Consider the following 56519-nt stretch of genomic DNA (forward strand, 5'->3'; position numbering starts at 1 on the left):
GGTCATGTCGATGATCCAGTTCGCGGTCAGGTGCGAGTGGGTGTGCGCGCCGGTGCACGCGTTCTCACCGGAGCCCATGCCGATGCCGAATGTCTCGCTGAGGTGCGTCGCATGTCCCGGCACGTCGATGCCACCCATGATCTGGACGTGGTGCTGCGCGCCCAGCGCCTTGAGGCGCTCGATGTCGCCGCGGTCGTAGGAACTGTCCGGGTCGGCGAGCCCGGGGAAGCGCGGGCTGTCCAGCCGGAACCCTTCGGACTCGGACAGGTGCAGGAACAGCGTGTTGAGCTTCAGCTGGCCCATGCGCCGGACGAGGTCCTCCAGGTAGTCCATGGACCAGTACCGGCGGCCGGCGTCCAGCTGCACCATCCGGACTGCCTGAGTGGGGACGTCGGTCGCCGTGCCGGCCGCGACGTCGCGGTGTCCTGGGTCGGCCTCCAGCAGCTGCAGCAGGGTTCGCGACCCGTAGTAGAGACCGTTCGTGGTGGCCGCCTCGATGACGATCGTCCCGGCGGAGCTGTCCCACCGGTAGCCTTCGGCGCCGAGAGCGGGGTCGTCGACCAGCCGCACCAGGATGTCCCCCGGCCGTGGGTGCTTGACCGCCCGGGTGACGGGGAGCGTGAGCCCGGTGACCTCGGCCACCTCCGTCTGCAGCAGCGCGGCCAGGTCCTGCGTCGGCTGCGAGACCGGACCGGGGAACTCCGCCACACCGGCCGGCAGCATCGTCTCCGCGCGCGACGCCGGGTCGACGAGCAGCCGCGACCGGTCGTGGAGGCGGACCGAGCCGTCGGTGCCCGACCAGCCGACCGGGCGCGGGATGACCGCGTCGATGCCGGTGGGCGGGTCAGCCGCCGCTACGCCGGGGTCGAGCTCGGCGGAGGTGGCGCCGCTCGCGGACGTGGGCGGCGCCACGGCGGCCGCGGCCGCCAGGAGGGAGACCAGGGTGGTCGCGGCGGCGGCCAGCAGCCTCAGCCGGCGGCGGGGACCGTGCCGTCCGGTCCGACGGTGTCGGGCGGCGGGGCCAGTGGTCGGAGCTTTCTGCGGCATCTCGCGTCTCCTCGGGCTGCACGTGAGCGGACGGGGGAATGCGCTCCGGACAGCCCGACGTCGGGGTCTCAGCGCAGGCCGTTCGGGTGGCGCCCTGGGTCTCGTGATGCGCGAAACGGTGTGATCCGAGGCTAAATCGTGCAATACCCGACTGTCTAGGGTGAGGTCAGAGGAACTGACACGTCAGCGAAACCTGCCGATAGATCGGATGTATCAATCGGTGATGTGCGGCGAGGGGTCGCGATCCGCAACGCATCCTCTGGCCGTGTCGGGCGATGCGTGGCACGCGGGCGGTGAACCGCATCACACTTGTCATGACAGGACCGAGACGTCGTGACATGGCGCAGTTAGACTCGGCGCCGCCGCCCAGCGGGGGCGGAGCGACCGACAGCGCCGTCGGGAGTTGCGAAGGGTGGGACATCGCGTGCTGGTGGGCATACCGACCGAGGTCAAGAACAACGAGTACCGCGTGGCCATCACCCCGGCGGGGGTGCACGAGTTCGTGCGCAACGGGCACGAGGTGCTGGTGCAGGCCGGCGCGGGGCTCGGTTCGTCGGTGCGGGACGAGGAGTACCAGGCCGCCGGCGCGCGCATCGTGCCCGACGCCGACGCCGTCTGGGAGGCCGCCGAGCTGGTCTGCAAGGTGAAGGAGCCGGTGGCCGAGGAGTACCCGCGGCTGCGCAAGGGCCAGATGCTCTTCACGTACCTGCACCTGGCCGCCTCGCGGGAATGCACCGATGCCCTCGTCGAGTCGGGGACCACCGCCATCGCGTACGAGACCGTCGAGACCGCCGACGGCCACCTGCCGCTGCTCGCCCCGATGAGCGAGGTCGCCGGCCGGATGGCCACCCAGGTCGGAGCGCACGTCCTGGAACGCGCCCAAGGCGGCCGGGGCATCCTGCTCGGCGGCGTGCCGGGCGTGAAAGCGGCCCGAGTCGTCGTCATCGGCGCCGGCGTGGCCGGCATGAACGCCGCGGTCATCGCCATGGGGATGCAGGCCGACGTGTGGGTGCTGGACAAGAACGTCGCCAGGTTGCGCGACGTCGAGGAGCTCTACGGCGGGACCGCGCAGACCATCGCGTCCAACCTGTTCGAGATCGAGAACGCCGTCGTCGACGCCGACCTCGTCATCGGGGCCGTGCTGGTGCCCGGAGCCAAGGCGCCGAAACTGGTCTCCGACGACCTGGTGGCGCGGATGCGGCCGGGCAGCGTGCTCGTGGACATCGCGATCGACCAGGGCGGCTGCTTCGAGAGCTCACGGCCCACCACCCACGACGACCCGACGTACCGGGTCCACGAGTCCATCTTCTACTGCGTGGCCAACATGCCCGGAGCGGTGCCGCACACGTCGACGTACGCGCTGACCAACGTCACGCTGCCGTACGCGCTCGAGCTGGCCAACCGGGGCTGGCGCAACGCAGCCAAGGCCGACGCGGCGCTGGCCAAGGGCGTCAACGTGCACGACGGCGGCATCGTCTACCAGCCGGTCGCCGCCGCGCACGGCCTGCCCGTCACCCCGTTGGCGAGCGTGCTGAACTGAGCCGCCGCACCGCGCCGCCCGCACGCCGCCCGAGGAGCCGCCACCGAATGGACATCACCGAGACAGCGCTCGATCGCGCCGTCCGCGGCTATCTCGACCACCTCGCCGTCGAACGCGGCCTGGCGGCCAACACTCTCGCCTCCTACCGTCGCGACCTGCGCCGCTACGCCGAGTTCCTGCGCGAACGCGGCCGCGACGCACCGGACAAGGTCGAGGAGGCGGACGTGACGGCGTTCCTGCGCAGCCTGCGGGAAGGGCAGGAGGGTCGCGCGGCGCTGGGCGCCAGCTCCGCGGCTCGCACCGTCGTGGCCGTCCGTGGGCTGCACAGGTTCCTGCACCGCGAGGGCATGTCCGACGCCGACCCCGCCAGCGCAGTCCGGCCGCCCACCCCGCCGCGCCGGCTGCCCAAGGCCATCCCGCTGGCGCAGGTGGAGCGGCTGCTGGACGCGGCGTCCGTGGGCGAGGGGCCGCGGACCCTGCGCGACCGGGCGTTGCTGGAGGTGCTGTACGGGTGCGGGGCCCGCATCTCCGAGGCGGTCGGCCTGGACGTCGACGACCTCGACGCCGGCTCCGGCACCGTGCTGCTGCGCGGCAAGGGCGGCAAGGACCGCGTCGTCCCGCTCGGCAGTTACGCCTGGGAAGCCGTCGACGCGTACCTGGTGCGGGCGCGTCCGGCGCTGGTCGCGACCGGCCGGGACGCGCCTTCCAGTCGAGGACGGAGTGCGGCTGGCCGAGACGCGCCTTCCGGTCGAGGACGGGGAACGGCCGGCGCGGGTAACCCGGCGCTGTTCCTCAACGCCCGCGGCGGGCGGCTCTCGCGGCAGAGCGCGTGGGCGGTCCTGCGCACCGCCGCTGGCCGGGCGGGCCTCTCCACCACCGTCACCCCGCACACGCTGCGGCATTCGTTCGCCACCCACCTGCTCGAGGGCGGCGCCGACGTCCGGGTGGTCCAGGAACTCCTCGGACATGCCTCGGTCACCACCACGCAGGTGTACACGCTGGTGACGGTCGACCAGTTGCGCGAGGTCTATGTGGCCGCGCACCCGCGTGCCCGCAGCTCTGCGGCGCGGTAGCGCGGTAGGCTCGCGTGCCAGGACCAACCGGACACGACCAGCCGGACGAAGCGTAAAGGCCACACAACCATCGAGGAGCTCTGAGCAACGTGGCACCCTCGAACCCGGACGCCGCGGGCGTGCTGCCGTTCGACACCGAGCCCGAGCTCGATCTCGGACCCACGCGCCGTGTGCCGGTCGACTTCCCGAAGCCGCCGCAGCTGGACCGGCACGGTCCGGCCCGCATCGTGGCCATGTGCAACCAGAAGGGCGGCGTCGGGAAGACGACCACCACCATCAACCTGGGCGCCGCGCTGGCCGACTACGGCCGCCGGGTGCTGCTGGTCGACTTCGACCCCCAGGGTGCGCTGTCGGTTGGGCTCGGACTGGACGCGCACGACCTCGACCTGTCCATCTACAACGTGCTGATGGACCCGTCGCTGCGGGCCGCCGACATCCTGCAGAAGACGCCCATCGAGGGCATGGACCTGCTGCCGGCCAACATCGACCTGTCCGCGGCCGAGATCCAGCTGGTCACCGAGGTGGGCCGGGAGCAGGCGCTGGGTCGCATCCTGGCGCCGCTGGTGTCGGACTACGACATCATGCTGGTCGACTGCCAGCCGTCGCTGGGCCTGCTGACGGTCAACGCGCTGACCGCCGCCGACGGCGTCATCGTCCCGCTGGAGTGCGAGTACTTCGCGCTGCGCGGGGTGGCGCTGCTGCAGGAGACCATCCAGAAGGTCCGCGACCGGCTCAACCCGCGGTTGGAGATCGAGGGCCTGCTGGCCACCATGTACGACTCCCGGACGGTGCACGGCCGCGAGGTGCTGTCGCGGCTCATCGAGGCGTTCGGCGACAAGGTCTTCCACACGGTCATCGGCCGTACCGTCCGGTTCCCCGAGACCACCGTCGCCGGACTGCCCATCACCAGCTTCGCGCCGTCGTCGCGGGGGGCCTCGGCCTACCGCCAGCTCGCCCGTGAGGTCCTGGCGCGCTGGGATACGGCGCAGTCGTGAGCGACACCGCCACGTTGGTCGTCGAGCCGGAGCAGGACGAGGGCTCCGGCTTCGAGGTCCACCTCGCCAACTTCGAGGGGCCCTTCGACCTCCTGCTGACGCTCATCGCCAAGCACAAGCTCGACGTCACCGAGGTGGCGTTGTCCCAGGTCACCGACGAGTTCATCGCGTACATCAAGGACGCCGACTGGGACCTCGACGAGACCAGCGAGTTCCTCGTCGTCGCCGCCACCCTGCTCGACCTCAAGGCCGCCCGGCTGCTGCCCAGCGGCGAGGTCGAGGACGAGGACGACCTCGCCCTGCTCGAAGCGCGCGATCTGCTGTTCGCGCGGCTGCTGCAGTACAAGGCGTACAAGGAGGTCGCGGGTGTCCTCGCGGCCCGGCTGGCCGACGAGTCGCTGCGGTATCCGCGCGCGGTCGGGCTGGAAGAGCGCTATTCCGACCTGCTGCCCGAGGTCGTCATCGGCATCACCCCGCAGGAGCTGGCCCAGCTGGCCGCGAAGGTGCTCACCCCGAAGGTGCCGCCCACGGTCGGCCTGACCCACCTGCACCAGCCCAGCGTCAGCGTGCGCGAGGAAGCGGTGGTCGTCGTCGATCGGCTGCGCCGCTCCCGCGTGCTCACCTTCCGTGCGCTGGCGTCGGACTGCCCGACCACCTTGCACGTGGTGGCCCGCTTCCTGTCGCTGCTGGAGCTGTACCGCGAGAAGGCGGTCGCGTTCGAGCAGGTGACCGCGCTGGGCGAGCTGACGGTGCGCTGGACCGGCGACGACGATGACGAGGTCACGGTCGGCGCGGAGTTCGATGAGGGCGACGAAGCGCCCGTCGCGGAGGATGCGGTCCATGACTGACCACACCGGTGCCGGGGCGGAGTCCGCTTCCGCGCACGGCGACGAGCCGACGCTGCGGGCGTCGGTCGAGGCGATTCTGCTCGTGGTGGACGAGCCCATCGACGTCGTCACCCTCGCCCAGGTGCTGGAGGAGCCGCGCGACGACGTCGCGGCCGTCCTGCGCGAGCTGGCCGAGGAATACGGCGCGCCAGGTCGCGGCTTCGAGCTGCGTGAGGTCGGCGGCGGCTGGCGGTTCTACACGCATGCCGCATGCGCGCCCGTCGTCGAACGGTTCGTGCTGGACGGCCAGCACGCCAAGCTCAGCCAGGCCGCGCTCGAGACGCTCGCCGTCGTCGCCTACCGGCAGCCGGTCAGCCGGGCGCGGGTGTCCGCCATCCGCGCCGTGAACTGCGACGGCGTCATGCGCACCCTCACCGCCCGGGGATTGGTCGTCGACGCCGGTGTCGATCCGGAAACCGGCGCGACGCTGTACCGCACCACGCCCTACTTCCTGGAACGCCTCGGCATGGCCTCGCTCGACGAGCTGCCGCCGCTGGCGCCGTACCTGCCCGACCCCGACGCGATCGAGGACCGTGACACCGAACATGCCTGACGACGAACCCCAGGGAATCCGGCTGCAGAAGGTCCTGGCCGCGGCCGGCGTGGGCAGCCGCCGCGCCAGCGAGGCCCTGATCGCCGCCGGCCGGGTCGAGGTCGACGGCAAGGTGGTGCGCACCCTCGGCACCCGCGTCGACCCCGCCCGCGCGGTCATCAAGGTCGACGGCTCCCGCATCACCACCGCCGAGGCCGGGCTCGTGTACCTCGCGCTGAACAAGCCCACCGGCGTGGTCAGCACCATGAACGACCCCGAGGGCCGGCCCGACCTGACCGGCTACGTGCTCGGCCGCAAGGAGCGGCTCTTCCACGTCGGCCGGCTCGACGCCGACACCGAGGGCCTGATCCTGCTCACCAACGACGGCGAGCTGGCCCACCGGCTGGCCCACCCGTCGTACGAGGTGCTGAAGACGTACGTGGCCGAGGTGCCCGGGCCGATCGCGCCGTCCCTCGGCAGGCAGCTGCGCGCCGGTATCGACCTCGACGACGGCCCGGTCCGCGTCGACGGGTTCCGCGTCGTCGGCCGCTCCGGCACCCGGGTCATGGTCGAGGTCATCCTGCACGAGGGCCGCAAGCACGTCGTGCGCCGGCTGCTCGACGCCGTCGGGCACCCGGTGAAGCGGCTGGTCCGCACCCACCTCGGCCCGGTCGCCATGGGCGAGCTGCGGCCCGGCAACACCAGGAAACTGACCCCCGAGGAAGTCGCCGCCCTCTACCGCGACGTCGGCCTCTAGAGCTGCTGCGCGAGCAGGCTGCTCGGCGTCGACGGCTGGGTCACCAGGCGTCTTCCCGCTTCGGCAGGCAAGCATTCCTGGTGAAGCGAGTACACCCATGCCGGACGTGATCATTTGGGGGGATCGTGGACGGGCGGGGGCGGGTGGTCCGGGCGGCCCGGGATGAGCGGGTACGGTGCTCACCGTGACTGTGCGTGCGATACGCGGCGCCACCCAGCTCGATGCCGACGAGGCCGGGCATCTGCTGGAGCGGACCGCCGAGCTGATGACCGAGGTCCTGGACCGCAACGACCTGACGCCGGACGACGTCATCAGCATCTTCCTGACCGCCACCCCGGACCTGAGCTCGGCCTTCCCGGCCGCGGCCGTGCGCAACCTCGGGATCACCGACGTGCCGATGATGTGCGCGCAGGAGATCGGGGTGAAAGGTGCGCTGCCGCGCGTGGTGCGGCTGATGGCGCACGTCGAGAGTGACCGCCCGCGCTCGGGCATCCGGCACGTCTACCTGCACGGCACGACGGTGCTGCGCGACGACCTCGCGGGGGACCGCTGAGGTGACCGTCCGGGAGCCGCTGGACGACGGCGGAGTGCTCGTGGTGGGCACCGGGCTGGTCGGCACCTCCGTCGGGCTCGCGCTCGCCCGGAGCGGTGTCGACGTCCGGCTACGAGACGCGCGGCCCGAGGTGCTGGCCGAGGCGGTGCGGCTGGGTGCCGGCCGGCCCGCTGAGGCCGGCGACCCGCCGGCCGCGCTCGCCGTCGTCGCCGTCCCCCCGGAGGCCGTCGCCGCCGTCGTCGCCGATGTGCTGGCGTCCGGGGCCGCCGCCTACGCGACCGACGTCGCCAGCGTGAAGGTCCTGCCGACCACGCAGGTGCGCGAACGCGTCCCGGATCCGGGCCGGTACGTGGGCAGCCATCCGATGGCCGGGCGCGAGATCTCCGGCCCGAGCGCGGCGCTGGCCGACCTGTTCGAGGGCCGGCCCTGGGTCATCTGCGCCGACGACGGCACCCACCAGCAGGCGGTCACCCGGGTGCTCGCGCTGGCCCGGCTGGTCGGTGCCACCCCGATCACGATGACGGCGGCCGAGCACGACGCCGGTGTGGCGCTAGTGTCGCACACGCCGCACGTGGTGGCCGCACTGATGGCGGCCCGGCTCGCCGGCGCGCCGGGGCACGAGGTCCGGCTGGCCGGTCCCGGCATCACCGACGTGACCCGCATCGCCGGCGGCGACCCCGCATTGTGGACGGAGATCCTGACCGCTAACGCCGCCGCCGTCCGCGACGTGCTCGGCGGCCTGCGCGCCGACCTGGACCGTGTCATGGTCGCGCTGGAGGCGCCGGTGGAGCGGCAGCCGGTGCTGCGCGACGTGCTGCGCGACGGCGTCGACGGCCGTGCCCGGCTACCCGGCAAGCACGGCGCCGCGCACACCGAGTTCGCCACCGTCGTCGTCACCGTCGACGACCGCCCCGGCCAGCTGGCGCGGCTGTTCGCCGACGCCGGCGCGGCCGGTGTCAACGTCGAGGACGTGCGCATCGAGCACAGCCCAGGACAGCCGCTCGGGCTGGTGGAGCTGGACGTGCGGCCCGGCGCCGACGACGAGCTGGCCGCGTCGCTGCGTGAGCGCGGGTGGACGATCCGCGGGTGAATGCGCGGGGCGCCGAAGCTCGCCGGTAACCTTCTCGTCGTGCCTGTTCCCTCCGCTGACACCGCCTCCACCCCGGCCCGCGAGAACCTGGTCGTCGCCATCGACGGACCGTCCGGATCGGGGAAGTCCACGGTCGCACGGCGGGTGGCCGCCGCGCTGGGCCTGCGCTATCTCGACACCGGCGCGATGTACCGGGCGGTCACCTGGTGGGCGCTGGAGCAGGGCGTCGACCTCGCCGACACCGAGCGGGTGGCGCAGCTGGCCCAGGACATCCCGCTGACCATGGGGGAGGACCCGGCCGAGCCGACGGTCGTCGTCGGCGGCACCGATATCGGTGCGGCCATCCGCACCAGTGACATCTCCGCCGTCGTCAGCGCCGTCGCCACCAACCTCGGAGTCCGGGCCGAGCTCGTGGCCCGGCAGCAGGCGGTCGCGCGCGCCGGCGGCGTCGTCATCGAGGGCCGCGACATCACCACCGTCGTCGCCCCGGACGCCCCGGTGCGGGTGCTGCTGATCGCGGACGAGGCGGTCCGGCTGGCCCGCCGCGCCCGCGAGGTGCACGGCACAGACGACTCCGTCGCCGTCGATGCCACCCGCGACCAGGTGGTGCGCCGCGACGCCGACGACTCCACCGTCGCCAGCTTCCACGAGGCCGCCGACGGCGTTGACGTCGTCGACTCGTCACTGCTCTCGCTGGACGAGACCGTGGACGCGGTGCTGGCACTGGTCGAGAAGCGCACCGGGGTGCGGGCATGAGCGATGGCCCAGCCGACCTGCCAACCCACGCCGGCGCGGCGGCGGGCCGCTACATGGCCAGCGTGCTGGCCCGCCTGCTGTACCGGGTGCGGGTGACCGGCGGGCAGAACGTGCCGCTTCGGGGCCCGGTCATCCTGGCACCCAACCACACCGGCTTCCTTGACGCGCCGTTACTGATGGGCACCTGCCCGCGGCCCGTGCACACCTTGGCGAAGAAGGAGCTGTTCCGCGGCCCACTCGGGTGGGTGCTGCACGGCGTCGGGCAGATCCCGCTCGACCGCGACGACCCCAGCCGCGGCTTGGTCAAGGCCGGCCTCGGGGTGCTGCAGGCCGGCCGCGTGCTGGTGGTTTTCCCCGAGGGCACCCGCGGCGCCGGCGATTTCGCGGAGCTGCGCACCGGGCTGGCGTGGTTCGCGCTGCGGTCCGGCGCACCGGTCGTGCCGGTCGTGTTCTCCGGAACCGGCAGCCGGGGACGTACCCTGGGATCGATGCCCGGACTGCGGTCCCGGGTCGAGGTAGTCTTCGGCCGCCCGGTCACGCTCCCGACCGGAGGCGGACGCACGCGCTCGGCCCTCGACGCGGCGACCGAGCAGCTGCGCGAGGCGCTGGTGGCGCACCGTGAGGCCGTGGCGTCCCGATCCGAGGAGAAACAGTGAGTGAGCAGTCGGCGGCCGACGCCGCCCAGGTGCCGGCCGACGCCGACGTCGACATCGACGGTGTCGCCGAGTACACGCCGGTGGTGGCCGTGGTCGGCCGGCCGAACGTCGGCAAGTCGACGCTCGTCAACCGCATCCTCGGCCGCCGCGAGGCGGTCGTCGAGGATGTGCCGGGCGTCACCCGCGACCGGGTCGCCTACGACGCCTCGTGGGCCGGCCGGTCGTTCACGCTGCTCGACACCGGTGGCTGGGACCCCGAGGCGAAGGGCATGGCCGCGCGTATCACCGCCCAGGCCGAGATCGGGATGGCCGCCGCCGACGTCGTCATGTTCGTCGTCGACTCCACGGTGGGCGCCACCGACACCGACGAGGCCGTCGCCAAGCTGCTGCGCCGCTCCGGCAAGCCGATCATCCTGGTGGCGAACAAGGTCGACGGGCCCAGCGGCGAATCCGACGCCACGGTGCTGTGGAACCTCGCGCTCGGCGAGCCGTTCCCGGTGTCGGCGTTGCACGGGCGGGGGAGCGGCGACCTGCTCGATGCCGTCGTGGCCGCGCTGCCCACCGCGCCGCCGGAGTCGTTCGACGACGCCGAGGGCGGCCCGCGCCGCGTCGCGCTCGTCGGCAAACCCAACGTCGGCAAGTCCAGCCTGCTGAACCAGCTGGCGGGCGAGGACCGCGTCGTCGTCGACTCCGTCGCCGGTACCACCGTCGACCCGATCGACGAGTTCATCGAACTGGGCGGCCGCTCGTGGCGGTTCATCGACACCGCGGGCATCCGGCGCCGGGTCAACGAGGCGTCCGGCGCGGAGTACTTCGCGTCGCTGCGTACTGCGTCCGCGCTGGAGCGGGCCGAGGTGGCCGTCGTGCTGATCGACGCCAACGAGCCGCTGGCCGAGCAGGATCTGCGGATCATCTCGATGGTGGTCGACGCCGGCCGGGCCCTGGTGCTCGCGTTCAACAAGTGGGATCTGCTCGACGACGAACGCCGCGAGCAGCTGGAGCGCGAGATCGACCGGCAGCTGATCCGGGTCACGTGGGCGCCACGCATCAACGTCTCCGCGCGCACCGGCTGGCACACTGACCGGCTGGTCAGGGCGCTGGACACCTCGCTCGAAGGCTGGGGGCAGCGCATCCCCACCGGCCGGCTGAACTCGTTCCTCGGCCAGCTGGTGGCCGCGCACCCGCACCCTGTGCGCGGCGGTAAGCAGCCGCGCATCATGTTCGCCACCCAGGCCGACACCCGCCCGCCGCGGTTCGTGCTGTTCACCACCGGCTTCCTCGAGGCCTCGTACCGGCGGTTCGTCGAGCGGCGGCTGCGCGAGGAGTTCGGCTTCGAGGGCACGCCGATGGAGATCTCGATGAAGGTGCGGGAGAAGCGCTCGCGCTCGTAACACGCCCGCCCGCCCGGAGTGGGCGGCTGCGCTAGCGGCGCCGGGGCCGCAGGGTTACCCGTCGGCGAAGGCGAGACCGCGCGCGGCCAGTTCCCCGCCCAGGATGCGGATCGCCTTGGGCCCGATGCCGTGGATGGCCAGGAGTTCCGTGGCCGGCACCCGGGTCAGCTGCTCGTACGTCGTGTAGCCGTTGAGCGCCAGTTCGCGCGTGGCGACCTTGCCGATGCCATGGGGGAACTCCGTCGGCGGCGCGGCGTCGGGTGTCGTCATGCTCCGGTCCTCCTGCGTGGGCTCGCGGCTGCTCGTGCGGCTCATGGTAGGGACCGCCACCGACACTCTCCGGGACTCGTTTTGCGGCCGCAACTTCTTCGGTGCTACGGTTCATTACTCAAGTAACGAACCTAGGAACCGAAGGGGGTGCGCATGTTCGACGACCGGAGCCCGATCTACCACCAGATCGCGGAGGCCATCAAGAACGACATCCTCAGCGGCGCGTTGGGAGCTGACGAGCAGGTGATGTCCACGAACCAGTACGCGGCGTACTACCGGATCAACCCGGCCACCGCCGCCAAGGGCTTCCAGCAGTTGGTCGACGAAGGCGTCCTCTACAAGCGGCGAGGCATCGGCATGTTCGTCAGCCCGGACGCCCGACAGGCGCTGCTGGGTCAGCGTCGCGAGCGGTTCTTCGCCGACGTCGTCGAGCCGATGGTCGCCGAGGCGCGGGTCATCGGCATCCCGCTGGAGGACGTCGTCGAGCGCATCCAGGCGATGAAAGGCGGTGAGCCGGCGTGAGCATCGGCATCGGCATCGACATCACGGGCCTGACGGTCCGGTATCCCCCCGACGTCACCGCGATCGACGGCCTCGACCTGCGGCTGGAGGGCGGCAAGATCTACGGGCTGCTCGGGCGCAACGGGTCGGGCAAGACCACCCTGCTGTCGCAGATCGCGGCGTTCCGGCGGGTCCGCGAGGGCCAGGTCCTCATCGACGGCGAGGTCCCGTTCGAGAACGAACGGATCACCCAGCAGATCTGCTTCATCCGCGAGTCCGGCGACGTCGTCGCCGACAGCGACGCGGTCGCCAACATCATGCGCCGGAACGCGCTGCTGCGGCCGAACTGGGACGCGGAGCTGGCGGAGCGCCTGATGGAGCGGTTCCAGCTCACGGGCCGGCGCCGGGTGAGCAAGCTGTCGCGCGGCCAGCGTTCGGCGGTCGGCATCACCATCGGCATGGCCAGCCGTGCCCCGCTCACCATGTTCGACGAGTCGTATCTCGGCATGGACGCGCCGTCGCGCTACGCCTTCTACGACGCGCTGCTCGAGGACTACATGGAACATCCGCGCACCATCATCCTGTCCACGCACCTCATCGAGGAGGTCGCGCAGTTGTTCGAGGAGGTCGTCATCATCGACCAGGGCCGCCTCATCGCGCACGAGGACACCGAGACGCTACGGATGCGCGGCGCCGCCGTCATCGGCCCGGCCGAGGCGGTCGACGACTTCACCGCCGGCATGACGGTGCTCGGTGAGCAGCGCCTGGGGGGCACGAAGTCCGTCACCGTCTACGGCGAGATCGGCAACGACGCCCGCCGCGTCGCCGCCGACTGGGGGCTGGAGCTGTCGCCGGTAGCTCTGCAGGACCTCTTCGTCCACCTCACGAAGGGAGGCTCGGCATGAGCGCGTCCACGACCGTGCTCCAGCGGACGCGGGTCGTCGCCCGGGACATCGGGCACGGCTTCCGGTGGACGGTGTTCTGGTTCGTCCTGATCATCCTCGTGGCGTTCGCGGTGATCGGCGTCCTCGTCGTGGCGTACCGGGACCCGGGTTCCGTGGACAGCGTGTGGGAGAACTCGCAGTACGCGACGCGGTACTTCCCGCTCTCCCTCGGCATCATGCTGACCGGTATCTACCTACCGGTCGCGGTCGCGTCCGGGCTGACCCGGCGGACCTTCGGCTACGCCGCCATGATCGTGGTGGTCGGCATCTCCGGTGTCATGGCGCTGATGGAGGCGGTCGGGTACCTGGTGGAGTACTGGGCCTTTCAGCTCGCCGGCGATGCGCCCACCTACACGACCCCGCACCTGTTCGACCACGGCTACCAGTTCTGGGTCGTGATTCCGGAGGTCTGGATCGTCGTCGCCGGCAATGTCGCCTGCGGCTGGCTGATCGGCTCGGCCTACTACCGCTTCGGCTGGTTCGGCCCGACTCTCGCCCTGCCGCTGCTGCTGATCCCGCTGCTCGCCGTCGAGGCGCTCATGGCGGTCGGCTGGGCCGGCGCCGCTCTGGATGCCATGGGTCTCGGGCGACCGCCCACCTGGCTGGCGATCACGTCGTCGCTGGTGGTCCTGGCGGTCACCCTGGCCGGGATCCAGCGGTTCGTGCGCACCACCGACATCCGCCCGCAGAAAGCCTGACGGCACCTCCACTCCCAGCTTCGAAAGGACATCGCCATGCCGGTCATCGAGGTGACCAACCTGCACAAGCGCTACGGATCCACCGTCGCGGTCGACGACGTCTCGTTCAGCGTCGAGGAAGGCGAGATCTTCGGCATCCTCGGCCCGAACGGCGCCGGCAAGACCACCACGGTCGAGTGCATCGAAGGGCTGCGCAAGCCCGACGGCGGTTCCGTCACCGTCCTCGGCCTCGACCCGATCGGCGAGCGCCGAAAGGTCCGCGAACTCGTCGGCGCCCAGTTGCAGGAGAGCGAGCTGCCGGACAACATCACCGTCGCCGAGGCGCTGGACCTGTACGCGTCGTTCTACGAGAACCCGGCCGACCCGGCGGCGCTGCTGGCCGACCTCGGGCTGACGGAGAAGCGCGGCACCCGGTTCGAGAAGCTCTCCGGCGGGCAGAAGCAGCGGCTGTCGATCGCCCTGGCGCTGGTCGGCAACCCGAAGATCGCCGTGCTGGACGAGCTGACCACCGGCCTGGACCCGCAGGCCCGCCGCGACACCTGGCAGCTGGTCGAGAACGTCCGCGACCGCGGCGTCACCATCGTGCTCGTCACCCACTTCATGGACGAGGCCGAGCGGCTGTGCGACCGGCTGGCCCTGATCGACGGTGGCCGCGTGGCCGCGATCGACAGTCCGGCCGGCCTGATCGGGCGGGTCGCCAGCGAGCAGACGCTGCGCTTCCGCCCGTCGGCGCCGCTGGACGAGCGCGTGCTCGCCGACCTGCCGGACGTCACCGAGGTGGCTCGCGACGGTGCGCACGTCGTCGTCACCGGCACCGGCAACCTGCCCTACACCGTCATCACCGCGCTGGCCGCGCACGACGTCGTCGCCGCCGAGCTGCGGATGGACCAGGCGAGCCTCGAGGACGCGTTCGTCGCGCTCACCGGCCGCGCGCTGGACCCCGAGCCCGCCTGACCCCGTCTCCCCGGGAGGAGAACTCCGCATGTCCACGCTCACCAAGATCACCAACGTCGAGTACAAGCTCTTCCTCCGCGACACCACCTCGGCCGTCATGGCGTTCGCGCTGCCGATCGGCCTGATGGTGGTGTTCGGATCGATCGGCATGGGGCAGGACGACGGCGGCGGCGACAACAACGTCAGCGAGGCGTTCCTGCCGGTGATGGCGCTCTCGCTGTCGATCGCGCTGCTCGCGCTCAGCGTCCTGCCGACCGTTCTGGCCACCTACCGCGAGAAGGGGATCCTGCGCCGGCTGTCCACGACACCGGTGCATCCGGGCAACGTGCTGGCAGCCCAGTTGCTGGTCAACCTGGCCGCCGCCGTCGTCGCCGCGGTCCTGGTGCTGGTGCTCGCCGCGGCGGCCTTCGACCTCGGCACCCCCGGCAACGCGGCGGGCTTCCTCGTCGCGTTCGTCCTGACCTCCAGCGCCCTGTTCGGTCTCGGCCTGCTGGTGGCGGCGCTCGCCCCGACCGGTAAGGCGGCGACGTCGCTCGGCATGCTGCTGTTCTTCCCGAGCATGTTCTTCGCCGGCGTCTGGACCCCGGGCGACCTGATGCCGTCGTGGGCTCGGCCGGTGCGCGACGTCAGCCCGCTCGGCGCCGGCATGGAGGCGATGCAGAAGGCCTGGGACGGCGGCTGGCCCGACACGACCAACCTGCTCGCCCTGGTGGTGGCGACGCTGGTGACCGGCGCCCTCGCGGCCAAGGTGTTCCGCTGGGAGTGAGTGTTCCGGCTGAGTGGGCTGTGCTCGTCTGATCAGACGACGTCGGCCAGCTGGGCGGTCGTTGCCGGGAGCGGAGGCGCCGGCAACGACCGCTGTGTGTCGGCGAGCGCCCGGACGCCACGCACCAGTTCGTCCGCGCCCAGGGAGAACGGGACCCGCAGGAACCGCTCGAACGCGCCGTCGGTGCCGAACCGCGGCCCAGCGATGATGTTCACCCCTCGGGTGAGGCCGAACAGCGCCAGAGCCGAACTGATGGGCGCGCCCAGACCCACCCACAGCGAGGCGCCGCCGTCGGGGGTCGGTACCTCCCACCTGGGCAGGTGCTCCTTCAGCTGCGCCACCAGGATGTCGCGCTGGTGGCGCAACTGGGCGGTGCGCTGCCCGATCAGCGCCGGATACTCGTCGAACACCTCCAGCGCGACCAGTTGCTCCAACTCAGGGGTGCCGAGGTCACCGGCATAGCGGGCGCTGTGCAGCGACCGCAGCACGTCGGCGTCGGCGCGGATCCAGCCGATGCGCAGGCCGCCCCACACGCTCTTGCCCAACGACCCGAGCGTCACGATGCTCGGATGGCCGTGCGCCTCGGCGCGGGCCGCGAGCGGGACGTCGGTCCAACCGCGCTCGAGATCGAGGTCGGCGGTCGTCTCGTCGACGACGATGACGGTGCCGGTGCGCCGCACGGCCCGCAGCACCTCGTCGCGCTGGTCCGGCGGCATGGACGCGCCGGTCGGGTTCTGGAAGTCCGGCACCAGGTATGCCAAGGCCGGGCGGACCCGCTCCAACGTGGCGCGCAGGTGGTCGACGTCCCAGCCCCGCGTCGTCACCGGCGTGGTCACCAGCCGCCCACCCGCAACCTGGAACGCCTCGAGCGCGTGCGGGTAGGTCGGCGACTCCACGAGCACCCGGTCGGCCGGGCGGATCAACGTCCGCGCCACCAGCGCGATGGCGTGCTGCGCGCCGAGCGTGACCATGATCTGATCAGCACTGGTGGGCAGCCCGCGGTCGGCGTAGTGCCGCGCGATCCGCTCCCGCAGGTCGGGGCTGCCGACCAGGTCGTACCCCGTCCTCGTCAACACCGCGCCGATCCTGCTCGCCGCGCGCTGGACGATCGCCTCCATCTCCGGGGCGGGCGCGGGGGCAGCGCGCGCGAGGTCGACGACGCGATCGAGCGGCCCGGTGTGCGTGGGTGGTGCCGCGGCCGGCGGCAGCGTGGTGGCGCTGCCCGAGCCGCGGATGCTGACCAGGTGACCGGAATCGCGCAGCCGCCGATACGCCGACACGATGGTGGTCCGGCTGCGCCCCAGGGTCTCCGCCAGCTCCCGCTCCGCCGGCAGCCGTGTCCCCGTCGGGATGCGCCCGTCGATGATGAGCAGCCGGAGCCGGTCCGCGAGCGCCTCGTACGCACTCTGGCCGCCGGTGTCCCACGTGCCGAGGAGGTCGTTCAACGTGCGTGGACCGATGCGACCGCGGATGACTGGAGGCTGCATCAGTCCACTATTCCACGATTGGCATCTTGGCTTCCAGAGTGGACTGCTGTGAAATGAGTCCAGAGGGCGTCCGTGTCGTGGGTGCCGTGTCGGGGATGGGGGTGACCGGTCGTGTCGATCGTCATTGTTGGTGTCCTGGTGGCGGCCATGGTCGCCGTGGTGATCATGGCCGGGTTGGTGGTGCGCCGCGACCTGACCGGACCACAGCCCGTCCGCCCGACCTACAACAGCCGCCACCCTTCCCCGTAGGAACCGGAAACGATCACGTTGCGTTGGGGGCTTCCCGCTCCACCAGGGATGCTTGCCCCGGGGAGCGGGAAGACGCCTGGAGGAGTGTCGCGGCTCGCGTCCCAGGCAGTGGAGCCCTGAACGGACACCGGCCGCGAAGGCGCTACACTATTCACGCCTCGCCGGGAACGGTGGAGCAAGCCACGGGCTGTGGCGCAGCTTGGTAGCGCACTTGACTGGGGGTCAAGGGGTCGCAGGTTCAAATCCTGTCAGCCCGACTCAACCACGAACCCTCGTTGACACAGGTCAACGGGGGTTTTCTCTTGCCGCATCACCTCCCTTGATGATCGTCAGCCTAGGCCGCGACGGACCAGATCCGGCCACCAGGACGAGAACGACTCGCCGGCTCGTCACGCTTGGCTTCGTTGAGCACCAGGACGAGGGCCGCGACGCTGTTCTTGATCGTCGAGCGGCCGAGGCCCTGCTCTTCCCACTCGTCGATGACGCGGTAGATCAGTCCGGCCGTGATCAGATACTCGTCGGCGCTGACCCGTTTCGCCGACTCCCAATACGCGCGGGTCTGAGGCTCGATCTCCCCGTCCGCCGGCTCCCTGCTCAGCTTGCGGCACCAGTAGCCGATGATCCACCTGCAGAACGCGCGATAATGGGTGCCCAGCGCATCACCGTAGGCGGGGTGGTCGAGCCCGTCAGGCGAGGCTTCCTCGACGGTGTGTCCGAGTTCCTCCAGCAGTTGGGCCGCCTTGCCCCCGCGGCGGTCTCCCACGCCGGGTCGACGTGTTGAACTACGGCCGGCAAGGATGTTCGCTGGCGCTGTGGCCGACCACCAACGGGCTCACGTTGAGCTATCTGGCCTGGCCCGTGGCGCGTTTCGACGAGTTCCGCGGTGACCTCGAGAGCAACTCCGGCGGACCTTCGACGCGATCGGCGTTGGCGAGCGGCTACGAGCGGAACCATTCCGCGGCAGCCCCGACCTGCCCGCCTACTTCCGTACGCCATACGGGCCGGGATGGGCACTGGTCGGCGACGCCGGGCTGGCGATGGACCCCATCACCGGGCGCGGCAACAGTGACGCGCTTTCGCGATGCCGAGTTGCTCGCGTACGCCGTCGCCTCGGGCCTCCGCGGGGAGCGTCGGCTCGACAAGGCCTTTGCCAAGTATCACAAGGAACGCGACCGCGCCACCACGCCGATGGATGACTTCACCGCACAGCTCGCCCAGCTGGAGGCACCCAGCAAGGGCGAGAACTCGCTGTTCCAGGCGTTGTCGCAGACCCAGGAGGACACCAGCTTCTTCCTCGGCGTCCTCACCGGCGCGGTCCCGATCCAGCAGCTCATGTCGCCGCGCACCGTCATCCGGCTGATCGGCATCCGCGGGCTGGCGCAACTGATCGCCGGGCAGGCGCGCAGGGACAGGTCGAGCCACGACGCCGCGGCAGCTGCGCCCGTCCAGCGGTCACCGCACTGACGCAGTGTGGCGCAGAGGGTGCCGCAGGCCCTGGCTGGCGGCCGCTAGCTCAAATCTGGCGCCTCTTCAGGTGACAGCACCAGACGACAAGGAGACATCGATGACCGCGCAGATGACTGTGGACCCGGCTCAGATCGAAGAGCTGATGGGCAAGCTACTGAACGACCTGGCGGCCACCGCCGGGTTGCAGATGACCCACATCGGCATCAAGACCGGTCTGTGGAAGGCGATGTCCGGTGGCGGGTGGCTCACCCCTGCGGACGTCTCCACCCGGTCGGGCGTCGCGCAGCCGTACGCCCGGGAATGGCTCAAGCACCAGGCCGCCTCGGGGTACGTCGACTACGACCCGCAGACCGGCAGGTTCGCACTACCACCGGCGGCTGCCGCGGTCCTGGCCGACGACGTGCAGTCCGGGATCGTCGGCGGCTTCGCCAGCATGCTCACTGCGATGGCAGGCGACAACACCATGGTCGAGGAGGCCTTCCGCTCCGGCGGGGGTGTCGGCTGGCACCAGCGGTCGGCCCAGCACTGGCACGGCATGGACCTCGCCACCCGCGCCGAGGTGGTCCCGGCACTGGTGTCCGAGTGGATCCCCGCGCTCGACGGCGTCGCGGACAAGCTGCGCACCGGTGCGTCGGTGGCCGACATCGGCTGCGGGTACGGCGCACCGTTGATCGGCCTCGCCCAGGCCTACCCGAACTCGCGGTGCACCGGGTTCGACTACCACGACGCCTCGATCGCGCAGGCCCGCAAGGCCGCCGCAGCCGCCGGCGTGGCCGACCGGGTGATGTTCGATGTCGCCGACGCCGCCGCCTACCCGGGCGCGAGGTACGACCTCGTGCTGTTCGTCGACACGTTCCACGACCTCGGCGACCCGCTCGGGGCACTGCGCCACACCCGCGAAGCACTCGCCGAGGATGGCGCGGTGCTGCTGGTGGAGTTCGCCGCTGCCGACCGGCTGGAGGACAACCTGACCCCGATGGGCAGGCTGTTCTACGCGTCCTCCGCACTGGTCTGCACCCCCAACGCCCTCTCGCAAGGCGCCGCGGACCCGCTCGGCACCGCGCCCGGTCCTGCCCGGCTGACTGAGGTCGCGCGGGAGGCTGGATTCACCAGCATCAGCCGAGTCGATGTCGAGGCCCCGTTCAACCTGCTCCTCGAACTGCGGGGCTGACCCTCGTCACGTCGGCGGCTGCACTGGCCAATCTTCCCGGCACACGCGCCTAAGGAGGACAATCACGTCGTGGCAGCCAGAGCGGACCCACAGCGCCTGGTCGGGCGCGACCCGGCGCTGGCCTCGCTACGTGCCGCGACCGGGGCCGTGGCACGCGGCAGCGGCCGGTTGCTGCTCGTCACGGGCGAACCCGGCATCGGCAAGACGAAGCTGCTGGCAGAGGCTGCCGCCGAGGCGACGGCCGGCGGCGCCGTCGTACTCCCCGCCCAATGCTGGGAGGGCGACGGCGCACCGGCATACTGGGCGTGGGTCCAGGTGTTGCGGGCGGGCATCGCGGCCGGTGGCGATCCGGGCGAGGCACACATGCTGCTCCCGGGCGAGCGAGTATCGGCACCGAGCGCGGGCGAACCCGCCGACGCGCGGTTCCGGCTGTTCGACGCGGTGGTCTCCTTCCTCACCGGGCTTGCCGAGCGGAGTCCGGTCGTGGTCGTCATAGATGACCTGCAGTGGGCGGACCCCGGTTCGCTGCGCCTGCTGGAGTTCGCCACCCGGCACCTCGCCAGCCGTCCGGTTCTCCTGCTCGGCGCCTATCGGGACGAGGATGCCGGGGAGCAGCTGCGCAAGCTCGCCGGGACAAGCGAACGTGTGCCGTTGTTCGGGCTGCCCAAGCACGACGTCGCCGCACTCATGCGCACGATGAGTCCGAACGAACCTTCTCCTTCGGTCATCGACGACGTGTGGCGGCGCACCGGAGGGAACCCGTTCCTGGTGCGGGAGTTGACGCGGCTGCTCGTAGCGCAGGGCGGCTATCGTGGAATGGAGCGGTCGCCGTCCGCCCTGCTCGACACCGTCCGCGACATCCTCGAGCGCAAGCTGGCGCGGCTGTCCCAACCGTGTGCCGACCTGCTCACCGCCGCCGCCGTTATCGGGCCGGAGATCCGGCTGGAGGTGGTGGCGCGGTTCGTGGACGAGCCGGACCAGCTCAACGTCCTGCTCGACGAGGCCGTCACCGCCCGCGTCCTCGCCGAACCACCAACCCACGCCGGACCGTTCCGGTTCTCCCACGACCTGTTCCGCGAGACCCTGGTGGCGGGACTGGCGGCCGAACACCGGATCAGGCTGCACCTGGCAGCCGGGCGCGCGTTGGAAGCGTTGGGCGCCGAAGGCATTCCGGTACATCCCGCCGAGCTGGCCGCCCACTTCTACGCCGCCGTCACCACCGCACCCGCCGACGCCGTGCGCTACGCAATGGCAGCAGGGGCGGAGGCGCGATCCCGGCTCGCCTTCGAGGAGTCGTGCGAGCACTACCAGCGTGCCCTGGCCGCCCTCGACCGAACGGCCGACCCCGACCCGGCTGCCCGCCTCGAGCTGGTCCTGCTGCTCGCCGACACCCACACCCTGGCGGGGCACTCCCCGGCGGATCGCGACGCGTACCGGCAGGCCGCCGCGACGGCCAGGACCCTTGGCGACGCGGAAGGCATCGCGGCGGCGGCACTCGGGTTACATGCTCTGGGCTGGCGCCAGGACCACGCCGAGGCGATCGCCCTGCTCACCGAGGCGGTGGACGCCTTGCCCGGTGAACCGACCGCGCTGCGGGCGCGGGCCCTCGCCGCGCTGGCCCGCGACCTTTACCACGCGCGAGCCGAGCAGCAGGACTGGCAACAAGCCCGCGTGCTGGCCGAGGACGCCGTCGCCACCGCAAGGAAGACGGGAGATGCCGCCACCCTGGCGTTCTGCCTGCTCGCGCTACACGACGCGAGTTGGCGCGCCGCGACGGCCGCCACCCGGCTGCCGATCGTCGATGAGATGCTCGCCGCGGCACAGCAGGCGGGCGACGGCGACCTGCGCGCGCAGGCCCGGCTGCTGCGCGCGACGGCCCTGATCGAGCTCGGCGACCCGGAGGGTCTGGCCGAGTTGGACGCCTACTGCCGCCACTGTGAACGGCTGCGGCATGCCCGCGCCCGGTACGGCGGACTGACCCGCCGGTCCACCCTCGCCCTGTTGGCGGGCAACCTGTCCGACGCCAAGGACCTCGCGGACAAAGCCCTGCGCCTCGGCCTGGAGATCGGCGAGCCGGACGCCTACGGCGTCCACGAGACACTGAGCTGGGCGGTGCGGCGGGCCACCGGCGACTGGCACACGTTCACCGAGATCGCGTCCGACCCGTGGTCCGACATCCCGCTCGGCGAGGCGATCACCCAGATCACGGCCGGCGACATTGACGGGGCCCGGGTGACACTATCCCGGCTACCGGTCGACACCCTCAACTACATGCACGACCTGGAGATGCTGGCATTCCTCACCGAGGCGCTCGTCACCGCAGGCACCGACGAGCAGCGGGCACGGCTGCACGAGCGGATGACCGACTACGCGGGCACGCACATCGTCGTGGGTGGCTGCGCGTCATACTTCGGTGCGGTCGAACTTTACCTCGGGATGTTGGCGCAGTCGCTCGGCAGGCTCGACGAGGCCCGAGCCAGCTTCGGCACCGCAACCGACCTGCACCGCAAACTCGGGGCACCGGCATGGGCGCAGCGCAGCAGCGAACTGGCCGCGGCGTGCCGCAGGCAGGAGTGGACACACACCTGCCTGTTCCGCCGCGACGGGGACACCTGGACCATCACGTTCCACGGCACCGAGGCACACCTGCCGGATCGCAAGGGACTCCACGACCTCGCGGTGCTGCTCGCGCAGCCCGGCGAGGCCGTGCACGCGGTGCAGCTCCACACCGGCCGACCGCCCCGCGGCGGCGCCGACGAGGTGCTCGACGAGCAGGCCAAGAACGCCTATCGCAGGCGACTGGCCGACCTGGAGACCGATATCGACGAGGCCGAGGCCGACAACGACACCTACCGCGCCGAGCAGGCCCACGACGAACGAGATGCGCTCATCGCCCAGTTGTCTGCCGCCGTAGGCCTCGGTGGCCGCGACCGCAGACTCGGCGACGAAAGCGAGCGCGCTCGCAAAGCCGTCACCGCACGGATCCGCGATGCGATCGACCGCGTCGACCGGGCCATCCCGGAACTCGGGGAACACCTGCGTACCACGGTGCAGACCGGAACCTGGTGCACCTACTCACCTGAGCATCCGATCCGATGGCGGTCCGGCCGGTGAGAGAAGCCGCCGATCAGACCCCTACAGCAATGCGGCCGGGGCCTGAATGCGCCGACGTTATCAACGGACGGTGATGTGCAGGTGATTGTAGTGACCGCCAGTCGGCGACTCTGGATCGTGCACGCCGCCGCCGTCGTAGGGGCGCCAGCCTCCGTCGTTACGGGCTGCGGACCAGATGAGGCCTTGCCATTGCGACCAAAACATCGGTGGTTCGCCGTTCTGGCTCCGGGAGACCATGCTGCACCAGATCCGGGTGGCCGAGCTTCGTCATCAGTTCAACCCAGCTTTGATCAGCAGGGGTGCCGGCGCCATCCGTTCTCAGTCACGCCATCAGTTGCGGGGTGGGGAGCGGTGGAACGTCACCTGATGTGTGGACCCGTCCGAGCCGCTGGTGTCGACCCGGAGCCGGATGGCGCCATGGGTGCCCTCCACGGTCACCGTTTCATCGCTGGACCAGCCGTGATATCCGGCGCGACGCACCTCGATGGACAACGAATCCTGGAGGTGAGTGGGATCGGAGACCGCGACCGTGAGGGTGCCGGCCCTCTCTCGGATCATGATCGAGCAGGGCTGGTCGACGGTGACGCCGCGAGCCGAGCCGGCGCGCCAGAAGTTCGTGGCCACGATTCCCAAGCGCGGTACCCGAACGGTCTGTGCGTCGTCTGCGTTGGCGACGATCTCGATTCCCGGGTCGGCCGCGATCTCTGCCGTGCGTTCCGCTGAGATCCCGGGAAGCAGGACGTACGCGTACGATGCCGCGTCGGGGTCGGCGCCGTGGTCGAACCACAACGTGAGGTAGCGACGGGTCATGGGGTCGGGGGATTCGACGACGTTGATGTCGCGCCAGCTGCCGGTCCGTTCCTCGCGCAGCGCGTGCAGCGTCGCCCCGCCTGGGAACAGATAGCCGCCGACACCCTCGATGTGGGCCCAGCGAGCATCGTCGAACGCCGCTTTCCACCCCAGGGTTGCCGGCTGCCGTTCGCCGTCGACTGTGAGCGTGTTCGTGCCGTCCGCGTGCAGGTTGCGATTCTCGACGACCGTCTCGACCGTTTCGGTCGGCTCGGCGAGAGTCAGGTAGAGGAACGGGTCGTACGAGTACGAGCTGAACTCGCGGCTGGCGATCCAGACACTGTGCCCGGCGCCCGCCGGGTCTTGCCTGAGGGCGAGGCTGACTCGGTCGGCGCCGGCGGTGAGCTGTTCGAGGACGTGCGACGTGACGTCGATGACCCGCCACTGGCGGTGCTCGTTCACCTGCGCGGAGCCGAGCCGGGGGCCGGTGGCCGGCTTGGTGTTCCAGGTCAGCGTGGATTCGTCCCAGGTTTCGAGGACGCCGTGCGCGTCGATGCCGGCCTCGTTGCCGTCGGAGTCCTCCAACTGCGCGTACACGTGGAGGCTGGCCGAGACGACCTCTGACGGCAGGTCGGAGAGGTCGAAGGAGAAGTAGGCTTCGCTGGTGACGTCCGGGCTGCCCTGCTGAACGAGCAGCCGCCTGTCGGAGCCGAAGTTGTCGTCGGCCTGGCTGCCCGCGTTGACATGGGCGTCGGCGACGGCCTCGGCGTAGTGGCCGCCGCCGCCGGTGATCCCCGCACCGAGGGCGACGACGCGGTCGTCCAGACAGAACCAGGACTTCTTGGCCCGCAAGGACGATTCCAGGGCATTGAGCTCCATGCCGACCGCGGCGAATTCGTTCTCGAGCACCGAACCGCCGACCCATCGGGTGTCCGGCCGCGACCCGCTTCCGGCCAGCTGGCTCAGCCGGCGCGTGTCGACAGTGATGCCGGGTAGGCGGTTCGGATCGACCGTCGGCCAGAAGCCGTCCATGAACTGGCCGTTGTCCGCGTTGTACAGGTACGTCATGCCGTCGCTGGTGTGCCAGGCCTTGAGGTTCTCCCCGTTGACGACCTCGAAGCGGCCGACTCGCGCGCTGCACATGGCGATCGCGTACGCCCAGCCGGGCCGACGGTGGACGGCGCGAGCCATCTGGGCAAACGACTTGTGGTTGACCGGTTCCGATGCCGGCTGTACGGACGTGTCTTCCAGCAGTTCCTTGAACAGGGCCAGTCGCGGGACCGAGGCGTCGCTCAGCGGGTCGTCGTGGGTGTCGCGCTCGATCCAGCCCTTGACCATGGCACGCCAGCGCGCGGCGGTCTCGTCGTCGGCCGCCTGCGCCAGCCGGAGGACGATCTCCGACACGTGGTGACCGCCGCCGTGGTCGCCCGTGGCGCGAGAGATCGACCGGCCCCGGATGCTGTCCATGAGCAGGTTGTCGTAGACCACCGGCGACAGCATGAGATCGACGGTGTTGAACGCGAACTCCCGCTCGGCGCTCCCGATGTCCCAGGGTGAGCCCGCGTACAGGGCCAGCTGGTTGGCGAACCGGTCGACGAAGGTCACGCCGTAGCTGCCGGTGTACGGGAGGCCCGCGTGGTACAGGTACGAGCCGTCGCGGTAGAAGCCGTCGCCGTCGCTCGCGTAGACGAACACGTCGGTGAGTCCGTCCCGTGCGCGAGTGATGCGTTCCTCTTCGCGGCCGACGATTCCGCGGATCGCCACTGCTTCGCACAGCAACATGCGGTTGGACCCGGTCGACGGCTTCTTACGCTCATCGATGTACTGGTAGTGCGGGTCAGGGATGAAATGGTCGACCGTCTCGATGTAGCGCTGCAACGCCTCCGCGGGGACGTGCTCGTACACCAGCGCACAGGTGTTCATCAAGGCGTTCGGGCCGCTGATCTCCCAGTGGTACCAGTTGCCGAACTCGGAGCGTCCGGCGTAGAAGATCCGCTGGTGGGTCGTCGCCATTCCGGCCAGGACGTCGGCGAGCACGTTGGGGTCACCCTCGAAGCGTGACCCCGGCGTGCGGAAGGCCGCTGCCATCCGCTGGAGCCGGACCAACGTGAGCGGTATACGCGCCGACGCGTCGTAGCTGTCTTCCTCGATGTACGGCATGTCCACGAACACGCCGGGCCGATCGCTGGACCGATCGATCAGGTCGATGGAGGACGCCACGTCGTCGTCGATGCGGCCTACCGCGGCTTCGAAGTCGGGATCGGAGCCGTCGAAGTCGCCGCCAGTGAGCACGTCGACCCAGATGGCACGCAGGGCGTCGTACTGGTCGTCCGTTGCTGCCCGGGCGGTGGCCGGCGCGAGGAGGCCGCTCGGGGTGACGACCAACCCGGCAGCGATGGCACTGGTGCCCAGGATGAGGCGCCGCCGGGACAGCCGAGCGGGATTGGAGCCTCCTGCGGTGATGCGCTGGTGTGCGGTCGTTGCCGGGGTGTGACCATGCATCGCTACCTCGCCGCCGTCGATGTGGACCCGCCCCTTCGGCCGCCGAGTTTCGACGAGGGACGCCATGTTATGCGAACGTTTGCACAGAATGCCCCGTCGCGTTCCGGCGTGTCAATAGTTGCGACGAGTATCCTGACGTCCCTCGACGCGGCCCGGCTTGGCGAGGGTCGGCTCGAAACGGCAGCACGCTGCGACTCGTCGTGGCGAACGTTTGCATCTAATTGTCTGGCGTCGGCACGCGCGGTCGACCGGTCGTCCATAGGATCGCTGCGTGTCGGTTTCGGGGGTTCGTGACGCATACGGCGCGCGGTCGGCGGAGTACATCAGTCTGTTCGGCGGCATCGAGGCCGCAGCGGAGTTCGATCGCGACTGCGTCCTCAGGTGGGCGCGAGGTGTCGACGGGCGGATCATCGACGTCGGCTGCGGACCCGGTCAGTGGACGCACTACCTGTCCGGGCACGGCGTGGACATCGAGGGTCTCGATCCCACGCCGGAGTTCATCAGCGCGGCTCGGCAACGCTATCCGGACGTTGCCTTCCCGGATCGGCCAGGCAGAGCGGCTGGGCGTCGACGACGCGAGCCTCGGCGGTGTCCTCTCCTGGTACTCACTCATCCACACCGACCCGGTCCAGATCGACGTGGCGTTGGCGGAGTTCGCGCGCTGCGTGCGGCCCGGCGGCGGCTTCGCCATCGGCTTCTTCGAAGGGCCTGAGCTCGTGCCGTTCGACCATGCCGTGACGACCGCGTACTACTGGCCGATCGCCCTGCTGTCGTCGCACGTCGAGCGGGCGGGGTTCGCGGTGACCGACACTCACGCTCGGACCGATCCGGGTGCACGGCGGCAGGGAACGATCCTCGCTCAGCGACGCGGGCCCGTCGGTCAGCGGGCTACGCGGTACCGGTCACATCCTGGCTTTGCGTAACGCCGAACGGCCGCTTCCGACTCGGAAACGTGACGTAGGGCCAGGACGTGACGGCAGATCAGGACGCGCCTCGCAGAGAACATGTCGCGAGCCTCGAGCGTCATGACACACCACAGGACTCACTGGCTGACGTCGGGGAAGGAGTGGTGTTCGTGGGCGACGACCCATCGGCCGTGCTCCTTGCGCAAGCCGAGGGTGAGGCGCAGCCGGTTGGCGGGGTCGCGGGATAGCTCCTCCGGTGTCCCGCAGCGCAGCAGCGCGAACGCGTACGCCACGTCCGTTCCCGCCGTGACGTCCAAGGACTCGATCTCGAACAGGGCTCCATTCGCCTGCCACTGGAAGAACGGCGGCCAGGTCGCGCTGTACGCGTCGATGCCGCGAACGCCCTCGTTGGGTGGCGGCACATCGAACATCACAATGTCGTCGGCGTGGTCGGCCAGGACTGTGTCCAGGTCGCCGGCGTGTACGGCGGCCGCCCATCGCGTGATCAACGCGCGGATGCTGTCGTGGTCATCGGTCATGGTCCTGTGCCCTTCCTGCCGTCGCGGTATCGCTGACAGAACAGACTCCGGCGGTCGGTGCTTCTCATCGCACCGGTGCACGTCGCCGTCCGCGACACCTGCGCCGTCCGTCCCCTCACCTGCGGCTTCGACTCGGGTGCGACGCGAAATCGGATTGCGGGTCCTCGGTCGGTCGCCGTAGCGTCAGCCCCCGATGAACAAGACACCACAGGTCCCGCCGGTGCCCGACCGGAAGCTGGCTGACGCAGCGCTGGTGCGCAGGTTGATCGCTGCTCAGTTCCCCCAGTGGTCCGGGCTGCGGGTCCGTCCGGTCGACGCGCAGGGCTGGGACAACTGCACGTTCCGGCTCGGCGACGACATGCTGGTGCGGCTGCCGACCGCCGAGGAGTACGCGCTGGCGGTGGAGAAGGAGCAGCGATGGCTGCCGGTCTTCGCTCCCGCGCTGCCGGTGCCGGTCCCGCAGCCGCTGGCTCGAGGCGTCCCCGATGAAGGCTTCCCGCACAGCTGGTCGGTCTACGGATGGCTCGACGGCGAGCCCGCGAGCCGCGCCGTCATCGAGGACCTGACGGCGTTCGCCATCGATCTCGCGGAGTTTCTCGTGTGTCTGCGGCGGATCGATCCAACTGGCGGGCCAGAGCCGGGCCTGCACAATTGGTTCCGCGGCGGACCCGTGGCGAGGTATGACCAGATGGCTCGGCAAGCCCTGGCGACCTTGGACGGCGTGATCCGAACCGACGCCGCAGCGGACGTTTGGGAGCGGGCGGTGCAGGCGCCGTGGGACGGTCGGCTGGTCTGGTTCCACGGCGACGTGGCCAGCGGAAACCTCCTGGTGCAGGACGGCGTGCTCGCGGCCGTCATCGACTTCGGCACCTGCGGAGTCGGTGACCCGGCGTGTGATCTGGCGGTCGCCTGGACCCTGCTGTCCGGCAAGAGCCGACAGGTGTTCAGGGAGCGGCTGGGTGTCGATGACGCCACGTGGTTGCGTGGACAGGGCTGGGCGCTCTGGAAAGCGTTGGTCGGATGCGCCGGAGCAGTGCACGACGGCGAGCGCCCGCCGGCGGACACGTTCGCCGTCCTCGAGCAGATCATCGCCACCCACGAACTGCAGGACTGACCGGCTGACCACCGAAGGACCTTCACGGAGCAGCCGGGGCAAGCCGCTGCCGGCCACCTACGCTGGTGCGGCCCGACCTGCGCTACGGCGAAGGATGTCGGCGGTCGGCTCATCCCCGGGCAGGAAGGCCTCGAGGTACGGCTCGGCGACCGTAACGTCGACAGCGGTCGCGAATGACGTGATGGTCCTCGATGACAATGGCCGTATTTGCTGAACCACCAACACATCGCACTTTCGATGCCGGAGTAGTGTTGGTGCGGTGATCGAGAATGGCTGCTCGGTCGACGATCGTTGCCGCACTGCTGAATTCGTCGCAGCGATGTGCCTGGCGACGGACCTTGGTATGGGCTTTCCTTTCGAGCACGGGTTGCAGGCCACGCTCATGACGATGCGGCTCGCGGAGCTGCTCGATGTGGACGCGGAGACCGCATCGGATACGTACTATCTCAGTCTTCTCATGTATTCCGGATGTACGACCGATGTCGAACAGCATTCGCGGATCTTCGCCGGTGGCGCGACGATGAACCTGATGCCGGTCCAGTTCGGTTCGCTGACGCAGCGTCTGGGCGGTGTGACGCGCGCGGTTTCGTCGCCGGACAGTCCGCCGCTCCGGCGTGCGTACGAGATCGCCACCGGGCTGCCCAAGGCGGCCAGCTTTCTGCGGCCACATTTCGCGGCTATTTGCGAAGTAGCCCAGATGATTGCGCACCGGCTCGGCATGTCTCCGGCGGTCCGTGGCGCGTTCTATCGTGTGACCGATCGCTGGGACGGCAACGGAGCATTGCGCCGGGCCGAAGGCGACGACCTGCCGTTGCCGCTGCGCATTGTTCATGTCGCCCGTGACGCCGCGGTACAACGGCTGATCACTGACGACGAACAGACCGTCGCCACCATTCGCGAACGTGCCGGACATGCATTCGATCCAGTGGTCGCCAATGCGTTTGCCGATCACGCAGACGAGGTCCTGGGCGCGCCCGACCCTGCGCCATCGGCGTGGGACGCCGTCCTTGCTGCCGAACCACAGCCACAGCTGGTGCTGTCCGGCACATCGATCGACGGGGCCCTGGCCGCCATCGGTGACTTCGCCGATCTCGTCTCGCCATGGTTGGCCGGCCACACGTCCGGCGTCGCGCAGCTGGTCGCCGACGCCGCGGAACTCGTGGGATTCGACGCCACCAACGTCCGCGACCTTCGCCGAGCCGCACTGGTGCATGACGTCGGACGAGTCGCCGTTCATCCGCGCATCTGGCTGAAGCCGGGACGCTTGAGCGCCGACGAGTGGGAACAGGTCAGGCTGCATCCGTACCACACCGGACGGGTTCTCTCGCGGTCACCGTTCCTGCACGACATGGCCGGTGTGGCGTGCGGACATCACGAACGTCTCGACGGTTCGGGCTACAGCCAGGGCGCCACGGCCGCCTCGCTGTCACCGCAGGCCCGGCTCCTCGCCGTCGCCGACGCGTTCCACGCCAAAATCGAGTCGCGGCCGTATAGGCAACCGCACACGCCCGCCGACGTCGCTGAGCTGCTACGTCGAGAAGCCAAACAGGGAAAACTCGACCCTGGTTGCGTCGCCGCCGTCGTAGAAGCGGCCGGCCAGCGGGTTCCTCAGGTCGAGTGGCCCGCCGGACTCACCGAGCGCGAAGCAGAGGTCATCGGTCTCATCAGCCGCGGGCTCCAGACCAAGCAGGTGGCCCGGCGGCTGGGGATATCGGCCAAGACGGCCGATCACCACATCCAGAGCGCCTACCGCAAGATGGACGTGTCGACCCGCGCGGGCGCCACCCTCTACGCCATGGAGCACGGCCTGATGTCGTGGGGAGAATTCCCCATTTCGTCCTGATGCTGCTGGCCGTAGCTTTCCGGGCATGTGGAGCATCACCAGCCACAGCGCGGACGCCGCATTCGAGCGGAGTCAGGCACAGCGCCGCCTCATGGCGGCTGCTCTTCTGAGTCTGGCCGGCTCCGCCACGGTGGTGGCATCGGCATGGGGCTCGGCAACCCGCATCGGTGCTCCGTCCTACTGGCCGTGGCTGCTGACCGGGCTGCAGGTCCTGGCCCTGTGGTCGGTCGGCTCCGACCGATGGTGGGGCTGGCTGCTCGGAGCGTCGGTTCAGCCTCCGTGGATCGCCTACGCCCTGGTCACTGGCCAGGTCGGCTTCGTCCCCGGTTGCGCGACATCCGCGGCCGTCCAGGTCTACAGCTTCGCGCGCTGGAACGGCCTGGTCGCTCCGGCCGGCCCGCTTCCACTCGTCCACCCGACCGCGGATCGCCTCAAGGAGGTAGCACCATGCGCGCACTCACTGCTGAATCGATCGACACCATCGTCATCGGTGGTGGTCAGGCCGGCCTCTCAGTCGGGTACCACCTGGCGCAGCGAGGCGTCCCGTTCGTCATCGTCGATGCTCACGAACGGGTCGGGGACGCCTGGCGCACACGATGGGATTCCCTTCGCCTGTTCACTCCGAGCCGGCTCAACGGACTGGACGGCATGCCGTTTCCGGCGCCCCCGCACTCGTTTGCCACCAAGGACGACATGGCCGACTACCTGGAGTCGTATGCTTCGCGCTTCGAGCTGCCGATCCGGCTGGGCGTTCGCGTCGACGGATTGCGCCGGCGAGGCGACCGGTTCCTGGTGACCGCAGGCGTCCAGCAGTTCGACGCCGGCCATGTGGTGGTGGCCATGTCGTCATGGCAACGGCCTGAGCGGCCGGCGTTCGCGTCCGAACTCGACCCGGGCATCGTCCAACTCCATTCGAGCGAGTACCGCAACCCATCACAGCTTCAGGCGGGCGGGGTTCTCATCGTGGGCGGGGGCAACTCCGGTGCGGAGATCGCCTACGAGCTCTGTCGCGATCGGCACGTGTGGATGGCTGGACCGCGCGTCGCTGAGATTCCGTTCCGTCCCGAGTCGACGGTGGGCCGATTGCTGATGCCGTTCATCGGCAGAGTCGTCTTCCACCGCCTGCTGACCACCAGAACCCCGATGGGCAGGAAGTTCCACGCCAAGCACCGGTCCATGGCCGAACCGTTGTTGCGCGTCAAGTCCAAGGACCTGGCGGCCGCGGGCGTCGAGCGTGTCGCGCGGGTCACCGATGCCAAGGACGGTCTGCCACTGCTGGAGGACGGACGCCTGATCGACGCGCCCAACGTGATCTGGTGCACCGGGTTCGATCCCGGGTTCTCGTGGATCGATCTCCCGGTCCTGGTGAACGGCGCGCCACGCCATGACCGTGGCGTCGTCCACGACGAACCCGGCCTCTACTTCGTCGGGTTGAAGCTCCTCTATGCGGTGTCGTCGTCTCAGGTGCATGGGGTGGGTCGCGACGCGGCGCGCATCGCCGACGCGATCGCGCAGTCCTCTCGACGAAGCCCGGCACTGGTCAGGCCAGTCTGAGAATTTCGTGACTTTCCGTTTTTACGATGGTGGCATGCCGAGACGTCATCGCCTGGCTCTGGTGGCGGGCATCGCCGCGGCTTCACTCGTCGCCGGTGGGCAGACCCCCGTCGGGCCGGTGCCGGCGACGAGCCCGGACAAGCGTTCGGCAGCGGGCCTCGCGGCGACGTCTCCGCTGCCGCGGGTCGCTCCGGCCGCTCCGGCCGCTCCAGCCGCTCCGGCACCGGCCGCCGCGCCGGCGACGGTGCAGCTCGCCTTTGCCGGTGACGTCCACTTCGAGGGGGCGTACCGCGAGCTGCCGTCGAGCCCCGACGCCACCCTCGGCCCGATGTCGGACATCCTGCTCGCCGCGGACCTGGCGATGGTCAACCTCGAGTCGGCGGTGACGCTGCGAGGCGAGCCGGCCGGCAAGGAGCTCGAGGACCCGTCGAACCGCTACTGGTTCCGCACCGGGCCGGCCGCACTGGATGTACTGGCCCGCTCCGGCGTCGACGTCGTGTCCGTGGCGAACAACCACGGGGCGGACTTCGGCTCGGTCGGCCTGAACGACACCATTCTGGCGGCCGAGGCCGGCGAGGTGGCCGTCGTCGGCGTCGGACGCCACGACCGGCAGGCGTTCGCGCCGCACCGCGTCAGGGTGAAGGGCACGGACATCGCCGTCCACGCCGCCGATGCCTCACCGCGCGAGAGTGCGGACGCCATCTGGGCGGCCGGGCCCGGAACCGGGCCCGGCATCGCGTCTGCGAGCGGTCCAGGGGCCGCGACGCTCGCGTCCGCCGTCCGTGAGTCCGCGCAGACGGACGACCTCGTGATCGTCTACCTGCACTGGGGCGAGGAGCACAACGCCTGCTCGACGGTGGCGCAGGAGACCCTGGCCAGGACGCTCAGCGGTGCCGGTGCGGACATCGTGGTCGGGTCCCATGCCCACACGCTCGTCGGCGCCGGCCTGCGGGACTCCACCTACGTCAGCTACGGGCTCGGGAACTTCCACTGGTATCACGGCCGGGAGTCGGCGACCGGCGTGCTGCGGCTGTCCGTCCGCGACGGCGAGGTCGTCGGGGACGAGTGGTTGCCCGGCCTGATCCGTCCCGAGGGTGGTGGCCCGGTTCCGCTCACCGGCAGTGCGCGTTCCGAAGCTGTCAACGAATGGCAGGACCTGCGCGGATGCACCGACCTGCAGCCCGGGCCCGGCCCCGGCGCGGCGGCTGCCGCCGAGCCACAGCCGGATCCGGCCGGCGCCGAGGAGAGGCTTCCAGACTTCGCGTCGTCGGTCGACCCGATCGGCCCGTCGGTGAGCCTCGGCATGCGCAGCCACGACCCCGTGAGGTGCCCGGTCCCGCTCGCGGACCTACGCCACCTCGTGGTCACCCACGTCGGGTTCGACGGCCGCGCCCACCGCGGCGAGCTGGTGGTGCACGCGGACGTCGCGGCTGACGTCGTCAGCGTGTTCGAGGCGCTGTACGCCGCCCGGTTCCCCATCGAGCGGATGCTGCTCATCGACGAGTACGGCGGCGACGACGACAGATCCATGGCCGCCAACAACACCTCCGGCTACAACTGCCGCCGAGTCGCGGGCCAGTCGAACTGGTCCAACCACGCCTACGGACGAGCCATCGACATCAACCCGGTGCAGAACCCATACGTCGTCGGCGGCGACGTGCGGCCCGCCTCCGCCCGGCCGTTCCTGAACGTGGACCGCGCCGAGGACGCTCCGTCGATCCCCGGGGTCATCCGTGACGGCGACGTCGTGCGCCAGGAGTTCGACCGGATCGGATGGGAATGGGGCGGCCTGTTCTCCGAGCCCGACTTCCAGCACTTCAGCGCCCCCGCCAACTGAATGCCTTCGACCAGAGCTCCGCGGAGCGATTCAGGACGCGGCGTCGCTCACGCGTTCCTCGATGCCGACGTAGTGCTGCCGGACCGCGTCGCGGGCTCGCTCGGCGTCGCCGCTGACGACGGCCTCGACGATGTCGGCATGCAGCTGGTGTATCCGCCGGGGGTCGCGGCCGTGAACCGGGGGAGCGGCACGGTTGTAGGCCTGCCAGAACAGGTCGAAGAGCTGCAGGAGCATCTCGTTGCCCAGGTCGGCGAAGAGCAGCCGGTGGAACTCGCGGTCCTGGTCGGCGAAGTCCTCGCCGTGGTCGGCGCGTTCGCCCATGGCGGCCAGCACGTCGCGTAGCGCGGCGATCCGCTGCGGCGTGATCGCCTGCATGGCGTCGGCGATCATGCCGGCCTCGAGCGCCTTGCGCAGCGCGACCAGCTCGCTGAGCGCCCGCCGCCCCTGCATCAGGCCGTACGGGAGGTTGTCCAGGAGCGGAGCGAACGAGAAGTCCTTGATGTAGACCCCGCTGCCGCGGCGCGTCTCGAGGACGCCTGTGGACTCCAGTGCCTTGACCGCCTCGCGCACGGAGTTGCGGCTCACGCCGAACAGCCGCGCCAGCTCGGCCTCGGGTTTGAGTGGGTCGCCGGGGCGCAGCTCCTGCTTGATGATGTAGTGCCGGATCTCCTCCTGCACGGTCTTGTGCAGCGGAGGAAGCGGCTCCAGGCGCCGGAACGCTGGCTCCTGCTCTGTTTCGCTCAAGTCACGTCCACCCTCTTGACAGTTCCGTAAGCTACATCCTACGGTCGCCACTTGTAGGATGTCTAGCAGGATCCGAACGCTTAATCGCCGCAGGCCTGTCGTCCGACGGCCCTGCCTTGGCCGGCGACCTGTCCGCCGCCGATACGTGGGCGTCCACCACCGAGACCGTCGCCGCGATCTACGCCGTTACATCAGGAAGGACAACCCCATGCGCATCACTCCATTTGCGCGAACCCGTCTTGTCACGGTCTCGCTCGTCACCGGACTCGCGGCGTCGCTGACCGCATGCGGCAGCCTCGGCGGTGGAGGCGACGACTCCGGCGACGACGACGCGACGGCTGAAGGCGACGGCGTCATCTCGTTCATGCACTACTACGGCGAGCCGCACAACGTTCCGCTCGAAGCCGCGCTCGACGAGTTCGCGGCCGCCAACGACGTCGAGATCGATGTCCGCCATGTCCCCTTCCCGGACTTCAACCGCACCCTGCAGCAATCTGCCGCGGCGGACGATCTGCCCGACATCGCGCTGATCAACGCCTTCGACACCCAGCAGATGGCCGAGGCCGAGATCATCCAGGACCTCTCCGATCGGGTCGAGGAGTGGGGCGAGCAGGACGCGTACTACCCCACGAGTTGGCAGACCACCCAGGTGGACGGCGCGACCTACGGCATCCCGCACGTCGCTGACGACTACGCCGTGTACTACAACGCCGACCTGCTGACCGCCGCGGGCATCGAGCCGCCGCAGACGTGGGACGACATGGAGGCGGCCGCCGCCGCGCTCGCCCAGAACGGCGCGAAGTACGGCCTCGCGGTGTCCGGCAGGGAAGGCGCCGAAGGTGCGACCGGCATCCTGCTGCGGGCCCTTGCCGCCGGGGGCGACCTGGAGACGTTCGGCGACGAGGCCGGCGTCGAGGCCCTGGAGTCGTTCACGCGGATGGTCGAGAACGGCGGCCTGTCCGAGGGCTTCCTGACCTGGAGCGAGGACGATGCCAAGAACCACTTCGCCACCGGCCAGGCCGCGCTGATGATCAACTCGGCGACGTACGTCAACATCCTGCGCGAGGAGGTGCCCGACCTGAACTGGGACGTGGCACCGATGCCTGCCGACGAGACGAGCAGGACGTTCCTGTCTGCCGAGAACCTGACCATCGCCGAGGGCAGCGGCGACGAGGATCTCGCCTGGGACCTCATCACCTACCTGCAGCAGCCGGACGTGCTCGAGACGTACCTTCCCGCGCGCAACAAGCTCCCCGCGCGCAACGACGTCCCGGGTGCCGTGGAGGACCCGATCCGCAAGAAGTTCGCCGACCAGCTCGAGAACGCCTGGGCGCCGGAGGGCGAGATCGCCGCGAACTCCGAGGAGATGCTGGTCCTCGTGCAGGAGGCGCTGCAGGCCACCGTCAGCGGCTCGGCCAGCGCGGCGGATGCCGCCGCGACGGCGCAGGCCGGCATCGACGAAGCCATCGCGGGTTCGTGAGCTCCGTCGTGACACGTATCACCGGGGAACCGACCGGGACGGCGACGGTGACGCCGCCGTCCCGGGCACGCCGGCCCCGGCGACGCCGGAACTGGCGCGGACTCCTGTTCGTCGCACCCGCCGCCGTCTACGTCGCCGCGACCGTCGTCTATCCGCTGCTCTACAACGTCACCCAGAGCTTCTTCGACGTCGGCATGCGCGAGGTGACCAGGGGCGGGGCCGCGTTCGTCGGGCTGGACAACTATGCCGACCAGTTCGGCCGCCCGCAGTTCTGGCACTCGTTGCGGGTGTCGCTCGTCTATGCGTTCGGCACGGTCGCGCTGACGTTCCTGCTCGGCCTCGGCCTCGCCCTGATCTTCCGGCGGGCCTATCGGGGCCGGAACATCCTCCGCGCGGTGATCCTGGTCGCCTGGGTGCTGCCGACCGTTGTGAGCGCCAACGTCTGGCGGTGGCTGCTCGACGGAAGCTACGGCCTGCTCAACGCCGTGCTCAGCGCGCTCGGGCTGATCGACGGGGACGTGTTCTGGCTGGGTCAGCCCACCACGGCGGTGATCGCGGTGATCCTGGCGACGGCGTGGAGCTTCGGGCCGCTGGCGATGATCCTGCTGTCGGCCGGCATGGAAGGCATCTCGCCCACGTTGTACGAAGCGGCGAGGATCGACGGCGCTTCGCCGTGGCAGCAGTTCCGCCGGCTCACGCTGCCGTTGCTGCGACCGGTCAGCCTGACCGCGATCCTGCTGATCTTCATCTTCACGTTCAAGACGTTCGACACGATCTTCCTGATGACCGGCGGCGGGCCGGGCGGCGCCACCGAGACCCTTCCGGTGTACGCCTACAACGAGGCGTTCGCGTTCTCGCGATTCGACACCGCCGCGGTTGCGACCGTCGTGCTGATGGTCGTGCCGATCGTGCTGTCACTCGTGTACTTCCGCGCCATTCGATCGGAGGAGCGGGCATGAGCGCCGTCGTCGTCGCGTCCGCACGGGTACGACGCCAGCGCCGCTGGCTGGCCATCGCCGGGCTGGTGGTCACGGTCGTGTACCTGATCCCCGTCTACTGGATGCTGAACACCTCCTTCAAGGAGGCCGGCGACATCTTCGCGGTGCCGCCGGACCTGGTTCCGCTGCCGCCCACCGTCGCGTCCTACGTGAACGCGGTGTTCTCCGACGCCGACATCGCTCGCGGGCTCATCAACAGCGGGATCGTCGCGGTCGGGACGACCTCGGTCACCTTGTTGATCGCGCTGCCGGCGGCGTACGGGCTCGCCCGGCTGCGGATCCCGTTTCTGCCGGTCATCCTGATGCTGTTCTTGATCGTGCAGATGGTGCCGTCGGTGAACCTGGCGCTGCCCATGTTCGTCCTGTTCAGCAGCGCCGGCCTGGTGAACTCCTATGCCGGGCTGATCATCGCCAACTGTGCGCTGGCCATCCCGCTCGCGGTCACGATCCTGCGGCCGTACTACCTGAGCGTGCCGACCGAGGTGGTCGAGGCGGCCAAGATCGACGGCTGTAACGAGTTCACCGCATTCTGGCGGGTCGCCCTTCCCATGAGCCGGCCGGGCATGGTCACCGTGACGGTGATCAGCTTCCTGGGCGCCTGGGGGGAGTTCGTGTTCGGCCTGGCTCTGGCCACCGACGACGCCATCCAGCCGATCACGGTGGTGCTGTCGGAGATCACCAACGCCTACGGCGTGCGGTGGAACGACCTGATGGCCGTGTCGGCGGTCATCGCATTGCCGGTCATCGCGACGTTCATCTTCCTGCAGAGATACGTCGTCGCGGGACTGACCGAAGGCGCCACGAAGACCTGACCGCCGACACATCAGATGAAATCCGTGAGAAAGGGCCCCGCTTTGACCACCTTGAACCATGCCGCCGGCAGCTCGGCGATGACCCTGCTGACGGCCGTGTTCACCCCTTTCGGGCCGGACGGCAGCCTGGCCCTGGGCGTCGTCGGCGACCAAGCCGACACCCTCGCGGACTGGGGCTCACGCGGTGTTTACGTGGGCGGTACTGCAGGCGAGGGCGCGTCGATGACCACGGCGGAGCGGATGGCCCTGCTGGAGCGGTGGTGTGAGGTGGCGGCCGGCCGGTTCGACGTCATCGCGCACGTCGGGCACACGAGCCTCGCCGAAGCGCGCAACCTGGCCGCACACGCCCGGGACGCCGGAGTGCAGGCGATCTCGGCCGTGCCGCCGTACTTCCACCGGCCGGCGGACGCCGCCGCGGTTGCCGACTTCTTCGCGCAGGTCACGCAGGCCGCGCCGGACGTCCCGTTCATCTACTACCACATCCCCGGCGTCACCGGCGTGACCGTGCCGGCGAGCGAGGTGCTGGTGGCCGCCCGGGAGCGCGTCCCCACCTTCGCCGGGATCAAGTTCGCCCACGACGACCTCGCAGACCTGCAGCGATGTCTGCACCTGGCGGGGGACAGCCACGAGATGTACGTCGGCAGCGCCCGGCTGCTTCTCGCGACGATGGGCATCGGCGCCCGCGCCGCCATCGGCTCGGCGTACAACTTCGCCGCTCCCGTCTTCCTGCGCATGATCGAACACGTCGCGCACGGTGAGCTGAGCGAAGCGCGATCCTGTCAGCTCCTGGCCCAGTCGGCCATCGACACGGCCAGCGCCTACGGCGGCGAGCTCGCCGGGTTCAAGGCCGCCGCGAACCTGGTCGGTCCGGACTGCGGTCCGACCCGGCCACCGCTGAGGTCGCCGGGCCCGGCACAGGTGGCCGAACTGCGCGACCGGCTCGACGCGCTCGGGCTCCTCGCCCCCGCGTCGAGCCGATGACCACCCGGCCGAACGTCCTGGTCATCCAGGCCGACCAGTTCCGCTGGGACTGTACCGGTGCGGCCGGCAACCCCGACGTCGAGACCCCGGCTCTGGACTCCCTGGCGGCCGACGGGGTGCTCTACACCGAGGCGTTCTGCCCGCTGCCGGTGTGTACGCCGTCGAGGTATTCCCTGCTTTCCGGCCGCCCGGTGCACCAGCACGGCGGCTGGACCAACCGCAGCACGCTGGCGCCGGGCATCGACACGTTCCCCCGCGCGCTGCGGCGGGCCGGCTACCGGACGGCGGCGGTGGGGAAGATGCACTTCACGCCCACCTACCTCGACGTCGGCTACGACCGCCTCGTACTGGCCGAGCAGCACGGCCCCGGCCGGTACGACGACGACTATCACCGCGCCCTGCGCGCCGCCGGCCTGGCGCCGGTGGTGGACCTGCTCGACCAGGAAGAGCAACTGCGCGCCTCAGCAGCGCCCGCGTACTGGACGACGTACGGCACCGGCCGGTCGGACCTGCCGGAGCAGTGGCATTCGACCACCTGGATCGGTGAGCAGGCCCGGCGCGAGCTCGACGCCTGGACCGACGGCGGCGGTCAGCTGCTGCACGTCTCCTTCATCAAGCCGCATCATCCCTTCGACCCGCCCGCGCCGTGGGACGAGCGCTATCACCCCGACGCGCTGAGCATCCTTCCCGGCTGGACCGAAGCGATACCGGAACAGGACCGGCGGTACGGGAACGAGTACTTCGGCTACGACGGGCTGACCGAGGCGACGCTGCGCACGGTGATGGCGCACTACTACGCCACCATCACCCAGCTCGACCACCAGATCGCGCTGCTGCTCGACCGGCTCCGGGACCGCGGGATGTACGACGACACACTCGTCGTGTTCACCTCCGACCACGGCGAGTACCTGGGTTTCCACCACCTGCTGCTGAAGAACGGGCCGATGTACGACCCGCTGGCGAAGGTGCCGCTGGTGGTGAAGTTCCCCGGTACGCGCGCCTCGCGCCGGGACGCGTCGCTCGTCTCGCTGATCGACGTGGCGCCGACGGTGCTCGCCGCGGCCGGCCTGGCGCCGGCGGACCTGTTGCCGGGACGGGACCTGGCCGACCCGTCACAGTCACGCTCCTGCGTCTTCGCGGAGAACCGCCACGGCCCCGCGGCGTTCATGGCCCGCACCGCGACCCACAAGCTGCTCGCGTACGACGACCCGACCCGCGACGCGTTCTACGACCTGGCCGCCGACCCGTACGAGCTGGACAACCGCATCGCCGACCCGGCCTGCGCGCAGCTGATCGGCGAGCTGCGCGACGCGCTGGCGAACTGGGTGCTGTTCGACACGCCACCACCGGTCCACCTCGACGAAGGCGCACCGACCATCGACGCACCCAACGTCCCGCCCCGCGACCCGATCCGGCACACCGAGCACCGCGACTGGTTCGCCGCCCGGGCGGCCGAGTCGGCGGCACGTCCGGACTTCGCTCCCTGGCGCGGCTGAGCCACGGCCGGACCCACCCATCGAGGAAGGAGCACGACGTCGAGGGCACGTCGCAGAACCGGGCTGCTCGCGGTGACGGGCCTGGCCGGTCTGGCCCTGGCAATGGTCCGCGGGCCGGGCGGCGCGAGCTGGCCGGCCGTGGTCGCCGAGCCGGTGCAGGAGCGCGCGATCGAGCAGAGCACCGTCTTCAGCCGGGGCCAGGACGGTTACCACACCTTCCGCATCCCCGCGGTCGTCCAGGCCGCTGACGGGACGTTGCTGGCCTTCGCCGAGGGCCGGGTCGACACTCCGGGCGACGACGGCAACATCGACCTGGTCCTCAAGCGCTCCACGGACGGTGGCCGGACCTGGGGTCCGCTGCAGGTGGTCGTCGCGGGCGGCGGGAACAAGTTCGGCAACCCGGTCCCGATCGTCGACGAGCGGACCGGGCGCATCGTCCTCAACGTCACCCGTACCGGTGGCGACGTCTCCGGTGACGACATCCGCTGCGGCCGCGCCGACGCCGAGCAGACCCGCAGGTCGTTCATCCTGTACAGCGACGACCACGGCGCGACCTGGTCCGATCCGGTGGAGATCACCGCCGACGTCAAGCCGGCCGACTGGCGGCACTTCGTCGGCGGGCCCGGGCACGAGATCCAGATCACCCAGGGCGAGCACGCCGGCCGGCTGGTCGTCCCGGGCAACCACTCGGCCGCGCCGCCACCCGGCTCGGGCATCGCGTGCACCGACGACCGGCTGTTCGGCGCGCACTCGCTGTACAGCGACGACGGCGGAACCACCTGGCACCTCGGCGGCGTCGACACCACACCGGAGGGCGTGGAGAACCCGAACGAGAACACCGTCGTCGAACTCAGCGACGGCACGCTCTACTTCAACGCCCGCGACCAGAACGGCACCAGCGTCGGCGCCCGCGCCGGCACCACCAGCAGCGACGGCGGCGCCACGTTCGACACGCCGTACCAGGAGATCCCGGACCTCGTCGCGCCCGTCGTCCAGGGCTCGATCGTCGGCCTGTCGCGCGACGCCGACCGGCGCGAGCGGCTCGTGTTCGCCGCGCCGGGGCATCGAACCGCGCGGGAGAACCTGACGCTGTGGTCCAGCTTCGACGACGCCGACACCTGGGTCCGTGGCCCGGTGGTCTACGAGGGGCCGGCGGGCTACTCCGACCTGGTCCAGATCGACGGCCACGGAAGCGCGCGCAGGCTCGGCGTGCTCTACGAGAACGGCGACCGGCTGACCGAGGGCGCCACACCGACCTATCACCAGCGGATCAGCTTCGCCCGGGTGATCGTGCCGACGATGGAGACCCCCGCCCCGCCGCCGGCGACCACACCCGACGTGTCCGGCAACGGGCTCGACGCCGTGGTCAGCGCCGCGCCCAGGCGCGTGGGCGGCATGGTCGGCTCGGGCCTTCAGCTGGCCGGCGACTACGTCGAGGCCCCCTCCGACCCCGCCCTCGAGTTCGGCGAGGGCCCGTTCACGGCCGCGGCCTGGTTCCGGACCGACAGCACGGCCCTCCAGACGATCGTGTGGGCACATTCCAACCGGGCCAGTGACGCGAAATGGTGGATCCGGCTGGAGCCCAACCTCGGCCGGATCCGGGCCCACGTCAACACGGGCGAAGAGAACAGGTTCGTGCCCGCGACGGGCGACTACGCCGACGGCCAGTGGCACCATGTCGCACTCACCCGCAGCGACGATGCCGTGACCGTGTACGTCGACGGCGAGGCACGGGGATCGTCCGCACCGGTCGCCGGATCCGTGTCGGCCGGCGCGCTCACCGGCATCAGGGTCGGTGCCCGGGTCGACGGCATCAACAACCCGCTGAACGGCGCCGTCGACGACGTGTGGATGTTCGACCGGGCGCTCAGTGCCGCCGAGATCGCAGCGCTGGCCGCCGGAGACGCCCCGGCCGGCCCCGAGCCCGTGCTGCACCTTCCGCTGGACCGGATCACCCGCTGACGGTTGCCGAAGTGGCGGCCCCGTATCGGATCACGGGGCCGCCACGCCGGCGTCACCGGGCCGCGTCGTCGCGAAGAGCACCATGTCTCGGCGGGTGCCGCCGATCTCCTGATGGCTGTGCAGCAGGCCCTCTCGCAGGTATCCGGACGCTTCGGCGACGCGGATCGAGCTGTCGTTCCACGGCTCGATGTACAGCTCGATCCGGTGGAGAGCAGGGATGGTCCAGGCGAACGCAGTCAGCGCCCTCAGCGCGTCGCTCGCAATGCCGCGGCCACGGTGTGCGGGGGAAATCGAGTAGCCCGCCGTCGCCCGGCCTGCTGGCAGGTTCTGCAGCCACAACCCGATCGCGCCGACAGCGGTGCCGGAGCCGGCATCGGCGACGGCGAAGGAGTACCCGGCTCCTTCGGCGAGCCGGTTGCGCTGCCGGTGGATCCACGCCAGGGCCTGCTGAGCTGAAGGGAACGCGGGCAGGCTCCCGATGAGGGGAACATAGGGGTCGGTCCCCAGCTCGACGGCAAGGTGTAGGTCGTCGTCGGTGAACTCACGCAAGACGACTGAACCGTACGTCGGCGGCGCGGTCGGCCATGGCGGCAGCTGCTCTGTCACGTGTCGATTGTCGCTGTCACGAGCGACGGCGTCGGAGGCGTGGTAAGCGTTGCATCTAGGCCCAGGCGCAGGGCGCGCACCAACACGAGAGGCGGACACATGACCGAGAACACCCTTCCGAAGCCGGTCGCGTCGTTCATCGACGTGGTGAACCGGCACGACGAGGACGGCTTCCTGGACGCGTTCACCAGCGACGGGTTCGTCGACGACTGGGGGCGCACGTTCACCGGCCGGGAGGCGATCAAGCGGTGGAGCGACCGCGAGTTCATCGGCGCACGAGGAACGATGACCGTGCAGCGGACCGCTGTCGACGGTGACATGGTCACCGTGATCGCCGACTGGCGCAGCAACCATGCCAACGGCCTGTCTCAGTTCGACTTCCGCGTCGCCGGCGACAAGCTCGCGTCGATGACGATCCGCGAGGGCTGAGACCGCCGCAACGCTGCCTGCGCGGCACCGAGCGCCGATAGTCGGCACAGCGTACGGGCGACATGCGAAAGCCGGTGCGAACCGCACGCGCATGGAATCGGCCGGGCGGGGAACGGACATGTCGTGACCGTTTCTCCATCCACACGTCGCCCGTCGGGCGGTGCTCCAGAGGCGGGTCCAACCGGCGTGGTCTCCACGCAGCGACTCGGCGGATGCGTGATCGCCCGCCTCGTCGGCGAGTTCGACGTCGGCGCCGCGCTGCCGCTGCAGCGCACTCTCTGCGACCTGGTCGCCTCGGACGGCGTCGTCATCGACCTGTCGCGAACGAGCCGGCTGTCCACGGCCGCCATGGGCGCCTTGACCGCTGCGCACGACGAGGCGGCGCGGCACCGGACGAGTGTCCACGTGACCGGCGCCAGCCGGGCGCTGCTGCGCCAGCTGCGCCGGTCGGGCCTGGACGCGCGGCTGAACTATTACGCGAATCTCGCCGACGCCGTGGAATCGGCGCTCGCGGCGCGCGATGCGGAGATGTCCGGCCGGTAGGCAACGGCGGGGACCACGCCGCGTCGCGGGCGCGGTCGACAGCCACGGTTCACGGCGGGTCACCCTCACGGGTGCGGAACCCGTCGAGCCAGTGAGCGAACGCCTCGGCCAGCCCCTCGGGCGGGATCTCGTGGTCCGTGGCGTAGCGGTCGAAGTCCGCCAGCGGCGTGTCCTGGATCTCGCCGTCCATGATCCACTCCACGCCCATGTAGTCGCGATGCGGCGGCTGGTGGCCGGCCCGGCCGACACACACCCGTTCGTGGCCACGCACTCGTCGGCATGCGCCGCACGGCAGGAACACATCGGTCATTCCAAGGAGGTGCCCGTTTCGTCGCGTTTGAAGCGCCGGAACGCCGACGAGTTCAGGGCGTGTCGGCTTTATCACCCCCGGGGCGGCGATCAGTTTGCGGACGCCGGCCGGGCGAGAGCGTCGACGGCGGTTCCGAACAGGCGGGGGAGGGTGGCCGCGAGCGGGACGAGGCAGCGGCGGCCCGCGGCCGTCGACGTCACGGCGAGCAGGCTCCGCGTCAACAGCTCGTAGCGCCGGGTCAGCCGGCGCCACGCGGCCTCGTACCGTTCCGGGTCGCCGTCCGACACGGCAGCTACAGCGGCGTGTGCCTGTGCCATGCCGAGAGCGACTCCTTCACCGGTGAGCGCGTCGACGTAGCCGGCGGCGTCGCCGACGAGCAGGACGCGCCCGGCGACACGGCGCCGCGAACGCTGGCGCAGCGGGCCGGCGCCGCGCACGGACGTCGCCGGCCGGCCCGCGATCCGGTCGCGAAGTTCGGGAAACGCCGCGAGATGCTCGTCGAACGGAGCCCGGGTCGAGGTCAGGACCGCGATACCCACCAGGTCATGGCCGACGGGCGTCACGTACGCCTCGGCGGCCGGCGCCCAGTGCACCTCCACGTAGTGGGTCCACGACGGCACCAGAACGTGCCGGCGCAGGCCGAATCGGCGTGGCGCGGCGACCGGTACGTCCAGGCCGAGGCGGCGGCGGATCGGGGAGTGCAACCCGTCGGCGGCGATCAGGTAGCGGGCGTGGGCGCCGTCGACCTCGACGCCGTCGGAGCGCTGGACGACCATGTCGACCGCACGCGGCACCACGGGGATCCCGGCCCGCATGACCGCCTCCTGCAGCGCGCTGTGCAACGTGGTGCGCCGGACGCCACGGCCGAGGCCACAGCGGAAGTCCGCGATGGCGGATCGCCGCCCCGCGACGTAACGGATGCCGCGCAGCGGATGTCCGTCGAGCCGGATACCGAGCTCGGTCAGCTCGGCGACCGCGCCGGGCATCAGGCCCTCGCCGCAGGCCTTGTCGATCGGGCTCGTCCGCGGCTCGTACACGAGCACATCGAGTCCGCGCCGCGCCGCGTGCAGAGCCGCCGTCAGTCCGGTCGGGCCGCCGCCGGCGACGATGACGTCCGTCATGTCGCGCGGTCGTCGGCGAGCGCGGTCAGGGCCGTGTTCTCCACGGACACGCGGACGGCGAGCAGGACGGCGTTCGCGGCGGTGAACACCGCCGCGGTGATCCACGCGGAGTGCACCAGCGGCAACGCCACGCCTTCCACCACGACGGCGACGTAGTTGGGGTGGCGCAGCACCCGGTAGGGGCCGCGATCCACCCGGGGGAGGCCCGGCACCGCGATGACACGGGTGTTCCACTGCCGCCCGAGGGTCGCGATGCACCACCACCGCAGTCCCTGTGCCGCCAGGACGAGCGCGAGCATCGGCCAGCCGAGGGCCGGCACGAACTCCGGCCGGCGGATCCACACCTCGGCGACGGCACCCACCAGCAGCCCGGTGTGCAGCACGACCATGACCGGGTAGTGGCGCCGTCCGTACTCGACGCCGCCGCGGGCGAGGCTCCAGGCCGCGTGGCGGTTCGAGACGACCAGCTCCGCCAGCCGTTCCAGCGCGATGAGGCCGACCAGTGCGGTGAACAGTCCCTCGCTCACGGTTAGGCCGCCCGCAGGAGGACGAGCTCGAGGCAGAAGCCCGGGCCCATGGCCAGCAGGAGCCCGTACGATCCCGGCCGGGGCGGTCGCAGCTCGAGCGTGTCGGCGAGGACGTGCAGCACCGAGGCCGACGACAGGTTGCCGATGCGGTCCAGGGAGTCCCAGGTGAGCGCGAGCGCGTCGCGGGCCACGCCCAGGGCCTCCTGCATGGCCTCCAGCACCTTCGGCCCGCCAGGATGACACACCCACCACTCGATGTCGGAGCGCCGCAGCCCGCGGTCGGCCAGGAATCGGTCGACGTCACCGCCGACCTGCGTTCGTACCAGGTCGGGCACGTCGGCGCTCAGGACGATCCGCAACCCCGTCGCGCCCACGTCCCAGCCCATCGTGCGCTCGCTGTCCTCGTAGAGCCGGCTCCGGCTGGCCAGCACCTCCGGCAGAACCCGGCCGACGGCCGATGCGTGCTCGCCCGCCCGCTCCGCACCGGCGGCCACGACGGCGGCGGCACCGTCGCCGAACAAGCCGCTGGCGACCAGGTTCGGGACGGACGCGTCGTCACGCTGCACCGTCAGCGAGCACAGCTCGACCGAGAGCAGGACGGCGACGTCGCCGGGGTGGCCCACCAGGTAGTCGTGGATCCGAGCGATCCCGGCGGCCCCGGCCACGCACCCGAGTCCGACGATCGGCACCCGCTTCACATCCGGGCGCAGGCCGATACGTCCGGCGATCCGGGCTTCCAACGACGGAACCGCGATGCCGGTGATGGTGGTCGAGACGATCTGATCCACGTCGCTCGGAGCGAGACCGGCCTGGTCGAGCGCGTCACTGACGGCACGGCTGCCCAACTCGACGGCCGCCTCGATGTACGCGTCGTTGGCCGCGCCGAAATCGCCGAGGGTCGCGTAGCGCTCCTTCGGGAGGGCGAGGTGCCGGGTGCTCACGCCGGCGTTGGCATGGATGCGTTCCAGCAGTGCGCGGTCGTACCGGCCGGCGGAGGCGATCAGGCCGGTGAATTCGGCGGTCAGGTCCGCCTGGGCGTATTTGTGGTCCGGCAGCGCGCCACGGACGGACAGGATGCGCGTCATCGTCACCTAGTAGGCAAATTCTGCACCTTTAAACTCTGACGATGATGGCGGGCGCGGTGACGACGGGGCTCATCCGGGCGTGCCATCCGGAGCCGACCGCGGCGGTGACCGCGCTGAGCGGGCTGCTCGCCGCCCGCCTCGGCCATGGACCAGGTGGCATCGCACTCGTGGTGGCGGCCGTCCTCGCCGGCCAGCTGACCATCGGCTGGTCCAACGACCTCGTCGACGCCGAGCGGGACCGAGCCGTGGGCCGAACCGACAAACCGCTGGCCGCCGGGCGGGTCTCGGCCCGGACGGTGCGGCTCGCCCTGAGCGTTGCAGGCGGTGCGTGCGTGGTCTTCTCGCTGGCACTGGGATGGGCGGCCGGCATGATGCATCTGCTCCTGGTCGGCTGTGGCCACGCGTACAACCTGGCGCTGAAGCGGACTGCTCTTTCGTGGCTGCCCTACGCGATCGCGTTCGGGTGCCTGCCCGCCGTCGTCAGCCTCGCCCTCGACCCGCCCGAGTGGCCGCCGGCATGGATGATCGGCGCCGGTGCGCTTCTCGGCGTCGGTGCCCACCTGGTCAACGTGCTGCCCGACCTGGAGGACGACGCCGCGACGGGTGTGCGCGGCCTGCCGCACCGACTCGGGTCGGTCCGTACCCGCGTGGCTGCCGTGATCGTGCTGGTCGGCGCGTCGCTGCTCGTCGTCCTCGCCCCCGGCAAGCCGCCGTGGTGGTCCTGGGTGGGCCTCGCCGTCGTCGCGTTCTTGGCGGGTGCGGCGCTGCGGGGGCGTGGTTCGACGCCGTTCCGAGCCGCGATGGCCATCGCGCTGGTCGACATGGTGCTGCTCGTGTCGCGCAGCTGAGACCACGTCCGCCGCGGGCGACGAGATCCGTCGCGCTGCGACCCGGCCGAGCGCGCCACGACACCCGCCCGAGATCGGACCGGGGTGACCCGGAATGGGCTGGCGTCGTCGGGGTACCGGCGAGGAGCATCCGACCACACCGCAGTGAAAGGTGCACCAGCCATGTTCTTCCACCGCCAAGAACTCCAACATGCCGCCAAACCTGACCGACCCGACGCGGTCTACGCCCGTAAGCTCCAGGAAGTACTCGGTGGGCAGTACGGTGAGATCACCGTCGCCATGCAGTACGGGTTCCAGTCGTGGAACGTGCACCTTCCCGGGAAGTACCGTGATCTGCTCTATGGGATCGGCGCGGAAGAGTTCGGGCACGTCGAGATGCTCGCGACCATGATCGCTCAGTTGCTGGAGAAGGCGCCTGTCGGTGTCACCGAGGATGCCGTGCAGGACGACCCGACCGTCGCGGCGGTGGTCGGTGGTACTGATATCCAACACGCCATCGTGGCCGGGGCCGGTGCCCGTCCGGTGGATAGCATGGGCAACCCGTGGACGGCCGGTTACGTCACGGCCAGCGGCAATCTGCTGGCCGATTTCACCGCCAATGCCAACGCCGAGATGCAGGGCCGGTTGCAGGTGGCCCGGTTGTACAACATGACCGACGATGCCGGCGTGCGGGATCTGCTGTCGTTCTTGATCGCTCGCGACACCATGCACCAGAACCAGTGGATCGCGGCCGCCCGGGAACTGCAGGAAGAAGGGTTGGAGAATCTCCCCGTGCCCAGCAACTTCCCGCAGTCGCAGGAGGACGGGGAGGTCGCCTACCAGTACATCAACTTCTCCGACGGAGAGCACGCGTCCGAAGGTAGCTGGGCCAGCGGGCCGTCCCCGGATGGCAAGGGCGAGTTCCAGTACGTTGCCCAGCCCCCGGCCGGTGCCGCGATGCCCAAGCCGACCAGGCCCGATTCCCGGCTCTACGGCACGACCGACGTGCCGAACATCGTCGAGAAGACGGCCGGCAAGGCCCAGGACATGCTGCACAAGGAATGAGGTCGCTGGATTCGCCTGTGTGACCACGTACGCGCGGGGTGTGTCAGCTCTCGTCGTCAGTTCTCGTCGTCATCGTCGGAGAGCGCGGTCAGGTCGGGGCGCCCTTCGTCCGGCGCGTTCTTGCTCGGCTCCGAATCCTGGTCGTGCGGGACCTCAGGGTCCTGACGCTGCGGATCCGGCTCGTGGCCGCCGGTGTCTCGTTCAGTCATGGATGATCTCCTTCGCGCTGCATGCCGTACCCGTCGGCGGACACCTCGGTGGTACCCCGAGGCGGCCGGTGTATGACGCGTGCCGCGAGGCGGCAACGGTTTGCATTGGCCACAGGTGGTTACTGACTGGATATGTCTCGGGTGAGTTCGGTTCGTGACCTGGAGTCAGAGGCGTTCCAACAGAAAGAGTGGAGATTCCAGACCGTCAGCCGGGTCGTCGTCGGGGCGATACTCGTCGCGGCGGCGGGTGGCTTCTTCGGGACCGGACCGCTCAGCGGGACCGAGGCCGGCGACGACGCCGGAACCATCACGGTGCGGTACGAACGGTTCGTGCGCCACCAGGGGCAGGCCGAACTGACGGTGTCGCTGGGTGCCGGGGCCGTCGACGGATCGTCGGCGACCCTGTTCCTCTCCCGGTCGCTGCTCGATGAGATGGACATCCAGAACATCGATCCGCAGCCGGCGAGCGCACGATCGACCGAGGACGGCGTGTTCTACACCTTCGAAGCCGACGTGAACTCTCCTCCGGTCGTGTCCGTGACGTATCGCCCGGACGGGCTCGGCCCGGTGCGGGGGACCGCCCGCGCCGGGTCCGGTGAGCCGGTGACGATCCGCCAGTTCGCCCATCCCTGACGAAGGGCCGATGACGTGGACCTCATCCTGCGGGCGCTGGCCGTCTATGTGATCCTCATCCTGTTGTTCCGCATTGTCGGAAAGAGATCGCTCGCACAAGTGACGACCTTCGATTTCGTCCTGCTGCTCGTCGTCGGGGAGGCGACACAGCAAGCACTGCTGGGCGACGACTTCTCGGTGACGACGGCGGGAATCGTCATCGCCGCGCTCTTGTGTCTCGATCGGCTGGCGGACTACCTCGGCTTCCGCTGGCCGAAGCTGGGCCGAGCGCTCGAGAGCATGCCGTTGATCCTGCTGGACGACGGCACACCGCTTCACGACCGGATGCGCCGCGTGCACATCACGGAGGAGGACATCCTGACCGCGGCTCGCGAGCTGCACGGCATCGAGCGGATGGACCAGATCAAGTTCGCGGTGCTGGAGCGATCCGGCGGCATCAGCATCATCCCGGCCGGCCGTGAGGCCTGACTGGGCACGTCCCGGGCCCACCCTGAGGCGTTCTCCCGCTGCACCCGGCAAGCATTCCTGGTGGAGCGGGCACACCCATGCCGAACGTGATCATTCCGGGGGCCGGGGGTCCCACCGGAAGCGCCGGACGGCGACGACAGCGCCGGCCACGCCCCACCCGAGGAGTACGGCGAGGTCGCGCCATGCGAATCCGGTGTCGTACGCGATGGCGCCGAGAAGTGCCTCGTTGAACGGCCGTACCGGCAGAACCCCGGAGATCCGGTCGAGGACGGCGGAGTCGATCGGCAGGTAGGTCCCGGACACGAACACGAGGGGGAAGAGCACGAACTGCACGACCGCGGGCGCCGCCTCCGCGTTGCGGATGAGCGAGGCGACCCCCACGCCCAGCGCGCAGAAGCTCGCCGCGCCGAGCACGAGTGTCACGACGACGGCCGGCCACTGCTCCAGCTGCGGGAACGGCACGCCGAAGAGGCTCCCGATGCCGACGATGAGCAGCACGGTGACGACACTCACCATGACGCAGTGCGCCAGCAGGCCGGCGACGTAGATCCAGGTCGGCAGCGGTGTGGCGCGCGTGCGTTTGAGGATCCCGTACTGCCGCCGGGTCGAGAGCACGATGGCGAGCTGGCTGTAGCAGGAGCCCAGCACCGACAACCCGGCGATGGTGCACACGTAGTACTGCAGCGCCGACACCCCGCCGTAGAACGCGCTCGCGGGTACGTCGCGGAAGAGCGCGCCGAAGATCGTGATGATCACGATCGGGAAGACGAACGTGAAGAACGCGCTCTGCGGGTTGCGCCAGAACGTCAGTTGCTCGTAGCGGACCTGGTGCGCGAGCACGCGAAGCGATGGGTAGGTCCCGGTAGTCACGGTGCGACCTCCTCCGTGGTCGATGCCGGCGAGCCGCCCTTCGTCAGCCGCAGGTAGACGTCCTCCAGGCTGGGCCGCTCGACGGTGAGCCGCTCCAGCGCCGCGCCGCGTCGCAGCGCCCAGCCGGTGAGTTCGTGCAGCGTCTGCGTCGGGTTCGCGGAATCCACGGTCACGAGCCCGTGGTCCGGACTCGCGGCGACGGGCAGGTCGGCGGCCGGGTGGCCGGACGGCAGGGCGAAGCGGATCCGGGTCCGCGCGGTGTCGCGTCCGCCGATGGTCGACGGCGCACCCTCGGACACGATGCGGCCGCCCGTCATGACGGCGACGCGGTCGGCCAACGCCTGGGCCTCCTCCATGTCGTGCGTGGTGAGCAGCATGGTGGTGCCGGCGTCACGCAGGTCGCGCACGAGCTGCCAGGCGTCTCGGCGCGCGTTCGGATCGAATCCCGTCGTCGGCTCGTCGAGGAACAGCAGGTCCGGGTCGCCGACCACACCCAGTGCCAGGTCCAGGCGGCGCTTCTGGCCGCCGGACAGCGCCCGGACCTTGCGGCGTTCCAACCCGTCGAGACCAACGAGACCGATGACGTCGTCGACGTCTCGCGGGGCGGGGTAGTAGCCCGCGTTCCGGGTGAGCGTCTCGCGGACCGTCAGGTACGGCTCGACGGCGATGTCCTGCAACACCAGCCCGATGCGTTCGCGCAGCCGCTGTGCCTCGGCCCGATCGCCCGGGTCGAGACCGAGCACCCCGACCCGGCCGGCATCGCGAGCACGGAAGCCTTCGAGGATCTCCAGCACCGTGGACTTACCGGCGCCGTTCGGCCCGAGCAGCGCGAAGATCTCACCGTCCTCGACGGTGAAGCTCACCCCGCGGACGGCGGCCACGGAGCCGTAGCTCTTCCGCAGGCCCACGACGTCGACGGCGGCTTCCCTCAGGTGCGTACGCATGTGATCTCCAACGACACGTCGAGGTGGCGTCCGGCCAGCCCTCGGGCGGCGGTGATGCCGAACTCGGTCCGGTCGATGCGCGTGGTGGCGTCCACGGCGAACCCGTCCGCCGACCTGGCCGCCCGCTCGATCGAGAGCGAGACGGGCCGGCTGACGCCTCGTACGGTCAGCGTGCCGGTGACCGCGGTGCTGTCGATGTGGTCGGCGGCGAAGGCCATGACCGGGTGCTGGTCGGCGTCGAGGAAGCGCGCGGACCGGACGTCGCGGTCGCGGTGCTCGTTGCCGGTGTGGAAGCTCCCCGTCGGGATCTCGACCCGGATGGTCGAATCGCGCAGCGGCTCGGCCACGTCGATCGTTCCCGTCCCGACGGCGAAGCTGCCGCGCACGGGCATCAGCCCGAACAGGTGCCGGCCGCGGAACGTGATGGTCGAGCGGCGGGCGTCGATCCGGTAGCGGCCCAGCCGCGGGGTCACCGTGGTGTCGGCTCGTCGTGTGTTCATGACTCCATGCCACCTCGGGCGGGATGCCGGCTGACAGGGCAGGCGGTCGGCTCCGGCACCGACGAAGGACGGTCCGACGGGGCCGGCGTGCGACTTTCGTCGGTTCCGTGCCCGCCGAAAGCATCGTGGCTGCTCTCGGGTCCGCGCAGGTGTCATACCGTGGCGACATGGTTGACAGATCGTGGCTGCGTCGGCACCAGGGCGCCGTCGACGTGGGGATCGCGGTCTTCGTCGTGGTGCTCGACACCGCGACGACGCTGGCGGGGTGGACATGGTGGCCGGCCGAGCCGGGTGCACTCGCCTGGACGCTGCTCGGCCTGCAAGCCGTCGCCTGCCTGTCGCTGATCTTCCGCCGCCGCGCGCCGCTGGCCGTCGTCGCGGTCCTCGGAGGGTTCACGCTCGCCGTCACCCTGTTGATCTCTCCGCTGGACGCGCTGACGCCGGCGGCCGAGGACACGCTGTGGGCGCCCTTCGCCACCGTCATCGCGGCCTACGGGCCGCTGTACTACCGGCAGAGCCGCCGGACGGCCCTGATCGCGCTCGCCGTCTTCGCCGTCATCATCGCCCGGCCGTGGGAGGCGTCAGCCACGGTCATCATGATCGGGCTGTTGCGGACCGCGCTCGGGCCGCTGTTGGCGCTGTACTTCACCGCACGACGGCGCCTGGTGTTGGCGCTGACCGAGCGTGCCGAGCGCGCCGAGCGCGAACGTCACCTGCTTGCCGAACAGGCCCGCGCCGAGGAGCGCGCCCGGCTGGCCGGCGAGATGCACGACGTCGTGAGCCATCGGGTGAGCCTGATGGTGATGCAGGCCGGTGCGCTGCGGATGACCGCCCCCGACGACGCCACCCGGCGAGCCGCGGAGGAACTGCGGGCGGCGGGTAGCCAGGCGCTGGACGAACTGCGCGACCTGGTCGGCATCCTGCGCACCGCACCGGACGACCACGACGCACCGCCGCTGGCGGGCATCGAAACCCTGGCGGCGGAGTCGACCGCGGCCGGCACACCGACGGACCTGGTCGAGCAGGGCGACCGCGCGCTCGCCTCGCCGGTGGTCGGGCGCACGGCATACCGCATCGCACGGGAGGCGCTGACGAACGTCCGCAAGCACGCTCCCGGCGCGCACGTGACCGTGCGAATCGACTACGACCCGGCGCACGTGCACCTGTCGATCCGCAACACCCCGCCCCGGAGCGAGCCCGACCCCGGCCTGGTCGGCAGCGGATCCGGCCTGGGCATCGCGAACCTGCGCCGGCGCGTCGAGCTCGTGCACGGTTCACTGCACGCCGGGCCGGCGCCGGACGGCGGGTTCGTCGTCGAGGCCACGCTGCCCTCCTACGTGCCGACCGCGGAATCGGTGGTGTGACCATGACGCGGGTCGTGATCGTCGACGACGAGCCCATGGTGTGCGCCTTCCTGCGCACGATCCTCGGCTCGGTGGACGACATCGACATCGTCGACGAGGCGCACGACGGCGCCGCGGGCGTCGAAGCAGTGGTGCGCAACCGGCCCGACGTCGTGCTCATGGACCTGCGCATGCCCGGCGTGGACGGGCTGACCGCGATCGAACGCATCAACAAACTCCCCGATCCGCCGTCCATCGTCGTCCTGACGACTTTCGACGCCGACCAGTACGTGCTGCGGGCCCTCCGCGCCGGCGCAGCCGGGTTCCTGGTCAAGTCCACACCGCCGGAGGACCTGATCGGGCTGGTCCGGGTGGCCGCGGAAGGCCACACGGTGCTCTCCGCGGCCGCGGCCCGCCGGCTCGTGGCGGCATCGGCCGACAGCCAGCCGGCTCGCGAGCGGGCCCGGGACCTCGTCGCCTCGCTGAGCGAGCGGGAGGCCGAGGTCCTGGCCTGCCTCGGCGAGGGATTGTCGAACGCGCGGATCGCGTCGCGACTCTACCTGTCCGAGGCCACGATCAAGGGTTATGTGTCGCGAATCATGGACAAGCTCGGGTGCGCGAACCGCACCCAGGCGGGACTGATCGCCCACGACGCGGGCATCGTCGGCTCCGACGGGAACGGCTAGTGCGGGCGGTCGTCACCTGATCGTCGCCACCGGTCCGATCAGGTGGCACATCGACGATCAGGTGACGACCGCGACGTCACCGTGCCGCGGGCTGGTGGGTCAGTCGGTCATGGCCGCCGTGTGCGCGGCGATCTGCTCGGCCGTCAGCTCGGTGTCCCAGATGGCAATCTTCCCCACCGCGCCGTCGAACCAGGAGGCGAAGTCGCGGGTGCCCGCACGGAACGGCGCCGAACCGCGCTCGGGGACGATCACCTGGCCGCGGATGCTGAGGTCGTCCTGGTCGCGCAGGACCCCGTCGCGGTAGACCTTCGTGTAGCCGTTGGGGAAGGCTTCGCTCGTCGCGTTCGCGTTGATGACGAGCACGTAGTGGATCCACTCGCCGGCCTCGACCGGGTCCTGGAAATACGACCCCGCGCCCAGCCCGCCGGAGAGGTTGAACGAGTAGCCCGAGATGCGGTGGGGCCGGTTCTCGGTGTTCTCCAGCGAGTACATGCGCGACACGTACTCGTGCTGCCCGGCTTCGCCCTTGCCCATCCAGTGGACGTAGCCCGAGCTCTCGTCGTTGGGGAACTGCAGCACGTCCGGACGCATCCACGCCTCGATGGTGATGACGCCGGTCGTCGCGGGACTCAGGGCGGCGGCGTCGGGCGCCTCGAAGTACTGCGTCGCGCCGTCGAAGTCGGCGGCCGGGTCGCCGTTGGGCAGTGTGGTCTCGGTCGGGCGGCCGGTGTAGGCACCGTTGATCCCGGCATCGCCGAGGTCGATCTCCGAACCGGACTCGGCGCCGGCCATCGTCCAGTACACGTCGGGCTCGTCGGCGAGCACCGCGGCGTCGTACTCGGAGAGTGTGTCCGGAGCGCCGGGCTGCTGGAAGCAGACCAGCGCCAGGTGGAGGGCGGTGGCGAGGCTGAGGCCGAGCTTGAGAGCTCGCTTGAGGATCCTGCCGTTCATGTGCGTTCCTCTCATCCGATGGGTGGTGCCGGAAATGGGGGATTAGCGCGTTCAAACGTTTGCACATTGCGGCGTCGATGGGTCGATGGGCGGGTGTGGGTGGTTCAGCCGGAGGCGGGACCTGTGGAGCCGCGATAGACCGCCGTGGCCTTCACGACGATGGAGACCTCGCGGTCCTGCTCGCCCTCCGGATCGAGCAGCCGTTCGATGGCGAGCCGGCCGACGCGGTCGCTGTGCCCGGCCACGGTGGTGAGCCCGGGCTGGACGAGCTCGGCCAAGATGTCGTCGTGGCCGACGACGGAGACGTCGCCGGGCACCGAGCGTCCCTCGCGCCGCAGCCCCTCGATGAGGCCCGACGCGACGACGTCGTCGAAGGCGAGGACGCCGGTCACGCCGCTCTCGCAGACCTGCCCGGCGGCCGCGATGCCGTCGGTGTGGGTGGACGCCGGTCCGGCGAGAACCGTGAGCTCCAGGCCTGCCTCCTCCGCGCGGGCGGTGATCGCCTTGAGGTGCTGGCGGTTGGCCCACGAGCCCGACGGCCCGGGGAGGTAGGCCACCCGGCGATGGCCCAGCTCCTGCAGGTGGAGCACGAGTTCGCCGAGGGCCTCCTCGGAGTCGGTGACCACCGAGGGGACGCCGTCGACGATCCGGTTGATCAGCACGACGGGGATGGTCGCGGCGATCTCACGGATGTGCGGTGCGCTCATCCGCGGCGCGGACAGAATGATGCCGCGCGACTGCCGCGACAACTGGTCGGCCACCTGGCGTTCGATCGTGGCGCTGTCGTCCGTGTCCGCCACGAGGACGCCCACCCCGGAGGAGCGGGACCGGCCCTGGGCGGCCTTCAACAGGGTCGTCATGTAGGGGTTCGTGATGTCCGGGACGATCAGCCCGACGTTCGCGGCGACGCCGCGTTTGAGCGCCCGGGCGACGACGTTGGGTTTGAAC

The 56519-nt window shown here is 70.4% G+C and carries 57 protein-coding genes, 1 tRNA gene and 1 pseudogene (2 of these 59 running past the window's edge); 41 read left to right on the plus strand and 18 right to left on the minus strand.

What is annotated here, in order from left to right:
- Positions 1-1047: the beginning of an alpha-L-fucosidase gene (locus tag JIAGA_RS33785; RefSeq protein WP_084469623.1), read on the minus strand. Its footprint begins 3429 nt before the window's first position; only the first 1047 of its 4476 coding nucleotides appear in the window; the start codon lies at positions 1045-1047; its stop codon lies beyond the left edge, outside the window.
- A 424-nt stretch (positions 1048-1471) separates the two neighbouring features.
- Here JIAGA_RS33785 and ald point away from each other — a divergent pair, with 424 nt between their 5' ends.
- The 11 genes from ald (at position 1472) to der (ending at position 11277) form a co-directional block, all read left to right on the plus strand.
- Positions 1472-2587 (plus strand): alanine dehydrogenase, encoded by a 1116-nt coding sequence (gene ald / locus JIAGA_RS0111530; protein ID WP_026875775.1) that lies wholly within the window; start codon positions 1472-1474, stop codon positions 2585-2587.
- Between the two features lie 47 nt (positions 2588-2634).
- A complete protein-coding gene (locus tag JIAGA_RS0111535; RefSeq protein WP_026875776.1) occupies positions 2635-3660 on the plus strand; it encodes a site-specific tyrosine recombinase XerD in 1026 nt (341 codons plus the stop codon).
- Between the two features lie 122 nt (positions 3661-3782).
- Positions 3783-4655, plus strand: coding sequence for a ParA family protein (locus JIAGA_RS29205; RefSeq protein ID WP_425402784.1), 873 nt, complete (start codon positions 3783-3785; stop codon positions 4653-4655).
- Positions 4652-5503 carry a segregation and condensation protein A gene (locus JIAGA_RS29210; protein ID WP_084469624.1) on the plus strand — a complete coding sequence of 284 codons (852 nt, stop codon included), beginning with the start codon at positions 4652-4654 and terminating at the stop codon, positions 5501-5503. The genes JIAGA_RS29205 and JIAGA_RS29210 overlap by 4 nt, the downstream gene beginning before the upstream one ends.
- Complete coding sequence (gene scpB / locus JIAGA_RS0111550; RefSeq protein WP_026875777.1) at positions 5496-6095, plus strand: SMC-Scp complex subunit ScpB; 600 nt, start codon at positions 5496-5498, stop codon at positions 6093-6095. Before JIAGA_RS29210 ends, scpB begins: the two co-directional genes overlap by 8 nt.
- Positions 6088-6831, plus strand: coding sequence for a pseudouridine synthase (locus tag JIAGA_RS0111555; protein WP_035812426.1), 744 nt, complete (start codon positions 6088-6090; stop codon positions 6829-6831). The genes scpB and JIAGA_RS0111555 overlap by 8 nt, the downstream gene beginning before the upstream one ends.
- Before the next feature lie 184 nt (positions 6832-7015).
- Positions 7016-7384, plus strand: coding sequence for a chorismate mutase (aroH, locus tag JIAGA_RS0111560; protein ID WP_026875779.1), 369 nt, complete (start codon positions 7016-7018; stop codon positions 7382-7384).
- A gap of 1 nt (position 7385) precedes the next feature.
- Entirely contained in the window at positions 7386-8474 is a 1089-nt protein-coding gene (locus JIAGA_RS0111565) for a prephenate dehydrogenase (protein WP_211239615.1), read from the plus strand.
- A gap of 39 nt (positions 8475-8513) precedes the next feature.
- The gene (cmk, locus tag JIAGA_RS0111570; RefSeq protein WP_026875781.1) at positions 8514-9230 is read left to right on the plus strand and encodes a (d)CMP kinase; all 717 of its coding nucleotides are present in this window, start codon (positions 8514-8516) and stop codon (positions 9228-9230) included.
- Positions 9227-9886, plus strand: coding sequence for a lysophospholipid acyltransferase family protein (locus JIAGA_RS0111575; RefSeq protein WP_026875782.1), 660 nt, complete (start codon positions 9227-9229; stop codon positions 9884-9886). The genes cmk and JIAGA_RS0111575 overlap by 4 nt, the downstream gene beginning before the upstream one ends.
- 29 nt (positions 9887-9915) lie before the next feature.
- Positions 9916-11277 carry a ribosome biogenesis GTPase Der gene (gene der / locus JIAGA_RS29215; RefSeq protein WP_035814008.1) on the plus strand — a complete coding sequence of 454 codons (1362 nt, stop codon included), beginning with the start codon at positions 9916-9918 and terminating at the stop codon, positions 11275-11277.
- 54 nt (positions 11278-11331) lie between these two features.
- Here the strand turns inward: der and JIAGA_RS0111585 are convergent, their stop codons facing one another.
- On the minus strand, positions 11332-11547 hold the full coding sequence (locus tag JIAGA_RS0111585) for a helix-hairpin-helix domain-containing protein (RefSeq protein ID WP_026875783.1): 216 nt from the start codon (positions 11545-11547) through the stop codon (positions 11332-11334).
- 153 nt (positions 11548-11700) lie between these two features.
- On the opposite strand from JIAGA_RS0111585, the gene JIAGA_RS0111590 reads away from it, so the two are divergent.
- The 5 genes from JIAGA_RS0111590 to JIAGA_RS0111610 are packed head-to-tail and all read left to right on the plus strand — an operon-like array spanning position 11701 to position 15410.
- Complete coding sequence (locus tag JIAGA_RS0111590; RefSeq protein WP_026875784.1) at positions 11701-12069, plus strand: GntR family transcriptional regulator; 369 nt, start codon at positions 11701-11703, stop codon at positions 12067-12069.
- Positions 12066-12953, plus strand: coding sequence for an ATP-binding cassette domain-containing protein (locus JIAGA_RS0111595; protein ID WP_026875785.1), 888 nt, complete (start codon positions 12066-12068; stop codon positions 12951-12953). The genes JIAGA_RS0111590 and JIAGA_RS0111595 overlap by 4 nt, the downstream gene beginning before the upstream one ends.
- Entirely contained in the window at positions 12950-13690 is a 741-nt protein-coding gene (locus JIAGA_RS0111600) for a hypothetical protein (protein WP_026875786.1), read from the plus strand. The genes JIAGA_RS0111595 and JIAGA_RS0111600 overlap by 4 nt, the downstream gene beginning before the upstream one ends.
- Positions 13691-13726: 36 nt before the next feature.
- Complete coding sequence (locus JIAGA_RS0111605) at positions 13727-14644, plus strand: ABC transporter ATP-binding protein (protein ID WP_026875787.1); 918 nt, start codon at positions 13727-13729, stop codon at positions 14642-14644.
- A 28-nt stretch (positions 14645-14672) separates the two neighbouring features.
- Positions 14673-15410 carry an ABC transporter permease gene (locus JIAGA_RS0111610; RefSeq protein ID WP_026875788.1) on the plus strand — a complete coding sequence of 246 codons (738 nt, stop codon included), beginning with the start codon at positions 14673-14675 and terminating at the stop codon, positions 15408-15410.
- 32 nt (positions 15411-15442) lie between these two features.
- Here JIAGA_RS0111610 and yczR read toward each other — a convergent pair whose 3' ends face one another.
- Entirely contained in the window at positions 15443-16897 is a 1455-nt protein-coding gene (gene yczR, locus JIAGA_RS0111615) for a MocR-like transcription factor YczR (protein WP_051425984.1), read from the minus strand.
- A 111-nt stretch (positions 16898-17008) separates the two neighbouring features.
- On the opposite strand from yczR, the gene JIAGA_RS34510 reads away from it, so the two are divergent.
- Positions 17009-17146, plus strand: a complete 138-nt coding sequence (locus JIAGA_RS34510; RefSeq protein WP_157553018.1) for a hypothetical protein — start codon at positions 17009-17011, stop codon at positions 17144-17146.
- A 183-nt stretch (positions 17147-17329) separates the two neighbouring features.
- A tRNA-Pro gene (locus JIAGA_RS0111625) sits at positions 17330-17403 on the plus strand.
- Between the two features lie 77 nt (positions 17404-17480).
- On the opposite strand, the gene JIAGA_RS0111630 is transcribed toward JIAGA_RS0111625, so the two are convergent.
- Positions 17481-17909, minus strand: a complete 429-nt coding sequence (locus tag JIAGA_RS0111630) for a hypothetical protein (RefSeq protein ID WP_026875790.1) — start codon at positions 17907-17909, stop codon at positions 17481-17483.
- A gap of 11 nt (positions 17910-17920) precedes the next feature.
- Here JIAGA_RS0111630 and JIAGA_RS34515 point away from each other — a divergent pair, with 11 nt between their 5' ends.
- The 3 genes from JIAGA_RS34515 (at position 17921) to JIAGA_RS0111645 (ending at position 22898) form a co-directional block, all read left to right on the plus strand.
- Complete coding sequence (locus JIAGA_RS34515; RefSeq protein WP_157553021.1) at positions 17921-18610, plus strand: hypothetical protein; 690 nt, start codon at positions 17921-17923, stop codon at positions 18608-18610.
- A gap of 100 nt (positions 18611-18710) precedes the next feature.
- Positions 18711-19784, plus strand: coding sequence for a class I SAM-dependent methyltransferase (locus tag JIAGA_RS0111640; protein ID WP_051425985.1), 1074 nt, complete (start codon positions 18711-18713; stop codon positions 19782-19784).
- A 69-nt stretch (positions 19785-19853) separates the two neighbouring features.
- A complete protein-coding gene (locus tag JIAGA_RS0111645) occupies positions 19854-22898 on the plus strand; it encodes an ATP-binding protein (RefSeq protein WP_026875793.1) in 3045 nt (1014 codons plus the stop codon).
- A 330-nt stretch (positions 22899-23228) separates the two neighbouring features.
- On the opposite strand, the gene JIAGA_RS33045 is transcribed toward JIAGA_RS0111645, so the two are convergent.
- Positions 23229-26255, minus strand: a complete 3027-nt coding sequence (locus JIAGA_RS33045) for a polysaccharide lyase family 8 super-sandwich domain-containing protein (protein WP_026875794.1) — start codon at positions 26253-26255, stop codon at positions 23229-23231.
- 205 nt (positions 26256-26460) lie between these two features.
- Between JIAGA_RS33045 and JIAGA_RS36115 the strand changes: the two are divergent.
- Positions 26461-26664, plus strand: a pseudogene (locus JIAGA_RS36115) (methyltransferase); the annotation flags it as partial.
- 55 nt (positions 26665-26719) lie between these two features.
- Entirely contained in the window at positions 26720-27112 is a 393-nt protein-coding gene (locus JIAGA_RS35630) for a class I SAM-dependent methyltransferase (protein ID WP_245597164.1), read from the plus strand.
- Between the two features lie 119 nt (positions 27113-27231).
- On the opposite strand, the gene JIAGA_RS0111660 is transcribed toward JIAGA_RS35630, so the two are convergent.
- On the minus strand, positions 27232-27633 hold the full coding sequence (locus tag JIAGA_RS0111660; protein WP_026875795.1) for a nuclear transport factor 2 family protein: 402 nt from the start codon (positions 27631-27633) through the stop codon (positions 27232-27234).
- A 193-nt stretch (positions 27634-27826) separates the two neighbouring features.
- Between JIAGA_RS0111660 and JIAGA_RS0111665 the strand changes: the two genes are divergently transcribed.
- The 4 genes from JIAGA_RS0111665 (at position 27827) to JIAGA_RS34520 (ending at position 33981) form a co-directional block, all read left to right on the plus strand.
- Positions 27827-28747 (plus strand): aminoglycoside phosphotransferase family protein, encoded by a 921-nt coding sequence (locus JIAGA_RS0111665; RefSeq protein ID WP_026875796.1) that lies wholly within the window; start codon positions 27827-27829, stop codon positions 28745-28747.
- Positions 28748-29006: 259 nt separating this feature from the next.
- Complete coding sequence (locus JIAGA_RS0111670) at positions 29007-30590, plus strand: HD domain-containing phosphohydrolase (RefSeq protein WP_157553024.1); 1584 nt, start codon at positions 29007-29009, stop codon at positions 30588-30590.
- A gap of 447 nt (positions 30591-31037) precedes the next feature.
- Complete coding sequence (locus JIAGA_RS0111675; RefSeq protein WP_026875798.1) at positions 31038-32144, plus strand: flavin-containing monooxygenase; 1107 nt, start codon at positions 31038-31040, stop codon at positions 32142-32144.
- Between the two features lie 34 nt (positions 32145-32178).
- Positions 32179-33981, plus strand: a complete 1803-nt coding sequence (locus JIAGA_RS34520) for a CapA family protein (RefSeq protein WP_157553027.1) — start codon at positions 32179-32181, stop codon at positions 33979-33981.
- 30 nt (positions 33982-34011) lie between these two features.
- On the opposite strand, the gene JIAGA_RS0111685 is transcribed toward JIAGA_RS34520, so the two are convergent.
- Positions 34012-34725, minus strand: coding sequence for a FadR/GntR family transcriptional regulator (locus JIAGA_RS0111685; RefSeq protein WP_026875799.1), 714 nt, complete (start codon positions 34723-34725; stop codon positions 34012-34014).
- 208 nt (positions 34726-34933) lie between these two features.
- Here JIAGA_RS0111685 and JIAGA_RS0111690 point away from each other — a divergent pair, with 208 nt between their 5' ends.
- The 6 genes from JIAGA_RS0111690 (at position 34934) to JIAGA_RS29250 (ending at position 42454) form a co-directional block, all read left to right on the plus strand.
- Positions 34934-36205: an ABC transporter substrate-binding protein gene (locus JIAGA_RS0111690; protein ID WP_026875800.1), complete on the plus strand. Its 1272-nt coding sequence runs from the start codon at positions 34934-34936 to the stop codon at positions 36203-36205.
- Positions 36206-36213: 8 nt separating this feature from the next.
- Entirely contained in the window at positions 36214-37164 is a 951-nt protein-coding gene (locus tag JIAGA_RS29235) for a carbohydrate ABC transporter permease (RefSeq protein ID WP_157553030.1), read from the plus strand.
- Positions 37161-38015, plus strand: a complete 855-nt coding sequence (locus JIAGA_RS0111700; protein WP_051425988.1) for a carbohydrate ABC transporter permease — start codon at positions 37161-37163, stop codon at positions 38013-38015. Before JIAGA_RS29235 ends, JIAGA_RS0111700 begins: the two co-directional genes overlap by 4 nt.
- A 42-nt stretch (positions 38016-38057) precedes the next feature.
- Complete coding sequence (locus tag JIAGA_RS29240; protein WP_157553033.1) at positions 38058-38996, plus strand: dihydrodipicolinate synthase family protein; 939 nt, start codon at positions 38058-38060, stop codon at positions 38994-38996.
- Entirely contained in the window at positions 38993-40492 is a 1500-nt protein-coding gene (locus JIAGA_RS29245) for a sulfatase-like hydrolase/transferase (protein ID WP_051425990.1), read from the plus strand. The genes JIAGA_RS29240 and JIAGA_RS29245 overlap by 4 nt, the downstream gene beginning before the upstream one ends.
- A 72-nt stretch (positions 40493-40564) precedes the next feature.
- Positions 40565-42454, plus strand: coding sequence for a sialidase family protein (locus JIAGA_RS29250; RefSeq protein ID WP_051425991.1), 1890 nt, complete (start codon positions 40565-40567; stop codon positions 42452-42454).
- Positions 42455-42484: 30 nt separating this feature from the next.
- Here JIAGA_RS29250 and JIAGA_RS0111720 read toward each other — a convergent pair whose 3' ends face one another.
- Positions 42485-43060 carry a GNAT family N-acetyltransferase gene (locus JIAGA_RS0111720; RefSeq protein WP_026875802.1) on the minus strand — a complete coding sequence of 192 codons (576 nt, stop codon included), beginning with the start codon at positions 43058-43060 and terminating at the stop codon, positions 42485-42487.
- Positions 43061-43159: 99 nt separating this feature from the next.
- On the opposite strand from JIAGA_RS0111720, the gene JIAGA_RS0111725 reads away from it, so the two are divergent.
- Together JIAGA_RS0111725 and JIAGA_RS0111730 are read left to right on the plus strand one after the other, a co-directional pair.
- Positions 43160-43489 (plus strand): nuclear transport factor 2 family protein, encoded by a 330-nt coding sequence (locus JIAGA_RS0111725; protein WP_026875803.1) that lies wholly within the window; start codon positions 43160-43162, stop codon positions 43487-43489.
- A 186-nt stretch (positions 43490-43675) separates the two neighbouring features.
- Complete coding sequence (locus JIAGA_RS0111730; RefSeq protein WP_281172686.1) at positions 43676-44032, plus strand: STAS domain-containing protein; 357 nt, start codon at positions 43676-43678, stop codon at positions 44030-44032.
- 49 nt (positions 44033-44081) lie between these two features.
- Here JIAGA_RS0111730 and JIAGA_RS0111735 read toward each other — a convergent pair whose 3' ends face one another.
- The 4 genes from JIAGA_RS0111735 to JIAGA_RS0111750 form a co-directional block, all read right to left on the minus strand.
- A complete protein-coding gene (locus JIAGA_RS0111735; protein WP_157553036.1) occupies positions 44082-44342 on the minus strand; it encodes a hypothetical protein in 261 nt (86 codons plus the stop codon).
- 89 nt (positions 44343-44431) lie between these two features.
- Positions 44432-45463 (minus strand): NAD(P)/FAD-dependent oxidoreductase, encoded by a 1032-nt coding sequence (locus tag JIAGA_RS0111740; RefSeq protein WP_026875806.1) that lies wholly within the window; start codon positions 45461-45463, stop codon positions 44432-44434.
- Entirely contained in the window at positions 45460-45990 is a 531-nt protein-coding gene (locus tag JIAGA_RS0111745; protein ID WP_026875807.1) for an isoprenylcysteine carboxyl methyltransferase family protein, read from the minus strand. The genes JIAGA_RS0111740 and JIAGA_RS0111745 overlap by 4 nt, the downstream gene beginning before the upstream one ends.
- 2 nt (positions 45991-45992) lie before the next feature.
- Entirely contained in the window at positions 45993-47075 is a 1083-nt protein-coding gene (locus JIAGA_RS0111750; protein WP_026875808.1) for a type III polyketide synthase, read from the minus strand.
- A 41-nt stretch (positions 47076-47116) separates the two neighbouring features.
- Here JIAGA_RS0111750 and JIAGA_RS0111755 point away from each other — a divergent pair, with 41 nt between their 5' ends.
- A complete protein-coding gene (locus JIAGA_RS0111755; RefSeq protein WP_026875809.1) occupies positions 47117-47923 on the plus strand; it encodes a UbiA family prenyltransferase in 807 nt (268 codons plus the stop codon).
- Positions 47924-48085: 162 nt separating this feature from the next.
- On the plus strand, positions 48086-48967 hold the full coding sequence (locus JIAGA_RS0111760; RefSeq protein ID WP_026875461.1) for a manganese catalase: 882 nt from the start codon (positions 48086-48088) through the stop codon (positions 48965-48967).
- A 56-nt stretch (positions 48968-49023) separates the two neighbouring features.
- On the opposite strand, the gene JIAGA_RS34525 is transcribed toward JIAGA_RS0111760, so the two are convergent.
- Entirely contained in the window at positions 49024-49176 is a 153-nt protein-coding gene (locus tag JIAGA_RS34525) for a hypothetical protein (protein ID WP_157553039.1), read from the minus strand.
- 141 nt (positions 49177-49317) lie between these two features.
- Here JIAGA_RS34525 and JIAGA_RS0111770 point away from each other — a divergent pair, with 141 nt between their 5' ends.
- Positions 49318-49809 carry a hypothetical protein gene (locus JIAGA_RS0111770; protein ID WP_026875810.1) on the plus strand — a complete coding sequence of 164 codons (492 nt, stop codon included), beginning with the start codon at positions 49318-49320 and terminating at the stop codon, positions 49807-49809.
- A gap of 15 nt (positions 49810-49824) precedes the next feature.
- The gene (locus tag JIAGA_RS0111775; RefSeq protein WP_026875811.1) at positions 49825-50277 is read left to right on the plus strand and encodes a DUF421 domain-containing protein; all 453 of its coding nucleotides are present in this window, start codon (positions 49825-49827) and stop codon (positions 50275-50277) included.
- A gap of 90 nt (positions 50278-50367) precedes the next feature.
- On the opposite strand, the gene JIAGA_RS0111780 is transcribed toward JIAGA_RS0111775, so the two are convergent.
- From JIAGA_RS0111780 to JIAGA_RS0111790, 3 genes are read right to left on the minus strand one after another with little or no spacing between them, the layout of a single operon-like run.
- Positions 50368-51147, minus strand: coding sequence for an ABC transporter permease (locus JIAGA_RS0111780; RefSeq protein WP_026875812.1), 780 nt, complete (start codon positions 51145-51147; stop codon positions 50368-50370).
- The gene (locus tag JIAGA_RS29255) at positions 51144-52091 is read right to left on the minus strand and encodes an ABC transporter ATP-binding protein (RefSeq protein WP_035812433.1); all 948 of its coding nucleotides are present in this window, start codon (positions 52089-52091) and stop codon (positions 51144-51146) included. The genes JIAGA_RS0111780 and JIAGA_RS29255 overlap by 4 nt, the downstream gene beginning before the upstream one ends.
- Entirely contained in the window at positions 52076-52591 is a 516-nt protein-coding gene (locus JIAGA_RS0111790) for a YceI family protein (RefSeq protein ID WP_026875813.1), read from the minus strand. The genes JIAGA_RS29255 and JIAGA_RS0111790 overlap by 16 nt, the downstream gene beginning before the upstream one ends.
- 167 nt (positions 52592-52758) lie before the next feature.
- On the opposite strand from JIAGA_RS0111790, the gene JIAGA_RS0111795 reads away from it, so the two are divergent.
- Positions 52759-53955 carry a sensor histidine kinase gene (locus tag JIAGA_RS0111795; protein ID WP_026875814.1) on the plus strand — a complete coding sequence of 399 codons (1197 nt, stop codon included), beginning with the start codon at positions 52759-52761 and terminating at the stop codon, positions 53953-53955.
- Between the two features lie 2 nt (positions 53956-53957).
- On the plus strand, positions 53958-54620 hold the full coding sequence (locus tag JIAGA_RS0111800; protein WP_026875815.1) for a response regulator transcription factor: 663 nt from the start codon (positions 53958-53960) through the stop codon (positions 54618-54620).
- A 99-nt stretch (positions 54621-54719) separates the two neighbouring features.
- Here JIAGA_RS0111800 and JIAGA_RS29260 read toward each other — a convergent pair whose 3' ends face one another.
- Positions 54720-55571, minus strand: a complete 852-nt coding sequence (locus JIAGA_RS29260; RefSeq protein ID WP_035812435.1) for a LamG domain-containing protein — start codon at positions 55569-55571, stop codon at positions 54720-54722.
- A gap of 104 nt (positions 55572-55675) precedes the next feature.
- Positions 55676-56519 carry the 3' portion of a LacI family DNA-binding transcriptional regulator gene (locus JIAGA_RS29265; protein ID WP_157553042.1) on the minus strand. Its footprint extends 149 nt past the window's final position, so only the last 844 of its 993 coding nucleotides appear in the window; its start codon lies off the right edge, out of view; the stop codon is at positions 55676-55678.

This window comes from Jiangella gansuensis DSM 44835 (genome assembly GCF_000515395.1).
GTDB lineage: Bacteria > Actinomycetota > Actinomycetes > Jiangellales > Jiangellaceae > Jiangella > Jiangella gansuensis.

Bases quoted from the DNA above. Each gene is read 5' to 3' on its own strand.
- JIAGA_RS0111535 (WP_026875776.1), top strand. From the start codon at position 2,635: ATGGACATCACCGAGACAGCGCTCGATCGCGCCGTCCGCGGCTATCTC.
- scpB (WP_026875777.1), top strand. From the start codon at position 5,496: ATGACTGACCACACCGGTGCCGGGGCGGAGTCCGCTTCCGCGCACGGC.
- JIAGA_RS0111555 (WP_035812426.1), top strand. From the start codon at position 6,088: ATGCCTGACGACGAACCCCAGGGAATCCGGCTGCAGAAGGTCCTGGCC.
- JIAGA_RS0111575 (WP_026875782.1), top strand. From the start codon at position 9,227: ATGAGCGATGGCCCAGCCGACCTGCCAACCCACGCCGGCGCGGCGGCG.
- JIAGA_RS0111585 (WP_026875783.1), bottom strand. From the start codon at position 11,547: ATGACGACACCCGACGCCGCGCCGCCGACGGAGTTCCCCCATGGCATC.
- JIAGA_RS0111590 (WP_026875784.1), top strand. From the start codon at position 11,701: ATGTTCGACGACCGGAGCCCGATCTACCACCAGATCGCGGAGGCCATC.
- JIAGA_RS0111600 (WP_026875786.1), top strand. From the start codon at position 12,950: ATGAGCGCGTCCACGACCGTGCTCCAGCGGACGCGGGTCGTCGCCCGG.
- JIAGA_RS0111605 (WP_026875787.1), top strand. From the start codon at position 13,727: ATGCCGGTCATCGAGGTGACCAACCTGCACAAGCGCTACGGATCCACC.
- JIAGA_RS0111610 (WP_026875788.1), top strand. From the start codon at position 14,673: ATGTCCACGCTCACCAAGATCACCAACGTCGAGTACAAGCTCTTCCTC.
- yczR (WP_051425984.1), bottom strand. From the start codon at position 16,897: ATGCAGCCTCCAGTCATCCGCGGTCGCATCGGTCCACGCACGTTGAAC.
- JIAGA_RS0111640 (WP_051425985.1), top strand. From the start codon at position 18,711: ATGACCGCGCAGATGACTGTGGACCCGGCTCAGATCGAAGAGCTGATG.
- JIAGA_RS33045 (WP_026875794.1), bottom strand. From the start codon at position 26,255: ATGGCGTCCCTCGTCGAAACTCGGCGGCCGAAGGGGCGGGTCCACATC.
- JIAGA_RS0111660 (WP_026875795.1), bottom strand. From the start codon at position 27,633: ATGACCGATGACCACGACAGCATCCGCGCGTTGATCACGCGATGGGCG.
- JIAGA_RS0111665 (WP_026875796.1), top strand. From the start codon at position 27,827: ATGAACAAGACACCACAGGTCCCGCCGGTGCCCGACCGGAAGCTGGCT.
- JIAGA_RS0111675 (WP_026875798.1), top strand. From the start codon at position 31,038: ATGCGCGCACTCACTGCTGAATCGATCGACACCATCGTCATCGGTGGT.
- JIAGA_RS34520 (WP_157553027.1), top strand. From the start codon at position 32,179: ATGCCGAGACGTCATCGCCTGGCTCTGGTGGCGGGCATCGCCGCGGCT.
- JIAGA_RS0111690 (WP_026875800.1), top strand. From the start codon at position 34,934: ATGCGCATCACTCCATTTGCGCGAACCCGTCTTGTCACGGTCTCGCTC.
- JIAGA_RS0111700 (WP_051425988.1), top strand. From the start codon at position 37,161: ATGAGCGCCGTCGTCGTCGCGTCCGCACGGGTACGACGCCAGCGCCGC.
- JIAGA_RS29245 (WP_051425990.1), top strand. From the start codon at position 38,993: ATGACCACCCGGCCGAACGTCCTGGTCATCCAGGCCGACCAGTTCCGC.
- JIAGA_RS0111725 (WP_026875803.1), top strand. From the start codon at position 43,160: ATGACCGAGAACACCCTTCCGAAGCCGGTCGCGTCGTTCATCGACGTG.
- JIAGA_RS0111735 (WP_157553036.1), bottom strand. From the start codon at position 44,342: ATGACCGATGTGTTCCTGCCGTGCGGCGCATGCCGACGAGTGCGTGGC.
- JIAGA_RS0111740 (WP_026875806.1), bottom strand. From the start codon at position 45,463: ATGACGGACGTCATCGTCGCCGGCGGCGGCCCGACCGGACTGACGGCG.
- JIAGA_RS0111750 (WP_026875808.1), bottom strand. From the start codon at position 47,075: ATGACGCGCATCCTGTCCGTCCGTGGCGCGCTGCCGGACCACAAATAC.
- JIAGA_RS0111755 (WP_026875809.1), top strand. From the start codon at position 47,117: ATGATGGCGGGCGCGGTGACGACGGGGCTCATCCGGGCGTGCCATCCG.
- JIAGA_RS0111760 (WP_026875461.1), top strand. From the start codon at position 48,086: ATGTTCTTCCACCGCCAAGAACTCCAACATGCCGCCAAACCTGACCGA.
- JIAGA_RS34525 (WP_157553039.1), bottom strand. From the start codon at position 49,176: ATGACTGAACGAGACACCGGCGGCCACGAGCCGGATCCGCAGCGTCAG.
- JIAGA_RS29255 (WP_035812433.1), bottom strand. From the start codon at position 52,091: ATGCGTACGCACCTGAGGGAAGCCGCCGTCGACGTCGTGGGCCTGCGG.
- JIAGA_RS0111790 (WP_026875813.1), bottom strand. From the start codon at position 52,591: ATGAACACACGACGAGCCGACACCACGGTGACCCCGCGGCTGGGCCGC.
- JIAGA_RS0111795 (WP_026875814.1), top strand. From the start codon at position 52,759: ATGGTTGACAGATCGTGGCTGCGTCGGCACCAGGGCGCCGTCGACGTG.
- JIAGA_RS0111800 (WP_026875815.1), top strand. From the start codon at position 53,958: ATGACGCGGGTCGTGATCGTCGACGACGAGCCCATGGTGTGCGCCTTC.
- JIAGA_RS29260 (WP_035812435.1), bottom strand. From the start codon at position 55,571: ATGAACGGCAGGATCCTCAAGCGAGCTCTCAAGCTCGGCCTCAGCCTC.